The organism is Mesorhizobium sp. M0816 (assembly GCF_040320005.1).
In the GTDB taxonomy this organism is placed as follows: Bacteria; Pseudomonadota; Alphaproteobacteria; order Rhizobiales; family Rhizobiaceae; genus Mesorhizobium.
Genome location: NZ_JAMYOT010000023.1, coordinates 1 through 57,671 on the forward strand (window position 1 = coordinate 1; position 57,671 = coordinate 57,671).

Below are 57,671 nucleotides of genomic sequence, written 5' to 3' on the forward strand. Positions count from 1 at the left end.
CGATCCCGGAGAGAAGCACGAACCCGCGAATGATGTCAGAAGCTGGTAAGGCAGAAAATGACAAAAGCGCTTGACCCCAAGCCGCCGAATAGAGAAGCCATGACCCGAGCTCCTAACAGCTTGGCTGTGGTTAGGTCGGGCTAAGCGTGTCAGCGCTCAGCTCGGCCGGCTTAGGGAAGCTCATCATACAAATTGATTGACCGTCAATCGGATTGTAGCCCATGGAAAGTGCGCTAACGATAGAGCAGTGTCGCGGCGCTCGGGCGATGCTTGGGTGGAGCCAAGACGAACTAGCTAAAGCCGCAAATGTGGCTCGGCAGACGATTGCGGATTTTGAGCGTGGGGCGCGCATTCCGATCGCCAACAACCTCATAGTATAAGGCATGCGTTCGAGAGGGCCGGAATCGAGTTCTTATCCGAGAATGGTATCCGTTTAAGACCCCGCATCTGACAACTGTTTGGCAATAGGCTTGGCTAAGCGTTGCCGGGAATTGTTAAGAGCCAAGAGTGCCCCGCCGATGAGCGCGCTCACAGCCCCAGGCCGCGTTTTCTGCCGAAGCTCCAGTCGATGCCGCCGCTGTTTTGCACGACGCCGGTAATGTGCTGGCCGATGCGCTTGTCGAGCATCGGCTGCCAGGGCACGAGCCGAAACCCGAAACCATCGTCCAGCATGGCGAAGCGCCCGCTGGCAAGACGGACCGAGCCGAGGAGCGTGCCGCCGACATGATTGCCGGGCTGAACGGGCGCGAAGGTAAGGCCGCGCGCAGCGGCCATTTCCTTGCCGACCCGCGTAACCTCCTGGCGCTCCAGCGTGGCTACAAGGTCGCGCGCGAAGGTGATGGTGCGGCTCGTCGCGTCGCGTTCGGCATGGCCCAGCCTGACGAGTTGGGCAGCCCGTTTGTCGAGCGCGTTGTCCACGTCAAGGGCGAAGCCTGACCGGACCATCGGCACAGGGTTTCTGGCCGTAAGCTCCCGATCGAGCCAGGTGGCGCCGTCGCTGCCGATCTGCGCGTCGAGGTCAAGCGTCGAAAGCAGGCGGACGGAGAAGTCTTTTGCGCGGTTCTGGCCATCGTAGGCAATGCCGCGCTCGGACAGGTCTTTTGGTACGCGCCAGTGGTCTTCGTCGATGCGTTCGACATGGCCGGCCCGGCGCAGCGCTTCGAGACGGCGGACATGGAAACGGACAAAGGCGTCCGGATCCTTGCCTCGCTCCAAAAATGCCTCGCGGATCGCCTCAAGGTGTTGGCTCGGGCGATAGATGCCATCATCGCCGGCTGCGCTGCTGATGTTGCGGTCGGCCGCACGCGGCTCCTCCTTCGGCAGGATTGGATCGAGCGCCACGATGTGGCCGCGCTGAACGTCATTTAGCTTTGCCGCATCGGCGGTCTCGACATAGTGGGTGCGCCCGTCGACGCCATCGATGACGAGCGACAGCTTGTCGCTCATCTCGTCGCCGGCAAGACCCTTGGCGAGCACACGGCCGACGACTGGCTCGGTGATGGTCTGGCGGTGCATGACATATTGCGCCGCGCCCCGTTCATCGGCGAGGCCGTGCTCCTCGAGTGCCCGGTGCATGGTCTTGATGATGTCGTTGCGCTCGCCAAGTCCCCGCAGCGTGCTTTCGGCGTTGTCGGAAACGACCCAACGGCGGGCTCCATCTCGTTCGCCAGGCCGAAGTGCTCCAGCTTCTTTGCCCGATCGATCAGCAGATAACGATTGCTGGAAATGGTGTAGCTGTCGCTGGCATTGGGACGGAGGTCGACAACATCGTGCTCCTGCTGTTCGGCGATCAGCATGCGGTCGAGCCGGGTCAGCCGTTCGGCGTCCACCTCGTTGGCCAGCTTGCGGGCGACCTCGATCTCGCTTTGCAGCCCAAGCTCCCGTTCCACCAGCTCGCCTGCCCGGTGACGGATGCCATGGGCGATGTAGTCGCCGGCGATGTTCAGGATCTTGCCGTCGCCGGTGACGCCGCGCAGCAGCACATGGGTGTGCGGATGGCCGGTGTTGTGATGGTCGACGGCGATCCAGTCGAGGCGCGTGTTGAGGTCGGTCTCCACCTGCCGCATGAGATCGCGGGTGAAGGAGCGCAGGTCTTCCATCTCCGCGGCATCCTCCGGCGCGACGATGAAGCGGAACTGATGCCGGTCGCCCCGCCCGCGTTCGACGAAGGCCTTGCCGTCGGCCTCGTCCTCGACGGCCGAGTACACCCTGCCCTTCTCGCCATCCCTGGTCACGCCGTCCCGCTGGAGATAGCGCAGATGCGCATCGACGGCCTTGCTGGTCGTCACGAACTTTTGGCCGCGTCCGGTCCCCTTGCCTCGCCCCGGCAGCTTGACGACGCGCGCCTTCACCACGACGCGGCGGGAGCGAAAGCGGATGCCATTGGAGTCCTGCCGCCAGCTGCCGCTGGCCTTTGGCAAATCTGCCGCCACTTTGCCGCCGCGGCCGCGGGCGTTGAAGCGGCCACTCCCCTTCCCGGCGCTCCTGCTTGCGCCGATGCGATTGGGATTGCCGCCCTGCTTGCGGATGGCAATCTCGACCTGGCGCACAAAGGGCAGCGTGCGCGAATTGACCGGCGCGCCGCCATGCCGCGTCCGGCCGGTGCGAACCTGGAATCTGTCGCTGTCACGATTTGCCATGACGACAGCATCGGGAGTCGGATTTCGCGCTTCAAGATGGCTGGAGCGCGGCGCGTACTATGGCGCGCAAAGACTTGCTGTGGCGTATAAACGGCAGAGCGCACATCGCCCGGGCACGGCACCTTTACTTTTCAGATCAGCAGGATAGCGGACCAACCGGCACCCGCCACACCTCGCGTGGTGCCTCCCGGTGTCCGCATGTGCCGGAAAAAACAATGTGCAGACAGACACTTACGAGCAAAGCGAGGGCGAGCGCCAGCTCGCTTTATCTTGCTGTCCCCCACCACCCTCGCTGTCCCCCACCACCCTCGGTAACCGTCCGGATCCTGCACATCTTTCGGGTCGTGCAATCTCGCAACATGTGACGTTCCTTGCTATTGAGAGATTTCCGGCGGTGCCTCAACGTTCCTGGGACAAGGCCAACAACCCGTGCTGGTCGACGCATGACGCGACCTGGTATCGGGCCGTTTTGAGGCGGAGGAATATTGCCGCCGGCGCAAGCTTTCGACGAAGACTTTTGAGCTGTGAGTGCGCCATCTGGTGAGCCCGGAAGATCGGCGCAAACGTGCGGAATATCTGCGGAAATTGCGACAGGAAAAGCCCCGAGAAGCGGGGCAAGAAAGGGCCGCCGAAGCGACGCAAGAGCCCGCGCCGCTACCGCTACAGCGTGCGTACGGACACCGGTCCGATTGCCCTGCAGGCGTTCTGGGGCAAGCATGTGGAGGCGATGAACTGGAGCGGGTTGGGGCTTGCCGAATATGCCGCGGCGCTCGGACTTTCGACCCATGCGCTGCGCAAATGGCGCGCTCGTCCCCGAGGAATTCGAGGCCGAAGTGGACTGGCGATCTCTGTTGCATCCGAGTGCGCGGGCTCAATTCAGCAGCGCTGCTAATTGCGTACGGCGCCAATGTCACTTGACACCGCCGTTGACGGGCGGTCGAACCGGCGCCGCTTCAGCGACGCACAGAAGCAGGCGATCGTGCAGGAGACGGAGAAGCCCGGCGTCAGTGTGGCGGAGGTTTGCCGCCGCCATGGGATGGCCACCAGCATGCCTTCGGCCGGCGTGTCCAGTTCGGCGTGACCGCTCGCAAGGCGCCGCAATTGGCAACGGTTGCACTCATCCATGGGACGGAAACCGAACCGCCGGTACTGACTGCCCTGCGCAATCTCGTACGACCGCCGGACGGCGTGATGACAGCCCAACTGGACGACGGGCGGCGCGTCTTTGCATCCGTCGGCACAATGCAGATGCAGTCCAGCAGCATCTCGCGGCGAGGAAGAACGCATCATGATCGTCGTTCCGACGGGGGTGAAGGTGCATCTGGCGCTCGGTCATACCGACATGCGCAAGGGGCTCGATGGGCTCGCGGCGCCGTGGTGTCAAACGAGTTGTCAGCTGCGGGGTGGCAAGCGCTTCAAAAGCAGCACGCCGTTCATCAGATATTCGTTGAGCCAGTAGGCGGCAGCCGTTCGGGCGCATGCCGGCTGCCATGTCAGCAACATCCATCCTGCCGATCGGCGCGAGGCGGTGCAGCCCACCTGAATGAGTCCCACAAGAGGTACACGCGAGGGCCAATTCATGCCGGGGCGAGACCAGGACCGCGGCACAGAGTGTCGCGACGACAATTGTTCATGGCTCAATCCTGCGACGCAGGAGCCATGATTCATGGCGCTGGCTTGCGTTGGGCTGTGCGCTTGGCGCGCGGAGAAGCGAGGGGGAAAGCCTTCCTGCTTCCCCGACGCGATCGGCAACTTGTCTGCAGCCGGACCGAACGATCGCAGCGACACTTGCCTGCTTGATATTTACACGGAATGAGGTTTGTTGGCGGAGTAACGAATTATTTGCCTGGATTGGCGAATAGACAGACCATCCGTTTTCAAAGCGCGCTTTGGACAAGAGGAAATTCGATGACCGTTTCTCCAGACCCAAGCGACCAGGCTGATCTCGTATCAATCACCGCTGACATCGTTTCCGCCTACGTTTCGAACAATCCGTTGCCGGTCGGCGAGTTGTCGAAGCTGATCGGGGATGTCTATGTCGCTTTGCAAGGGATCGGCACACCTGTGGCTCCGACCGCAGCCAAACTGGAGCCGGCGGTGTCGATCAAGAAGTCAGTGTCACCTGATTTCATCATATGCCTGGAAGACGGGAAAAAGTTCAAATCCTTGAAGCGGCATATCGGAACGCACTACAATCTGAGTCCGGACGAATACCGCCAGAAATGGAACCTGCCCTCCGACTATCCTATGGTTGCGCCGAACTACGCGGCGACTCGCTCGGCCCTGGCAAAATCAATAGGATTGGGCCGCAAGGCGGCAGCGCCAGCGACAGCTGCGGCGGAAAAACCAAAACGAGCTGCTCGCGCGCCAGCGGCGGCAGCAATTGCCACGGCAATCAAATCGCCGGTGAAGAAGGCGCGCAAAACACCCGTCAAAGCATAGCGTGCTGCACCAGATAGAGGTGCAGTGGCGAACCTGAACATGGCGAAGCCCCGCCTTGCGCGGGGCTTCGTGTTAGCTCGGATCACTCGGCGGCGCGGCGGGACCAGATGAGCGAGAACTCGCCCCCGGGGTCGGTTTCGACCAGGCTCGCATAGATCGGAGCGGGGAAGCTGGGATCGTCGAGCTTGACTGAGTGATAGTCGCGGCCCTCGCGCGAGGTCTTCTTCCATGCCGCCCCGAACTCGATGGCGCCGGCGAAGATGCGGAAGTCCGGACCTTTTTCATTGTCGCCGTCGACCGGGGTGAACGACACTGTCTTGACGTTGAGGTTGAGGGTTTTGACTGAGCCGGAGAAGCCGTTCGCGGTGCGGGAGAATGTGCCGATCGTCGCCATTGTGGTGGTTCCTTCTGTTTCTCGGGCCGCGCCCATTGCGGCCTCACATGAGGGACCACTCGTCAAGCTGTGGCTCTGAGCTGCTGAGTGGTCGTTTCTGGAGGACGCTCCGCTCGGTGCGAGGCGTCCTGTCAAGGGTGCTCAATCGCCGTTGCGGCGGTTCGGACGTGACCAGATGAGGCTGTAGCCCTGGCCGTCCTCGCCCACGACGAGGTTGGCGTAGATCGGAGCGGTGAAGCTCGGGTCGTCGAGCTTGAGACCCAGGTAGCTGCGACCCTCGTTGGACTGCTTGGACCAGGCCGCCCCGATTTCGATGCGGCCGACGAAGACCCGGTGGCTGGGAGCGTTTTCGCCGCTGGCGCGCGTATCGGGTACGATACGGACCTTCTTGGCCTGGAGGGAGAGGGTGACGATCTCGCCGCTGAACTCGTTGTTGTCCGATTGCTGGAAGTTGCCGATGGTAGCCATTGTCGTTCTCCTGACTGGTTGCCGAAGCCGCCCTGTGCGGCCTCGATAGCGGTCGTGAGGCGACGATCGGGCCGACTGCATCCTGTGGACCGCAGCGCCAGCGGAGGACGGCGGCAGCCGAGCTTGTTGTCCCGCGAGGAATGCGGCAAAGCCGCAGGGGAAGAAGGTCGGGGAAGCCGTTGCAGGCAGAGGCCCGACCGGCGCCAGACCAGCCAGTAGAGAGGCCGTATAGGGAGGATTTCAGCATCAGTCTCTCGAGAACGATGCTGGCCATCGGCCCTTCAGCCACGCATTCGGCACAAGCAGCGCGATCCCTACCGCCACATGAACCTGAGGTCTGAGCCCATTCCTGATCCGCGCGTTTGCACGTATCAACCTCACATCCGGTCGCCGCTCGAGCGGCCGCACCATAATCCCGCCTGCGGCGGCAAGGGCTCAGGAGGACGAGACCAGTCTCGATGACGGCGTTCAAAGCCATGCCGCAATGCGGTCGTCCACCTGGTTCCGGCGGGGCTGATCAGGCCCTGGCCGAACTGGAATGCGGTCAGATCGTCATGGTCTTACAAACGCTCCTTCGATCACCACGCCGGCGCGGACGTATTTCCACAAAGCCACGATCAGCTTGCGGGCCAGCGCGGTAATCATCACCTTCTTGAAGCGTCCGCCATTCTGGGCAACTCGCTCGTTGAACCAGCGGCTGAGCGCCGAGGCGGGCTGGTGCCGCAACCAGAGCCACGCCATTTCCAGCAGCGTCGATCGCAAGCGTGGGTTTCCGGACTTTCCGATCCCCTGTTCCCGGTCGATCGACCCGCTTTGCCATGGCGTCGGCGCAAGGCCGGCATAGGCCGCCAGCTGCCGGCGATTGTCGAAGCACCGAAACAAGCCCTCTCCCCACAGCACGGCCGCAAACTCTGGTCCGATACCGACGACTTTCGACAGCATAACCACTTCACGCGCCGATTGGCGTTCTTCGGCGAGCATGGCGTCCCGTTCCGCCTCGACTGCCTTGATCTGATCGAGCAACATTTCCATTCGGTCGACCTCACGCAGAACCTGGCGCTTCATATTTGCGGGCAGATCCCGTCCATCGCCGGTGTGAAGAGTTTCCAGCCGATCGCGACGATCACGCCGCAAAGGATCGTAGCCGGTGATGCCCTGCGAGAAGAGCAGACCCTTGATCCGGTTGCCGTGCCGGATGCGTTCTTCCATCAACACCTTGCGCTCCCGGACGATGCGGCGGCGATCCTCCTCATAAGGGCTCGGCACGCGTAGCATGGAGCAGACTCGCGGTTCGCCACGCTTGAACGCCAGCAGCGACGCCGAGTGGTTTTGAAAGCAAGGCAGCGCACAAAGAGCTGGACGAGATCTTTGTTTCGGTGGAGTTGAGCAAGAAGTCCTGGCTGGTCACCTCGATTCGCCGGGAGCTGGCGGGTTATCGCGCCATACCATCCCCGGCGCGGATATTGCCGGGCTTCTTGGCCGCCTCGCTCAGTTGAAGCAAAGGCTCGTAGCCGAACCGGCCGCGACTATCCGTTCGTCATCATTCAAGGGGCCGGCCTTGATGGCTTCTGGGTCCACCGAGTTCTGGAAGCAGAAGGCCACGACACTCATGTCGTTGACGCGGCATTTTGAACATCACTACGGTTCGGTCGCTCCTCCAAGCGCCCGCCGTGCGGGTGGCGGAGGAGTTGTATGGCCTCATGAGGGTTGAACGAATGTTTCGGGCAAGTTTGCAGCCAGCTCCGCCGACTGAACCAAGTCCGGAGATTCCATATCGACGCTTGGGTTGGACGCTCGCGCCAGCCGGAACCAACGGCGGCCACAAGCGGTTTACCAATCGAAGGGACTGCAATGGCAGGATAATGGAATTTTTGGATATGGAACTGGCGAGAGCCCGACAGCGGCTCAACGGAGCGCAGCTTTCCCTTAAACGTGCGAATGAAATGCTGGATGAAGACTGCGGCGTCGGCATCAATATCGCGCTGTGCAGCAGGATACGGGCTGCGCAACGGCGCGTGGTGGAGGCCAGATCGCGGTTGACGAAGATCGATCCCACCAGCGCTGACGGAGTTCGCACACGTTGAACCATCCGGGCCGTGAAAGCCTTCCGATCCGCCGCTGCCCCATGTCGTCACGGCTAGCGCCTCAGACCGCGCAGCAATATGTGAGGACCGGCCTCTCATTCGTCACGGCCCTCCGGCCAGCTCTTTGCGAGCGTAAGATCGGACAGCGGAACCAAAGGCGGATTCGCGAATTCTACCGCTAGACAATTGGATTGTCGCCCATGAGGCTCGCGACCCTCCACCTTGAAACTGCGAGATACGGCGATGTATATCGCGCCGCCAGGCTCGCGCGACTGACGCGGCAAATGATCCGGCACATCAAGCGCACTGACACCTCGGCTCAAAACGTCGAGCAAGCGCTGGCTAGGTTGGCCGAAGCAAACGCGCCCATGGACCGGCTCACGCTGCATCAGTAAGGCCGCCACGCTCATGCCCGCCCCCGCATCGGCACGATGTGCGGCGGGTTGTTCGTGTGGCGTTCCCTCCACATCCGTTTCGCGGTGCCGGGGATGGCGCTGATGATCTTGGCGATCGGGCGCTCGCTGCCCAGTCGAGTAGATCGAGCTGCGCTGGGTCATGATATCGCTTCTTCGTGACTCCGCTGGTCCTTAATCGGTTGTTCTTGCGAGACTTATGTAACATCGTGCCAGCGCCGTTCAGCGCATCGTTGCCGCCACGGCCTCGGATGATGTCGGCGACATTGAAAGAGCCGAGCCGTTGATGCAGCCCAGTTCGCTGCTACGGTCAATGATCCTGGTCGGCGGCAGACTTAAAAGTGCTGACGGGTGGCTAGAATGTATTACGTCCACGGATATGCCTACGAGAACGTCTTCCCCTTCCCGGGTGACTTTACGCGGCTTCCTCATCATCGTCCGACTCGTACTTTCGAGCTCGTGACGCTGGATCCCGGGTGCTGTCAGGCCGCATGCCGGCGATAGCAAAAGAACGCCCCCTCAATAGTGGGTCTTGCGATGTAGCGGTCTCCCACCCTCAAATTCCAAACAATTCTCTGTTGGAATACAGCGCGCTCTGAAGCCCAGGATGGCGCCGAAAGCTGTTTGCTGGGCCGTGCGCCAAATCAGCCGAATTGCTCTCTAGAAAGCCGTTCTTCTCCATACTTCTGTGCTACGCTATTTAGCACACAGGTTGGCGATCTCAATGAATTCAAGTGCTTGGCGCATAGCGCCTAGCATCGAGTTTGCGGCCTGCTGCGCTGGAGCGAGAGAACCCGACGACGAACGCGAACGCCCATCGACAGGTTTGAGAGATTTTGCTCTAGTGAGAGTATGATCCACGCCGCATAGACCGGTGTTATTTCCCCTGGCGATTCTTCCAAGAGATCGCGTCCTCAAGCCGGTCGTCACCCCAGAAAATCTCCTTGCCGACGACGAAAGTCGGCGAGCCGAAAATGCCGAGGCTCTTGGCTTGGTTCGTCGCGTCAACAAGCCCCGCCACGGCTTCGTCCGCGTCCGCGCGTGCCAGCACATCCTCCACATCGGCGCCGGCCTCCGTGATACTCTGGCTGATGTTCGGCTCATTTCCGGCAGGAAGTCCTTCTTCGATCCATCGCCTGTAGCTTGCCCGGACATAGGCGGGACACCAGCCTTCTGCTGCCCCCACGATTGCTACACGGTTCGCCCGTTCCAGCTCCGCTAGAGGGTACGGCGCCGGGAGCTTCGGCGAGAGCCCGCGCATTTGCGAGCGCCGCTCGATGTCCCTCCACATATAGGCGGCCTTTGCCGGCTTGTTCACAAAGGGGACGTTGTTCATCTCGATCATCACCACCCGCACATTGAAGGGTTTCCAGACGAAACGAACGCCAGTCTGCTTCTCGACCTGCTCGATGCGCATGACCGATAGGTATGTGTAGGTGCTGCCTATTGAGAACCAGAAGTCGATGATTGGCATTACCTAAAACTCCAGAGCATGACCCGCCTTGTCGCCAGCGAGGTGTGCTCCCAACGCGGCGATCCCGCTCCCGACATTAAGGCAAGCCTGGCTTCGTTGCCATTGTGGTTACCAATACGTCACCGGAAACCTGCGAGGCCAGGAAATTGCGAGCGTCGCGTATGTCCCGAGAGAACTCTGCATCTGCAAAGGGAACCAGGAGTTGCTCCAGCATCGAGCAGGGATAGAGCCCAGGGCTGGCCTCGTGTGCGAAACGCGCGAGATCTGTCGCGGCTCGAAGTTCCAACATTCGGGCGTCCTGCTGCCGCGCAACCTCCATTGCGGCGAGGAGGCTGGTTTCCACCCGGGAGAGGTCCGGCTGTGGTTGCTTCAGTGCCACCAGGCCATCGAGCCGATGAAGTTCAGCCAGCCAGAACTGCTCGCCCGACCGGCCAACGAAGGCGAAACCTTCCCGCACCGCAGCCTCTGCTGCCACCGTATTGCCGGCCTTCAGAAGGCATTCGGCAAGCTGCGCGACGAACACTGACTCGAATAGGTGAGCGTCGCGCGTTCGATTGGAATCGAGCGCCTGACGGATCGTCGCTATGTTCTCGTCGGTTGGCCCGCGCCGGGCTCGCACACATGCATGGCATAGAACGCCGTTTCGCTTCAGGTGCTCGACCTTCCGTTCGCCGCAATAGGTGACGAGCGCAACAGCATCGCTCTCGCAAGCGTCGAGATTGCCGAACAGAAATTGTGGCCACACGATCGTGCAGAAGTTGCCTGCCGCGACGGTGTGAGCGTTGCCATGATTTAACAGCTCTGACCGCACCTGTTCACTGGATTTCGCGACGCCCTCGTACTGTCCCAGCAGAGCTAACGCCATTGTCTTCCAGTACAGGACGTTCAGGCCGGGGTCGATGCCAAACCAGGAGCTCAACACCTTCTGGCGGTCGGGGTCACGATATCTTTCAGCCGACTGCAGACTTTCCAGAGCCTCGCGAGAACGTCCGGTCAGGACCTGGGTCGTCCCGAGAAGCCGATAGGCGACCAACTTGAATGTCGGGTCGACCTGGCGGTCCGCAAACTCTACAATCTGCCGCGCTAGGGCGAACGCATCCTCCATCTTCCCCGCGAAATAGCTGCTCGCGCAAAGGCCATGCAGAACCGAGAAGCGTTGCAAGTCGGAACCGACGCCTGCGTCAAGCAGTGATTTGGCACTAGTCAACGCCGCAACTGTTTCCTGGAACGGCAGCAGCGAGTTGGCGCGGGCGACCAATAGAGCCAGTTCAAGTGGTCGACGCACCTGCTCGTCTTCGATTTGCCGGGCTGCCGTCAATCCGGCCCCGGTGTGCTGAGTGGCCTCGGCAAGAGCTGACCGCGACAGGGCCAATTCCGCAGCAGTCAGCCAATAGTGCGCCGCCGGCTCCGAGAGTCCCGCCTCAGTGTAGTGATGGGCGATCACCGCCGGCGCGGATTCGCTGCTATCAGCAAAGCGCTCGACAATTGACCGGGCGATGTCCGCATGGATGCGCTGTCTGCGGGAGCGAAGCAGCGAGTTGTGGGCTGCATCCTGCACGAGCGCGTGTTTGAAAACATAGATCGTGTCACCTATGGCGGCGCGAGAGAATACCAGCTCCGACTCGACCAGTTTGTGTAACGCCTCCTTAAGCGCGGTTCCGGTAATCGGCGAGATCGCTTCCAGCAGACGGTACGAAAATTCCCGGCCGATCGCCGCGCCAATCTGTGCGATTTCCCGGATCGACCCGAGCCTATCCAACCGCGCCATTAGGGAGTCCTGCAGCGTCGATGGAATCGCCAGTGCCGTCAACGGCGCGGCCAGCACAAAACACTGGCTTTGCTCGCGCAGTTGCCCCGATTCAAGGACCGCCTTGGTCAGCTCCTCAACGAATAAGGGAACGCCGTCAGTCTTAGAGATTATCGCGCTTTGCACTTCTGCAGGAATCTCCTTGCCGCCGGTGATGCGATCGATCATGGCTGCAGCGTGACGCCGTCCGAATCGGTTGAGCGCCAGCCCTGTCACATGGCCTTGACCGACCCAGGGATTTGTAAACTCCGGGCGAGAGGTCACTATTAACAGCGCCCGCAATCCCGGTACTCGCTCGACGATGCCGCTGAAGAAATCCAGCGAGGTGGGGTCTATCCAGTGCGCGTCCTCCAGCACGGCAAACACGGGCGCCTCTCGCGTCAGCCCGGCGAACAGCTCAATCAACGCGGCAATCGTCTGCTCCTTTGCCTCGCTCGGCACTACTCCGAGGTCCTGAAAGTGTCCTTCGGTCGAGATCGACAGAAGCGAGGCGAGATAGGATGCGACGCCCCGGCCACCGAGGCCCGAGCGGGCGATTAAAGCTTCGAGCCTTTCGATTTGCGCTGTCGGCGGCTCGCCGGACCTAAGACCCAGCGAAGATGATATCTGTCGGACGACCGGATACATCGAGACGTTGCGATGGTGCGGAGAACACTGGTAACGCACAAGGCCATAAGGTTGACCCACGATCCGTTCGCGCAGTGCCTCCAACAGGCGTGACTTGCCGATGCCTGCCTCGCCGGTCAGCAACACTACTTGGCCTTCCCCCCGCACGCGTCGCTCCAGCGGTCGGCAAGCAACGCCACTTCCTGATCACGTCCCACCAGGGGCGCGTTCGACCGGGACGCCTCGAACCGATTGACGTTCTCCGTCTCGCGGAGGACCTCCCAGGCCGAAACCGGAGCATCAAAGCCTTTGATGACGTGGACGCCCAAGGCCTTGAGCTCGAATACCTCGCCAAGTAGTAGGCGCGTCGAAGACGCGATGACGATGCGGCCTGCGTTGGCCAGACCCTGAAGCCGGGCCGCGAGATTCGGCGTATCGCCGACCACCGCATGCTCGCGCGATGCACCATGGCCGATCACGTCCCCCACCACCACCAGGCCAGTCGCAATTCCGACGCGCGCCTGGAGTGTGCCTGCTGCCGCCGTTTCAATCGTGGCAACCGCAGCTACGATCTCCAGAGCGGCACGCACGGAACGCTCCGCGTCGTCTTCATGGGCAAGCGGATAGCCGAAATAGGCCAACACGCCGTCACCCATGAACTTCGCAACAAAACCCCCGTACCGGGCGATGATGACGGAGCAGGCTTCTTGGTAAGCGCGCAGTACGTTGCGCATCTCCTCCGGATCCAGCCGTGTCGACATTTGCGTCGACCCGACGAGATCGCAGAACATAACTGTAATCTGACGTCGCTCAGCTGTGTCGACATGCGGCGTCGTCGGCTCTATGGGCTCGGGTTCCAATTGCCGCGCACCAAGGCGTTCGATTGCCTTCAGCAACCGCTTGCGATGCCCGAGAAGCACGCCGATCTTTTCCAGGTCGGCGTCCGTAAGGTCAGGCAGCACTTCGCTGTCTATCCCGTTCTCACGGAACGAAGCTTCATATTGAACAAGACCGAGGCTCTGCAGCCATTTCCCTAAATTCATGGACGTATCGCAGCCCGATTGGACCAATAGTCCTCAAACGGGAGCCGGATGTCTAGTGAAGAGAATTCCGGGTAGTGGGTCAGTTTGAAATCTGACGCTGCGCTTTTTGCCGGGGCGCCGTTCTTCGCTCAGCTCTGGGCATATTTGTCAGTTCTTCGGCATTTGGGGTGGCACAAGTTGAACGTATGGCGTCGTCGGTTCCTTATCAGGGCGAATGCGACTGGGGGCCGGCTTCCCGTGTTTGCCGAGCGACCTAATGTATTGATAGAGCGATTGCATATCGCTCTCGTCCATCGCTCGAAGATTGTACCAAGGCATCGGTGGAGACGTTCTAATGCGCTTCAGCATCCCTACAAATCCACGCTCGGTCATTACCGAAGCATCTATCCGAAGATTGGTCGCATAGGTCGTGCCCCAAGGACCGCGCCAACCGACCGAGTTGCCCATTAAAGCCTTTTCAGGATCAATCTTGCCTTCTGTTTCCCGGTAGCCTTCGGTATGGCAATCGTGACACCCGCCGATGATTGATACCTGCAACCCTCGTTCGACCGATACTTCGCCTTGAGCGAAGGCTGCAATTGGCATCGTGAGACCGGCTAATAGGAAAAACAGGCTTGTGACACGCATCCTTCCCTCCCATGCGTTCCGCTAAGCAGTATGAGCCAACGTCCGAAGGCGACGGCTAGCTTGAAAGGCTCTTTTTGTAAGGGCCGCGAATAGCCGGTTTCTCGGCTTCTCTCGCTTCGATCAGCGCAACGATGTCACCAATCTCCCAAAGCTTGTCAGTGACGGCAGTGGCCATCGCAGGCGTCATGCGCAACGTGGCATGGATGCGAACAAAATTGTAGTACATGAAATGCAACGCCACCGCATTGGCGTGAGCCTCCACCTTCTTGGAAAAGCCATTGGTCAGGCGAGTGAAGCGGCGCATGTGCATCCGCATGGTCAGGTTCTGGCGTTCCGCAAATGACGTGCTGACATGCTTGATGTCAGGATTTCCTTCGATCCGTTCTTTCCGCGCGCCAGTGCATTCGGCGGGGCTATAGCGGCCCTTGGCGCTGTCAGGCGAAGTGCCATAGAGCTTGATCAGCATGGCATAGTCGATATCGCCGCCGAACGCACCTTCAACAGCCTCTAACGACTTGAACCCCCGACGTCAGCACCGAAACATTCTGCCGCATCTTACCCTGTCCGATTTGCACGTCGCTACTCGCCTTTCCCGAACGAGCCGGCCAAGCAGCTTCCGCACCACGCAGCATCTCTTATCTAGGGCAACACGATCTCTTCATTACCGGATGGTGCGGGATGTGGATTTGTTGTGCCGAGTGCAAGATGGCCCCGTTTATCGGGACCGAGGCTTGTCGAAACAGTCAACCGACTGGATTTGATATCGTTGTGCTGTTTCAGTACCGACGTTCTCGAGGCCGCGTCTATGAAGACTGACGCGCTTTCGTACCCACCCCGCGGCCTCTCTCGTGAGGAAGCAGCGCGCTATGTCGGTGTCGGATCGACACTATTCGATGACATGGTTGCTGACGGCCGCATGCCGAGGCCTAAGCACGTCAACAGTCGCGCGATCTGGGATCGTGTGGCGCTCGATATCGCTTTCTCCGCCCTGCCAGACAAAGACAATGGTCTCAAACAACTATTGGAGCGGAGCAAACGAGAGCCGACAAGGAGATAAGCAACTACGCACATTGCGTATACGCTGCAGGCGTAGTACAGTCATCGCCTGAGCGAAAGAGATGACGTGAACGACAATGAAAAGCTCGCGCGAGAAGTGAAAGCCTGGCGGGCGAAGGGAGGATTCACCGCGGAGAGTGCAGCCAAGGTCTTGGGAATACCGAAACGCACTTTTGAAGGCATAGAGCAAGGTCGGGGCTTCCCTTACCCGGTACTCCTGCGCGTTGCTATAGAAAGCAAGACCCTTTCGCTTCAGGCAATGCTGGAGGATTCCCCGCCTGTGGAGCAACGGCAGCGGAAAACTCAAAGGGAGATTTAATGGTCAGGCCATTTAAAGATGTCCGCTACCCCGGCGTTTCGTCGCGCATCAAGAACGGAAAGCTCGTCTATCGCTATCGCGGCAAAGGAATGCCCGAAATTCGGCTTCCTGGCGCACCAGGCGATCCTGAGTTCGAAGGCGCCTATGAACAGGCAACGCAAGGCCAAGGTCAAAAGGCCGTCATCATTGACTTGCCCGGTCGGGCGTTGCCAAAGACATTTGGTCATGCTGCGCGCCGACTTGAAGCGACGATGGAATGGCTGGACTTCGATGAAGCGACGCAGCAGAAGAATGCTCGGCTTATTGAGCGCTTCCTTCAGATGCAGGTCGATCCTGCCTATCCGCTGATTTGGCGCAATACGCCGGTGGAACATCTCGATGCCGACCATCTGCGTGCGATTATCGAAAGCGTCTTTGCCACCAACCGGACGGTTGCCAAGCACCTGCTGGTGGCAATCAAGAAGCTCCTGTGGGTGGCGATCGAAGTTGAGAAATGGATCAAACCGCAGGACGATCCCTCGCTGTCGATCCGCGTCCGCATTCCCAAATCGACTGCCAATCCCGCCTGGCCGATCGCCATTCGTGAAAAGTTCGAGGCGCACCATCCAATCGGCTCAGCGCCGCGCACCTGCTATGCGCTCGGTTTCTGGCTCGGCAACCGACGCGGCGATATCGCCTCACTGGAATGGGACGACTTGGTCTTCGAGGAGATCGAATTGTTCGATGGCTCCTTGGAAACAATCGAAGCCTTCGACTTCCGACAGCAGAAAAATCGCAACCGTCATGGCGGGAGCGAGATGTTCATCCCGGTTGTGGACAAGCTGGCGCAAGCTTTAGTGCCATTAGATCGCTCTAAGGGTGGCACGGTATTGAAGAACGCCTATGGGCGTCCGTTCTCCGAAAAGAGCCTCACCGGCATGATGGCACATTGGAACAAGCAGGCCGGCATCCCGGAGGGCTACACCTTGCACGGGCTGCGCCGTACCTTCGGCACGTATCTCGCCGAATGCAACATCCAAGCGCGCGCTATCATGGAGGCGATGGGGCATTCTTCAATGACGGTAACAGACGAGTATGTGCGAGAGGCCAATAAGAAACGGATGGCTGTCGATATCGCCCGCGCCATTAACGAGCGGGAAGCGAAACGCGACGCCATGAAGCAACGGATACCCCTGCGCGTCATCAAATGAGTGAATCAACCCGACCAAGTGGAGGGTGGCATATCGGCCGCCCTTTTTTGGGCCCATAATGGGCCCAAACGTTTTGGGCCGAGGCGTATTTTCTTCAATAAAATCAATGGTTATGGTGGGCCCGGAGGGTATTCAGAAAGCCATAAAAATCAATTGGTAAGAGATCAGTGGGACTTCAGAGCATTCAAATCTTTTCCAATGTTTTTCAATGTTGTTGTCCCACTCAGAAGTGCCTCAGTCCACCAAGCCGACGCACTGAACGCCTCCCTCGGAAGGGAGGTTTGCGCAAGGTGAAAGGAAGATCGCGTCGGTGTGCAGCCTTCCTGAGAAAGGTCGCGGTAGAGCCAACTGCTGACGCTCAGCGCGAAGACATCAATGTCCTGTTATGGGGCCGTCAGAGAACCGGCCGCTTCTCGCGCCCAGAAAGCGATAGCAGACATGCAACTAGGTGGTACAAAAGTCTCTAGCGTGACCCTTTCGAGACATTTGCGTGCGGCATTTGCGTCTCGAAAGCGGTTCTTCAGTGCTACCAGCACCAACGACCGTCTGCGGTCGTTCAGAACACGGGTTACCGTCTCTAAACCGGATATTGGACCGGGCAGCCGCCGGAAATTGATCGAATGGAGGTGATCGCCTGTCAGGAGGCGTTCAAAAACGACCTACGACCGCGATCTTCATCGCGGCCGTTTTCACGGTGTCATTCCCGGCTATGCTGACAAGTTCTTTATGATCGGCAGCTTGCGGATCGTCTTGCCCGTCGCCGCCCGTAGCGCGTTGGCGACGGCCGGGCCGATCGGCGGCACACCGGGCTCGCCAACGCCCGTGGGCGGCTCGTCGGACGGCACAATGTGCACCTCGACGCGCGGCATCTGCTCGATCCTGAGCGGCGTATAGGTGTCGTAGTTCTCTTGGTCTATGACACCGCCCGTCAGGGTCAGCTCCTCCTGGAGGATCGCGCCTAGCCCGAAGCCGATACCGCCCTCCATCTGAGCGCGGATCTGGTCAGGATTTATCGCGGTGCCGCAATCTACCGCGCAGACGACGCGGTCGACTTTGAAATCATTTCCATCGTTGAAGGTGATCTCCACCACCTCGGCGACATAGGTCGAGAGGCTTTCATGCAGGGCCACGCCGCGGAAACGGCCTTCCGGCAGAGGCTTATCCCAGCCTGCCTTCTCAGCAGCCAATTTCAGCACGCCGGCATGCCGTGGATGGTGACCGAGCATCGACAAGCGGAAATCGACCGGATCACGGTTCGCAGCGGCGGCGAGCTCATCGATCAGGGTTTCCATTGCGTAAGCGGTGTGGGTGGAGCCTACCGAACGCCACCACAGCACTGGGATGTTCACGTCCGTCGTGGTCAGCTCGACCTTCAGGTTCGGGATCGCATAGGGCAGGTTGGTGGCGCCCTCCACGGAGGTCGGATCGATGCCGTTCTCGATCATCGCCGCAAAGGGCGAACCGCCCGCGATCGATTGGCCCACGATGTGGTCATGGAGAGCGACGACATTGCCTTCCTTGTCGAGCCCCGCCTTGACTGCGTGCACATAGACCGGCCGGTACCGCCCACCCCGCATGTCGTTCTCGCGGGTCCACTGCACCTTCACTGGCTTGCCGGGTCCCAGTGCACGCGCTGTGGAAACAGCTTCGATAATGAGATCTGCGTCCGAGACCGCTCGGCGGCCGAAGCTGCCGCCGGTCTTCATCACGTGCAGCCTCACCTTGTCCGGCGTGGTGCCGCCTACTTGAGCGGCAGCCGCCTGATAAAGGTCGGGCATCTGGTGTCCGCCCCAGACGTCGATGGTGCCGTCTTCGTTGATTCGGGCGGCCGCGTTGAGTGGCTCGATCGAAGCATGGACAAGATAGGGGAATTCGTAGTGCCCTTGGATGACTTTCTCAGCACTGGCCAACGCTGCGGGAGTGTTACCGTCGTCGCGCGCGGTGGCCGCGCCCGGATCGTCTGCTGCCTTAGTGTATTCGGCCATGATCTCGGCCGTGCCGCGCCTTTCGGCCTTCTCTTCGTTCCAGGTCACCTCCACGAGATCGCGGCCCTTGAGCGCCGTCCACATGTCCCTGCCGACGACGGCAATGCCGCGCGGCGTCTGGACGACATCGACAATGCCGTCGAGTGCCTTGGCCTTGGAGGCGTCGAAGCTCTCGATCTCAGCGCCGAACTTCGGCGGATGGATCATAACGGCCGTATTGAGTCCATCCATCTTGAGGTCGATCGTGTAGGTCTGCGCGCCATTGGTCTTGCCGGCGGAATCGTAGCGCTTGAGGCTGTCCGATCCGATCTGGGCCCACTTGTCGCGCGGCTTTAGCGGCACGTCGTCGGGAACCGGCATTCCCGCTGCGGCTTCAGCCAGGTCACCGAAGCGCGCCTGCATCCCTGAGGCGTGCGACACGACCCCGGAAGCGACTGTGATCTCGCCGGCTGGCACGTCCCACCGCTGCGCCGCGGCCGCCACCAGCATGGCCCGTGCGGCAGCACCCGCCTTGCGGTAGCGCTGCCACGACGAGCTCATCGACGTGGAGCCACCGGTTCCCTGCGCGGCCCCGCCCCAGGCGAGATTGCCGTAGAGCGCGGTATTGCCATATCCGCCGACCACGTGGATCTGCGCCCAGGCGCCGTCGAGCTCTTCCATAACCAGGGTGGCGATGCCGAAATAGGAGCCTTGTCCCATCTCGAACTGCGACGAGTGGATGACGATTCGGTTCTCCGGTGTGATCTCGACATAGGTCTGGAAGGGGTTCGCCTGGACCGTTGCAGGCGTCGTTTGTGCGTTGGCGGGCGCGGCCATCATTAGCCGGTAGCCCACGGCGAGGCCCGCGGTGGTGACGACCGTGCCGAGGAGGAACTGGCGGCGCGTGGGCGCCACGGCATTATGCTTCGGGAGAAACTGCAACATGCCTCAAGTCTCCAGCCGGTTGGCGGTCTCGTGGATGGCCGCGCGGATGCGATGATAGGTGGCGCAGCGGCAGAGATTGCCGCTCATCGCCGAATCAATATCATCGTCCGTCGGCTTCGGCGTCTCTGTCAGGAGGGCCACGGCCGACATGATCTGGCCAGACTGGCAATATCCGCATTGAGGTACGTCGAACTCGGCCCACACGGCCTGGACCGTTTCGCCGATCTTGCCCGACACGCCCTCAATGGTGGTGATCGAGGCTCCTTCGATGTCGCCGACTGCGGTCTGGCACGAGCGCGTCGGCATGCCGTTAACGTGAACCGTGCAAGCGCCGCACTGGGCAAGGCCGCAACCGAATTTCGTTCCTGTGAGTCCGATGCCGTCACGGATCGCCCAGAGCAGCGGCATCTCTGGATCGACGTCGAGTGTTCGCGCCTCGCCATTGAGGGTAAAAGCGACCATGGCTTGCTCTCCTTGTCCTGAGCTGGCTATCTCGTTGCGCCTCCGCCCGGCTAGGAACCGGACTCTTCTTGCTGAGGCATAGCGACCACAGACTAGGATCGCGCAGCTCGAGCAACAAGCCGCTAGCTGGCAATCGCGAGATCGTGAAGTGGCTCGTGTCGAAAGGCTGGAGGCAACTGAATGTCATTTTTGGGCCGACCGGCCGGTCAGTTTCCGGCTCGATGACCTGGTTGGCAGTCATTCCGCTTCTAAGCCTAAACCCCAGACATGAACTGTAGCAGCATCATAAAAGACGACATCAAGCGGCGATTTTTCGTTGCACTGCACCGCTAGCTCGTTCGCGTGGTTCATGATCCGCTGGTTATCCGCGGATGCTGGTTCACCATAGATGCCAACACAGAGCTTGTGAAACTTGCCACGCGCTATGCGGTTAAGGATGTGGTCGTCATTCGTAGCGAGCGAATGGTGGAAAATGAAGAAGCAATGGCTGGCGGTCTTCACATTCGCGGTGAACTGCTTGAAGCCTTGGTACAGGTAGGCATTGTGACGGATCTTCGCCTTCTTCTGGGCGCTGGTGGGCTGATGAAGGGCGGCTTAGGGTCATGATTTCCGGTCCATCGCGCTGCAATGACCGATGAGTCACAGACGCTGCATTTCGCGCTAGACCGCAGCTGCGGTATTCTCGATCATACGCTCAGCCATCCTATTCGCACCTCGTTGCCGCCGTTCGCCGCACCTATCGATCGGAGGCCTTCCAGCCTCGCGATAGCCGCGCTATGTGGCTGCACACAACCTGACGACGAACAGGAGCAAGATTGGACATAGAAGCCAGCACAAGATCGCCCTCCCCCTGTCCTTGCTCGTTTTCATGCGAAAACAATCAAACTGAGTGCTGCGGGGATAGCGAGGTCGATTTGGCCCACTTCAGAGCAAAGTCGGCCATAAGCCATTGATATAATTTTGGTGGGCCCTGAGGGTGCTTGGAAAGTCAGAAATATCAAAGGCTATTCGACAGTGGGACTGTGTTGCGTTACTATGCTCTCCGGTCTTTTCCGGTTGATTTGTCCCACCCCTGATGCCGATTGCGGTCCTTCGCCGCTGCCTTGGTCAATTCCCGATTCCACAAGCATCCGGTCCTGAGTGGGCAGACGGCCTTCCTAGTGGTAATTAGTCAGCGACACGTTGACCGTTCTCGTCATGCGGGTGAAATCTACGTTCGACCATATACGTCGTCGAAGCGAACGATATCATCCTCGCCGAGATAATCGCCGCTCTGCACTTCAATGATCACCAGGTCAATTCTGCCTGGGTTCTCCAGCCGATGCTTATGGCCGCAGGGGATGTAGGCTGATTCGTTTGTCGCCAGGAACAACTCCTGCTCGCCATTGACGATTTTCGCGGAGCCGCTGACCACGACCCAGTGCTCCGAACGATGATAGTGCATCTGCAGGCTCAGCCGCCGACCGGGCTTCACCTCGATGCGTTTGATCTTGAAGCGCTCGCCTTCCTCAAGAACCGTGTAGGTACCCCACGGCCGGTGTACCGTGCTGTGGACCAGGTGAGCTTCATGTCCTGAAGCCTTGAGGCCCTCGAACAGCTTCTTGACGTCCTGAACGCGGTCGCGGGATGCGACAAGCAAAGCGTCCGGGGAATCGACGATCACCAGATCGCTGACACCGACCGTGCCGATGACGCGCTTGTCGGAGCTCACATAGCTGCCGGTCGTGTCGACCATATGCACATCGCCGCGTATCCTGTTCCCGCTTTCGTCGGCGGCGATCAAATCGGCCATTGCGTTCCAGGATCCGATGTCGTTCCAATCCATGTCGCAGGCAACCACGGCAAGTTTGTTCGTCTTCTCCATGACAGCGTGGTCGAGCGAGATTCGCGGGGCGGAGCCGAAATGCTCAGGCGCGAGTTCGATTTTGGCAAAGCCTTCGCCTTGACTGAAGCGGCCGTTCTCGTAGCTGTCGGAGACGGCCTGGATCACCGCGGGGCAATGCGATGCCATCTCGTCGAGCATGGTTTGTGCGCTAAAGCAGAAAATGCCGGCGTTCCAGAAGAAGCGCTTGGACGCAACATAGGCTTTGGCTGTGTCCAGATCCGGTTTTTCAACGAAACGGACGACTTTCTCACCATCCGCTTCGATATAGCCGAATGCCGTGTCCGGTCTGGTTGGGGTGATGCCCAATGTGGCGATCCGCCCGAGCTTCGCATGTTCGATGGCCCGGCACATGACGTCTAAAAATGCAGGCAGGTTGCCAACCATGTGATCGGCTGGGAAGACGCATAGAATCGCGTCAGGGCCTTGCGTTGCCTTGGCATGGATGGCGGCTGCCGCAACGGCTGCGGCCGTATCCCGGCCTTCAGGCTCGAGCAGAAAGGTGCGTGGCAGGACCACGGAATCTAGTTCGTCGAACTCGTCCTTGGTAAGGAAGAGGTGTTCCCCAGATGTCACGGCGACGAGTTCCACTACGCCCTTTATCGAACCGACGCGCAACACAGTGTGCTGCATCAGTGAATGCCCGTCTGCCACTTTGAGGAAAGGTTTAGGGTGCGATTGCCTTGAGGCGGGCCATAGCCGCGATCCGGCTCCGCCGCTGATGATGACGGGAACCACTTTCATAGAACAACCTCGATTTCGTCTCTGGAGTGATTGCCCGCGCCCTTTCGAGCGTTAGCGTCACGATCGCCGTCGCTCTGGCTTGGTCTGCGGCCTCCGAGTAACAGTGAAGTTCTGGCGCGTTGCCGAACGGCCTCAGATGACGACGCTATCGGTATCGTACGACGCTTCCATGGCCTCGATGAGAAATGGACATTCAACTATGCCTGTTGGTTGCATCCGCCGAATTGCGCAGGTGGCGGGTCTTAACTGAGACCAGAGATTCTTTGGCTGTCTTCTATCAAAATCAAACGACTTGGCTCCTTCAGATCGAACTCGATTACCCGTGGCACGAAAAGGCGTGCATATCGTGTAAAGGCGCTCGTCGGAGGAAACCGAATTACGGTATCGCAGCGCCCGAGAAGATACATCTCAACGAGGGCGGAAATTGCGCCGTCAATCCCAAGTGCTGCAGTGTGTAAGGGGCCGTCTTGATCGGATCGGAAATGCTTGGGGACGGTGAGAAGATCGGGAAACCTGGCCGACAGATGGTCCAGGATCTGGGCGCTGTCCGTGCACAAGAACAGCCGCACAGGCCTGGGGTGCGGTAAAGCTTTAGCCTTATCAATCGCAGTGCACACTTGTCGAACGGCGACCTCCGGATCGGCCCAGTAGGGCGCATGGTCCATGATGTCTTCACCGTTACCATGCCGAACATGAACCCCGATAATGCTGTGCCCCTCGAAACATTCCTGATAAATGGCATCTATGCGTGCTTGAATTTCAGACCGAGGCTTGACACTCTGGAAGACCTGCCGCTCGGCATCCTCATCGCACCGCCACATCAAACAAGCGTCACACACTACTGTGTTCGCTTCGACATCGTGTTCGGCCTGAAAGAGCTCGCCCAACTCGTCGCGCTCTTGGAAAATCTGCTCATCTGGGCGGTAAAGGCAGTCGATCGCTGGCCTATTCCACCACTCCGGGAAGAATGGACCCGGGAAGGAAAAGTCGTTGATCCGGTCGTCGCAAATAGCCGGTACGCCAGCGATGTCATTGATCGGTTGGAAGAACACCGGAAAGGCATTTGCGAAGGGTTGGTCGAGATAGCAGGACCCGCGCCAGTCGACGGCTAGCGTTCGTCCCGACCGCTGAGCGTAGCGCCAAGCGGCCGCCAGCGACCACAGACAATCACCGAACCCCGTACGCCTCTGAGAGACGACGAACCTGCGCTTTACCAATCCACTGACCTGCATTTTCGGAAATCTCGTTTCAGAGACGAGGTTGCATCTGGCTTGGGATCTCTTAATCGATACTAAGTCGATCGTTACGCCGGGCGATTTGGTAGAGGCTGCGCCGTGGGGCAGAAGAGCTCCCTCAGCACTGCCTATCCTTATCTCTGTGACGCTCGCAAATCTTGACGCCGGTACACTCGCTCCCGGTTTAAATTCAGCGTTCTCTAATGCGCCCGGCGACATGTGTAAAATTGATTACGTGGATGTGGCCCATCCATGTGTTGGATACTAAGGCGTTCCTTGACGATGAGCCTCTGCTGACGTGGGGCCGCGCTTTGCTAAGCGAAACAGCCGGTCGAGGCAGTCCACAAAGCCCTTTTTCAAGTCCAATTCTTAACTGCCTCAACGTAACATGGCATTTGCGGGCGTTTCCTGAAGGACGGATGTGCAGGACCCGCCAGCCGTCGAATGTCAGGCGCAGGCCATCCACGTCATTTATGGCCATCATGGCGTCCGGTCCCATCGAAAGATGCGACACGGCGCCCTCTGACGCTTTCAAGTGCGCCAACATGGCGCAAATCCTGCCGGATAGCTTTCGAGCCGGCTGGACTGAGCGACTGGCACGCGATGCTGGTGCGACGATGGCCGAGAGAGGAATTTTGGCGTCTGCAGCCATGTGGAGGATCGTTCCGACGGTTCTGCGGGTTCTCGGTGTCAGAGCCGACACCTGTGCGAACCCGCTCTCGTCCGTTTTCGACAGGCCCTTGAGGTTCATGACCCTGTTGTTCGCCAAGATCATCCGCCAGTTCAGCGATCCAGGTGAAGATCGGCACGCCTGTCGATGCGGCGATCATCGCCTCGGCCAGCGAAGATGAAGAGGGCCATTGGGTCAAGTACAAGCGCCGACCAGCGTTTCATTGCTTCAAAGCCCATTTCGGTGCCCTCGCCGATACGGCCCTTGTCGAGGAGATCGCCGTCACGGCGCCCACACCGAGGACGGCAACGCCGTTCCTGATGCTCTGCCCGACAATCCCGGCGAAGTGTTTGCCGACAGCGCCTACCGAGGCAATCATCTCGGCGACGCGGTGCGCGCCAAGGGTGGAAGGCCGCGCATCGTCGCAACCGCTATGTGGGGGCGCGACGAGGCCGAAAGCTCGACGCCTGGAACCAACCGATCCACAGAATTTGTACTCGGATCGAGAAGATCTTCGGCACCTGTAGCCGGATGCGATGGCGAGGGCTGGCAAAGGCGGCCGTTCAAATTCGCCGCACTGCGATCGCCTACAGTATGAAACCCAGTTTGATGGTCGCCTCGTCCCGCCCATCGTTGAAGCCCAGCCACCGTTTTCGGGCTAGCGCGCCCGAAATTTCTTGGAGGTCAATACGTAATGCCCTACCCGGCTTTTCGCCGCCGTCTCAGATGTGCGGTTCGCCCGAAGCCCGCCCACTGGCACGAACTTTGTCTTCGCGCGGAGCGAAACCTCGCGCCCACGACTTTGTGCCGCCGATGGTGCCGCGCTGCCCTGTCAAACAATCCATTTTATGGATGCACTTCATCCAAACAATCGATTTCACTGATCAAAACAATTTCCATTAGAAGACGCTGAAGCAGGCAAAGATTACTTGGTCAGCGCAAAAGAGGGATGGTGGAGTGCTAGTGTGGGTTGGACCCACATGCTCGCCATTTTATCTGGGAACGGCTACTGCCCTGCTAGCGCAGGGCAATACGATTCTACTGGCCACCCACTTCGTGGAAGAAGCGGAGCGGCTATGCAACCGACTGTGCGTGCTTGAGAACGGATGTAGAATCCCAGAAGGGCGTCCTAACTCGCTGATTGATGAGCAAATCGGGTGCGACGTGATTGAAATCTATGTCGCTCACCCGTGAGCTGAGTTCGGCACTCAGGCCGCATGTGCGACTTAGGCAGGTTAGCGGCGAGACTCTGTTTTGCTATGCCTCGAAGCAGGAGCAGGTGTGCTCGCTGGCTGACACTGTCAATGACGAGCTCCGCGCCGCATCTGTCGAAATCCTACCATAGGGTATGAGGCGGGCCGCCGGTGTGGCGAGCCAGATTCGAAACTTCAACTACCATAGAGCAGGAAGAAAATGGGCGAGAACAGGAAAGTTGCTCTGGTTACGGGCATAACGGGACAGGATGGTGCCTATCTCACGCGTCTTCTGCTGGAAAAAGGCTACGTCGTTCATGGGATTAAGCGACGTTCCTCTTCCTTCAACACGGGTCGCATCGAAGACATCTACCAAGACCCGCACGATCCCGATCCGCGCCTAATTTTGCATTACGGTGACCTCACTGATGCGACTAATCTCATCCGAGTAGTTCAGGAATCCCAGCCAGACGAGATTTACAACTTGGCCGCTCAGAGCCATGTCCAGGTGTCGTTCGAAACGCCGGAATACACAGCAAACGCCGACGGTATCGGAACATTGCGACTTCTTGAGGCGATCCGCCTCCTCGGTCTGAAGGACAAGACCCGCTTCTATCAGGCCTCGACTTCAGAGCTCTACGGCCTCGTGCAATCCGTACCGCAGAACGAAACAACGCCCTTTTATCCGCGCAGCCCTTACGCCGCCGCCAAGCTCTACGCCTACTGGATCGTGGTCAACTATCGCGAGGCCTATGGTATCCATGCTTCCAACGGCATTCTCTTCAATCATGAAAGCCCACTGCGCGGCGAAACTTTTGTGACGCGCAAGATCACCCGCGCCGCCGCTGCTATTTACCTCGGCAAGCAGGACAAGCTTTATCTCGGCAATCTCGATGCTCAACGCGATTGGGGCCATGCGCGTGAGTACGTGCGTGGTATGTGGATGATGATGCAGCAGGATCAACCGGATGATTACGTGCTGGCGACGGGCAAGACGACCCCTGTCCGCCAATTCGTCGAATGGGTTTTCGAAGATGTCGGCGTCGAGCTCGAATGGCGTGGTGAGGGAGTCGACGAAAAGGGCTATGATGTCGAGACCGGCAGATGCCTAGTCCAGGTAGACCCACGCTACTTCCGCCCCACGGAAGTCGATCTTCTCCTGGGCGATGCCACCAAGGCGAAGGAGAAGCTCGGCTGGGTGCATGAGACATCCGTGCGCGAGCTCGCCGCGGAAATGGTGCGGGAAGACCTCAAGGTCATGCAGACATCGGTAATCATGAAGGAAGCATAATGTACGATCTGAAGGGAAAAGCCGTGTGGGTCGCGGGCCACAAGCATGGTGGGCAGCGCTGTTGTAGGCCGCCTCGCGTCTGAAGACTGCAAAGTTATGGCCACCCTGACGTTTCCCCCAAATTTTATCCAGTCGTGAGTTCGTTTCCGGGGGTGGATTTGCCCTGATGGCCGGTGGACGCGACGGGTGCTGGCGCGGAGCGTTTCACGTTGCGCAGCGCGAGCGACCGTCGCGGGTTGAAGGTCGATGCACATTCGTTGGGTGTCTGCCATCCGATGTGCGAGTGCGGACGCGCGCCGTTGTAATCGGCGCGCCATACATTGAGCCTCGCGCGGGCCTGGGCCAGGGACGTGAACCGCGTCTCGTTGAGGAGTTCATCGCGAAGGGGGCCGTTGAAGCTCTCGCGTTAGGGTCCTAGCCAACCTCCGACTGTGAACTCGCGGAAGCGATTTACGGCAAGCGCACACAGCAGCTCGTCCACGGCGTTCGTACATGAAGTTTGGAAACTTATAATACTGGTACACACCTCCAAGGGGGAACATTATCTCCAATATCTCAGCGATTACGGGATAGCTATCTGCCTTCAGCTACCTCGGCCTAGTGCAGAATCTTGGCCGAATGAACTCGGCGCTCTTGCTGCACACCAATGGTCCGTCCCGCGCGAAGTGCGATCATACCGCCGCAGCTTACCTTCAAATCCGGCACTGGCGAGGATCTAGATCCAAGCCGACGGCGCCGGGGATCAAATAAAAAGCCGCCGACCGAAGCCAGCGGGCTTGATTGGGATGGCCCGCGCGGACGGTCAAGGCTGCGCCGGCCGACCATGGCGGAGGGACCACCTTGGCCAACGGCACGGCCCGATGACGGCGTGCCGATGTACCACAACATGCGGCGAGATAGAGCCTTCCGGCGTCGCGGAAAAAAAGCCCGCCGGTTTTGAGCCAGCGGGCAAGTTCTGGAGTGGCTGAGATCAACCCAGCATCAGTCAACGACCGGCGGAAGGGTTGGTTGCAGTGGATGCCAGCTAGCCGCAGCATGCTGTGAATCGTAGCAATGTGAAAAACAAAACTCTGGACTTCTAGGTCGGACTCGCCCCAATATTTGTTTGGGGGAATTCACATGAAAATTGGAGCACTCATCGCAAGTGCAGCCCTGTGCGTCAGCGGCTGCTCTACGAGCACTGTCGTGTCGGACAGCGATCTCACGGCAATGAATACCGTTGCGCTATGTCACGTTCTCGCCAGCAGCACGGACGAACAGTATCGTAGCAGGGTAGCGGCCCTTCTAGTGCGCAGGGGCGCAACAGCAGAGAAGTGCACCAGGCTTGTGCAAACCGACAATGCTGTCGCGACAGGCATAGCGATCGCGGCTGTCGGCGGCGCAGCTGTGGGTGTCGCTGCCAACAACGGCTATGGAGGCGGAACATATTACCGGCCACCGCCACCACAAACCTATGGCGTCGCGTGGGACCAATTCTATGGCCAGAACTACAGCGTTATCTGGCGCTGCCGCGACCGGTCCACCGGGCGGTTCGTTGACGACTACTATTGCGCCGGCCTGCCCATGGTCGACAGCGCATGGCCGGGCTGGTCGGCGTAGCGGATGAGCAGGCCATACCGCAAATATCGATCCAATCGGTGGCAGAGACCCACCGGTGCCAAGCTGTGGCGGCGCCAACGTGCGAGCGTGCCGGCAATGCTCGGTCTTACGGCAGCGGCGGCGGTGGCCGCCTTCCTGGCGCCGTCGGGCGCGCAACGTAGCGACGATGCATCAAAGGCCAGCCCACGAAGGGCGGCGCCCGCCTCGCTTACCGGTGTCGCTTCCGTCATTGACGGCGATACGATCGAAATCCACGGCCAGCGCGTCCGCTTCAACGGCATCGACGCGCCAGAGAGCCGGCAGCTGTGCCGCGATGCGAATGGCGCCGAGTATCCTTGCGGCCGGCGATCGGCCGAAGCGCTGGACACTTTCCTGGCCGCGTCGAGGCCGCTCGAATGCACATTCGTGACGTGGGACCGCTACCACCGCTTTGTGGGCGATTGTCGGCGCGCCGACGGCGCGGGCGTGGCCGCCTGGATGGTCAAGCACGGCCAGGCGCTGGATTGGCCTCACTACAGCCAGGGCGCCTATGCGGGGCAGCAGGCGCAAGCCCAAGCCTCAAAGATCGGCCTGTGGGCCGGGGCGTTTCAGGCACCCTGGGAATGGCGCGCTGCGCACGCCGACGGCGCGGCGCCATCGAGTCGCCCGCTGGGCATGATCAGCCGTAAGCTGGTCGCGCAGAGCGGCTATTCTTGCGAGCCGCGGAGAACGTGCAAGCAGATCGGTTCCTGCGACGAAGCCAACTGGTACCTGCAAAACTGCTCATGGGGCGGAAAACTCGATCGCGACAAGGATGGGATCCCATGCGAAACACTCTGCTAGCTGAAATGTAACGGAGTAAGCGCGCTACGGCCTGTTCGGCTTTCCGCTTACACCGATCCAACGAAGACCATGCATGGGCGACACGGTCTGCTAGCCCCATTTTTTGACGAGGTATTCTATATCTGAAGGGCAGAAGAAGATGCCTTAACTAAGACTTTCAAAATAGTTAACATAGTTATTTTTCAGTGTATGCTGATAGGCGATCAAGGCGTGATGTTGTCCTGTCGGGGGTTCGAGTAAAATGCAGACTGTGATGAGTCAAAAGCTGGCAAGCTATGGCCAGTGGACCTACCGTGGTGCCTGGGCCCTTGAGATCGCTGCGGCAGCGATTGGCCTTACGACAGGCGTAGCTCTAGGTGTCCAGGCGTTTTCTGCGAGCGAATCCGTAACTGCCATGGATTTGACGCTCGCCAGTGCGCCCTTTCTCATGGTGGCAATTGCTGAGCTCACCAAAATACCGATAGCCACCCTGCTTTTTAGTGCGTCGTGGTTCTGGAAGCCCATGATCTTGGTCTTCCTCCTCGTTCTGGCAGGCATAACCTTTGAGACGGTGTTTATGGGAATGGAGCGAGCGGGTGCTCTGCGCCAACTGCGTTACGAGGAACTCGTAAACAAAATCGACGCGCTGGACCAGGAGGCTATGAAGCTGGCCTCGGCCGACGAACTTGGCCGAAAATCCGATCAGGTCGAACAAGCGCGTTCCGAAATTGAGCAGCTTGCGTCTCTTGCGGAAAAATCCCGGGCGACCTTTCAGTCGCAGATTGCCGAGGTCAATGCTGAATTGGAGGGAACGACCGCCCTTACTCCAGAAGCGTCGCGCGTTCGCGACCAAGTGGAGGAAAAAAGCGCGGTTCGATTGGCGTTGATTCAGCAGCGCGACGGCGAAGCAAAGGAAGCCGTTGATCAGTTCGAGCGTCAACGCGACAGCTTTGTTGAACGTATCAAGATGGCGCGCGATTCCGGCGATAGCGACTCGGCACGCCGGCTAGAATCAGAAGTGGCGAAACTTGCTAATCCACGCACTAAAATTATAGCCAAGTTCGACACTCAGATAGAGCCGCTCGACCAAGAGGTCGCCACCCTGCGTGCAGGTTTCGATCGTTTGCGGGCAAGCAGCCCTCCTATGACTGCCGACCAGAGGCAAAAACTTATGGATAGACGCTCGACGTTGGAACAGACGCGCGACAGTGATGCCGGGGCTTGGCAGCGCCGATTGGATGACGCTGGCAAACGGCTCGCAGAAGCGCAGGCCGCTGAGGCCAACAAGGCAAACATCTCGGCCCAAAACCAGGTCAGACAAGACCTGATTGCAAAGGAACTCAGCGGTTTGGAGAAGGAGCGGATCCCCATGGCGCGAACCGATCAGGTCCGGCGTATTGCCTCACGATGGTACGGGAGCAAACCGGAGTTAGTCACCGAAGCGCAAGCGGGAAAAATCTCTGTAATTTGGTTTGGGTCCCTCGCGCTCATCGCCGCACTCGCGGGACCAATCACGGCAATGGTGGCACTCGCTCTCCAGCGAATTGCCGCCCGAGAAGAGGATAATTCGAAGAGCAAGTTTTCCAGACTGCTTCGCAGAATGCTTTTGAGTTGGCGCTGGCGGCGGGTTCGAACAGTCGAGGTACCGGTCGAAGTTACGGTAGAGAAAGAGGTTGAGAAGAGGGTAGAGGTGCCTGTCGAAAAAATCGTCAAAGAGATCCTCTACGTTCCGCTCTTCACCGACGACCCCGAAGTTCTTCGAAAAGCCCTGGACCAAGATTTGCCGCCTGAGGTCGCTGATCTCGTGACGGTATCAATGAAGGACCGCAAAAGTGCTCGTCAGGCATAACACCACGCTGCTTGAACAAGCCGTCGATCTCGCCGTCAAGAGGTCAGCAATTCCGACCCTGCAAGCTCAAGCCGCGGCTCAAGAGAAAACAGCTCGAGCGACCGCCTTTCGCCGAATGGCGACTGGCGGAGCCATTGCAGTGGCGGCGGTCGGGATTGGGCTAGGCATCAATCTTGGTCTATGGGACAAAACCTTGCCGGAGCCGGCGGCTTTGCCGACCATAGAGCAGCCAAGCGATCTCACCTCCCCAAAAGACGAGCCGCCTATTCCTGTTCCAACTCCAAAGCCAGCTCAGGAGCAGGCGCCCCAGGCTGACGTCCCTACCAGGCCTGACGTGGTGACCGTCGACTTCAACAAGTTCGCCACCAAGAAGGTCGAGTTCCAAGGCACCACTTGGGAGTTAATCACAGGTCACCACTTCAAGGATGAGAACGACGAAACCTGGGACCGAGCGTGGTGTTACTCTCGGCGGAGTGTGAACGGCGTAGACGTAAATGTATCATTGGCAGCTCGTTCTGCCCCGACAGCGCCACCAGCCGGGCCTGGTGCTGCTGCGCAGACGCTTCAATTGGTCGGCCTTAATGATTCATCCGCCGTCGATCTTGCAATAAGATGCGCGTGGCTGGATGGTCGCACATTTGCGTCTTCAGACATCATTCCTGACCCGTCACGAGAGCAGGCCGCAACTGTCCCCGCAGAAACTCCTGCGACAGAGGTCGACCCAGATAGTGGATTTGTTGTCGTGTCCGGGTGGGACGCGATCGGAAACGACCTGCCGGATATGCCAATTAGGAACGTGAGTTCTGAGCAGTGTCAAACCGCCTGTGATACCGACTTCAGGTGTCTAGCGGTTACTTATAACACGAAATTTCGAGCTTGTTTCATGAAAGGGGACGCATCGCTACTGGTCAAAAGCGAAGAGTCGATCATGGCCGCAAAGAAAGTGGTCGAGAGCAATTTGCGCTACTCGAATTTGGTGTTCGCCATAAAAACGGAAATTTCTGGCAATGCCTATTGGACCTCTCCGCTCCGATATCCCGACTGCATACTGCAATGTGCAAACGACAAATCCTGCTTGGGGTTCAATTTCCGCAAAAAAGAAAGTGCGTGTGTCCTTTTCAACAGCATAACCCAATCCGCTGATAACGCAGCGGTCGCATCTGGCATCAAGAGCGTCGCCAACTAAAGTTGAAGCAAAGCACCTATCCTCAAGGAGCGATTGAAGCCAAGCCACTTGTCAAAGAAAGTGGCTAGAAAATTCCACGATAACCTTTGGGTTAGCGGTAGGAATGTTCTTCGACGAAGCTCTAACAGAATGCAAAGTGGAGCCAACTGAGGCATCTCAGAGAAAGAATTGTCGTCGGCGCATTGCGGGACCGTCTGACTGAATGTCAAAAATTGGGCCGTGAGCGGACTGTCTGCTCCCAGATGTAAGGATGGGATAGCTGCCTTTCCACAAGGCAAGGGTGAGGTGGTCGGTGTGAGATCGGAGCATTAACCCATAGCCTTCCCGGTCAGTCGCTACTCGTTGAACCAAGCGAGCATCGCTATTCGGTAGGTGTCCATGAGATATGCCTGCGTGGCGGCTAGCAGCTCCAGGTGTTCGCTTTCCGTCTGACGCTTCGAGTACCCCGGCTGGACAAGGGTGATCGTGAAATCCGGACGCAGCTGCCGCCACTTGTTTATCCAGGCTATCAGCATCGCCTGACCTCCGAGTTCGTATCGGCTCGCCTTTCCGGCCTTGAGACGATCGGCCTCCCTGCGGTGGAGTCTTTTCAGCATGTCTCCGAGATGCTCGGCCCACCGGATGGATTTTTGCGCTTGGCCGCATATCTCGTAGAGGTCTTCGACACGGGCTCCGGGGACCGGCCCCGAAGAATACTTGCAATGGAATAAATGGACCTTGAGCCGGCCATCCTCCAGTCTCATAGCCACGACGTCCGCGACCTCGCCGGCCCCGTCATCGTCGAACACGATATCCCAGCCTCCTCCATCGACGAGGGAATTGATAACCCTCCGCTGAATCGAGTCCGCCCGTTTTGTCGGCCCTTGGGATTCCTTGCGAATGTTGACGCCGGGCCAACTGTCGGAGGTAATCCTGTCTAGATCGAAAGGCAGCACGTCTTCCCGCTTGGGCACAATGAACAGGGATGCACCCACCAGCATGTCGCCATCGGCGAGATAGACGTGCGGCGGGCTCTCCGCGAACATGTCAAGGAGAGGACGCTCCCTCTTACCGATCCGCAACGCAAGGTCGGGTCCGGTCCGCCGTGTATAGCGGGCGATGCCCCGTTCGATGGTAAAGGTGTACGCGGTGGTGAACGTATCGCTGACCACCCTGAACTTCACGCCATCATCGGAAGAGAAGCTTTCCAGTTCGACGGCGCATTCATGGAAAGGCACGACCTGCTCGCTTGCCAGGAGCAATACCTTATCCTCGTTCTCGAACAGCAGGTCTTCGGGCCAATCCACCGCCAGCGGGGTCTTGTTCCCTGGCAGCGTGTCCAGGGCGACAGCCTTGATCAGGTTGCGCAAGATATGTTCGGTGGTGATATGCTCGTCGAGGAGCTTGGCGCCCAGCTGTTGGCACCAGCGCATCCATTCCGCGGGATTGTTTGTAGTGGACTGCGACCAGATCTTTCCCTTGATCGAACACCCCATGCTCGATCTTGCGCGGATCGACCCTTGTATCAGACCGTCCTCGTCGACCCTCTCCTCGTCTACAAAGCCCTGGCCGAAGAGGTTATTGAGCGTCTTGGTCCTATTGCCGGCATAGGCATTGAGCTGGTCGGCAATATCGACGCCCATGAACATTGAGTAACGGACAGGCTTGCGCTGAGCCTCGCTCAGTCCCAGATTGCTCAACATCAGCCGGTCGAAGCCGCTGAGCACACGGAAGATAGTCTCGCCGCCCATCCGCTGGACATCCGGACCAGCAAGGGCCCGCGCTAAGGGCTGATGGAGGTCCTTCTTCCTAGAGGTGTTGATGAAGAGCAGGTTCTGCTCTTCATCCCAGTGAGCCATGATCAGGTTGTACTGTACGTTTCTAGGGAATTTGATACTCGTCCACGGCAACGCCTCCTCGTCCCGTGTCACAAGTATCAGCAGCCGCTCGTCGGGATTAATGCTGGGGCCGTCCGCTATGGTCGCGCGCGGACCGATCGCGTTCTCGATGTCGGACGTATCCCACTCCCCACACGTCGTCCGGTAGACGATCGTGCTCATGCGCGGCTGCAGGTTCTCGACATGGAAGCTTTCCGGCGGGGCTAGCAGACCGGTGATGATGTCCTCGCGGCGCTTGGCATCGAAGGTTTTCCTAAAGCCCACCACGTTCAGAAGGTGGTTCCAGTCTGCATCCTCAGCGTAGAGCGCCTTCAACCTCTCGTTCACGTCATCCATCGCGATATTTGCGATCACTGTTGCGTCGCCTAGGTCGGTGCGCGTGCGAGTGAAACGGCCCACGAATTGCAGGGTGATCGCCTCGCTTTTGTGCTTGTCGTGCAGTGCCGCGATCTTGAGCTCTGGCAAATCGAAACCCTCACCGAGCATGTTGACGCAAACAATAATGGACGCCTCGCCGGAACGCAGCTTCCTCAGGGCTTCCCACCGAGCACCCGCACCCATCTTGCTGTGGGTGAGTTGCGGGTTGAACTCTTCGCCGGCCCTGGCGACATACTTCGCATGCAATGCCTTGGCGTCCTCGATGGTCTCCACCCTCGCCATTGCCAGATGGGGCCGGTTTTTCGCGCGATCCTCGCGCAGTTTCGCCAGTACTTGCCCAATAATGAGGTCGTCTGCGTCGGCGCGGTCCAGTCCCATCACCGGATATAGTTCACCGGCTTGAACAAACCATCGAGCTGCGCCTGGCGGAGGGGATAGCTGTAGATATGCTTGCCGTCGACGCGTTTGCCATCATTGCGATAGGGGGTGGCGGTGAACTGCAAGACGGGTCTCTGGTCGAACCGCTGTTTAAAGACGCGCCACGTCTTGGCGCCGATATGGTGGGCTTCGTCGACGAAGAGATGCGACGCCCATTCCGAAACCGCCGCCTGCATGTCCTCGGACAGTTCGGCGACGACGCTCATGGTTGCGACGACCACCTGCGCACTGCCCAACAGGCGGTTCATGCCCTCGAGCGTCTTGGGAGCGCGGGTCAAGGCAACGACGGTGGGTAGCAATGCCCCCGGAGCGAGGCACCCCGTCTCCTTCAGCTTGCCCAGCCCCAGGAATTTGCCGGCGACCTGAGAGCGTAGCTGGTCCGTGGGCACGATCACGAAGAGGCGCGGGATAGCGGCCATCACCAGCAGCGCCAACATAGTCTCGGTCTTACCGGTCCCAGTCGGCAGCACAACAGTGACGGCGCTCTTGCTCACGCTCCAGTGCGCAAGGACCGCACGAACCGCGCCGACTTGGGGAATCCGCATTCCGGGACGTACCAGCCGGGTGCCGTCGTAGCGTTCGACGCGGAGATCGAAAGCGTCCTGCCAAGACGCAATTGTCCGGCCGGTGTCGGCGACTTGCGCGGGCGTCAGATCGTCTATGGGTGTCGGCTTGGGCAATATCCACTTGCCGCCTGTCGCCGCTGCATGAATCGTCGAGGCGTCGTCGACCTTGAGCACCGCCTGTTGGTCTAGCAGCGACGTGGTCGTGCGATCTAAGACCGCAAACGGGAGGAAGTCCGGACTCGAGCAACGGAACCCTGTACCTTTCGGCAACAACGACCACTTGACCTTCAACCGCTGCTCAGGGTGGGAAAGCCGCCTTAAAATACTGCCTTCGATCTTGCCAGTATGGCTCACCAGTTCAGGAAGCGTGATCTCCGCATCCTTGGCAAAAAGATCGTGCAACGCTATGCCCCCGACAAAAGAACAGTGCTTATCCGTAGAACGTGTTCTGGACAGTCAATCAGACCGCCAGACGCCGCAATACTTCAGCGATTGCGGGATTGTCATTTATCGCATAGCACTCGTCAACCGGAGGTCGCATTCTAAGGCCGCTTATCCCGAGTGGATATTGCCGATTTTGCATGCTGCTAATCCGGAACCAGCCGACTTGCTCGCGCATCGGAAGTGATCTCGAACTGGACCGGCCTGCCGTTCTTCTGCTGGACCACCATAGAGCGGGTCCCTATTTCCGGACCCGCCACAAGCAAACCAATTTTGATCTTCACCAGGTCACATTCTCGCAACTTGCTGTCTATCGCGAGGTCAAAAAGCGCCCGATCCCGCGTATGTCCTTCGCGATCGAGGAAGAAACGGATCGCCCAAATCTGCCGGGGCTTCAGGGCTCGCTTAGCTCCAACCCGCCGACCCGCGTTCCATGCCGGCCGACCTCTGGCTGCCAGAACATATCGTGAAAAACCACCGTCATTCTCCTCGGCCAACCTTGGCCAAGGAAGAAACGATCAGGGCTTCTTGCTGACGCGGGCCGGGAGGACCATCCGCTTTCGTATGCGGTGGCGTGAATAGCTGCAATTTGAACGCCTACCAGTTCACTTTCCAGTTCCTGACACTAAGCGCTCAACAGCGTCAAAGCCACCATTGCCGATACCGGCTCAGGGGGTCGGCCGCATAACGCCGCAGAGTGCTGCCGCATCTCGCCGATGGTGCCGGAACTTCCAATTCGACCTAAGATTTCTAATTATGCTTTCAGTGCCCGATCGCACGACGTTGGGGAGGATTTGATATCGATGTTGGGCGAGACATGCAGAGAGAACGACATGCTGATAGCAGAGCGCGTTTCCGCCGACGGGTCGCCGATAAGCATCCCGACTGATGTGATGCCCTTCATGCTTTCATTTACAACGAGAGCGTAGCCGCGCTGCCGCACGTCCGGAAGCTGGCGGCAATCCACCTAGGCGTTCCATAAGCCACTGCCAAAGCCTATTCCGATGCACAAAAAGCCTTGCAGAAAAACCAGGATTACAGGTTGTGTGACGAAGAGATCGACCAAGTTCGTACAAAGTCACTTAGAAGATTGTAGCCACTAATCCCTTTGCGGATTCCACAGAAGCCATCGACGGTAGATAATAGTACAACTGTTTCAGCAACCGCTCCAGGTAACCGCCATTCCGCCGATAAAGAAAGCCCTAGGCCTCACGCCCACCGAGCAGCATCTAGCCAAGCTGGCCGATGATACGTTTCTCGACCTCTGGTCCTGGCCCAACGTGTTCAAGAAGGCAGGCAAGGAGCTATGTGACCTTCTTGTGGTCTGCGGTGACGATGTGGTGATGTTTAGCGACAAGCATGTCGCGTGGCCGGATGCCCCTTTTGAACTCGCATGGAAACGCTGGTACAGCCGGGCGATCGGGGAATCCGCCGAGCAAATCCGCAAGGCGGATCTCTGGCTGAAAAAGAATCCGCAAGCGATATTCGCGGATGGCAAATGCGAACAACCCATCCCGCTGAAGTTGCCGCCTATCGGGCAAAGGCGCGTCCATGGCATCTGCGTCGCCTCCGGCGGAGAGCAGGCCGCTTCATCCTACTTCGATGACCCGGACGGGACTTTCATGATCATGCCGCACCTTCGCGGGAAGGACCATGTTAACTTCACCCTGCCGCATCATCGGCCTTTCTGCATTGGCGACGTCGATCCCGATGGTCCCTTCGTCCATGTGTTCAACATGGCAACCCTTGATGTCGTCATGTCGGAATTCGACACGATTACCGACTTCACAAAATACCTCAACGCGCGTGCAGGTCTCATTCGATCGGGAAAGTTGTCGCTTTCACCGAGCGAAGCAGAGCTGGTGGCCAACTATCTGTTGATGATGGAGCCGAACGGGGAGCATCGGTTCCCTATGATTTCGGATGTGAAGGGTACCAACGCAGATGCTGACACGGCAATTGCATTTGTGCAGGGCGAATACGCCTATCTGGTCCGCTCCCCGGAATATCAACGGCGATGGACGGCGAACCGTATCTCGTATGAGTGGGACCGGCTGATAGGCCTTTTCACCCACGGGGTCCTGAACGACACCCAATTCCGAATCTTAGATACCGATCCCACCGTCGAACTCGCGGAACGAGCGCTGCGCATTATGGCGAGAGAAGACCGTGTGCAGCGCCGCGTGCTCGCTGAGGCGATCATCGGTGCGCGGGAAGCACTCGAAGCGCAGAAGATGGGACGGCTTGCCCGCATCGCCATGACACGTGATCGGTCCACGGGTGAAAAAGTCGCCTATGTCTTTCTTGTTCTCGCCGGCGCCGACACAATGGCGCAGGAAGATTATCGCCGTGTCAGAGCAACTATGCTGCAGACATACTGCCTCGCTGCTTTGCACGACGACCGTGATCTGAAACTCTGCGTTGGAATCGCTGTGATGGCGATCTCCGATACGGGCGACTCGGAGGATCTCGTTGCCTATCCGCAGCAAGAGTGGACACCGGAATTGATCGAAGACTTGGGCGTGGACCGCGAGAATTTCGAAGTCCTGCAAAAGCCCCTTGAATTGAAGACAACGCCCATCCACGCAAGCAGCTTCCCTCCCGATCCCGCGTTTGAAGGCATGAGCCGGCAGCAGCGTCGCGCGCTGGAACGTCAACGAGCGAAGCAGCAACGATCGGCGTGGCGATCGCGATGAGGTGCGCGCCGAACCGAAGCGATTGCGATTTCGGAGCCGCAACGGGCTGGCAGAATCCGGGTGAGCGAGCCGAATTTAGTTGCCATGAAGGCCACGATCGCTTGCTGTTCGCCACGTCACCGCTTTCGCGCGGTCGACGTAGAGGCAGTCCGCATTTTGTGCTTTGGTATGATGAATTAAGCTGTTGGTGGTCACTCAGACGCTGGCAATGGTGAAGGACGCTCGATCGCGGACGTCCCGCAGATTGCAGGCCTGTTTCAGTCTTAGCCGGACGAAAGCTCGAACGCGACCTCCTCGAAGTACCTTGGGAACGGCTTAATAGTGGCCAGTACCAATTCTCGCTCAGCCCGACATGCCGTGACCACGTCGCGATAGCCGTCGACGGCCGGGAACGCGGCGCCGAGGGCCTGGGCCACCACCCTGTCGGCGAACCCCGCCTCTTGGAACGCAATGCCGCGTCACTGGGCAGACCATACTTGATCTTTTTCTGGACGGTCACCAGCCGGGAATGCAGATCTTGGGATCTTTCCTCGACGAGGTCGGCCAATGCCGCGACGACCATCGACAGGTCGTACGCGAAGCCGCTTTCGCACAGGTGGACGACGTGTTCCGAAGTCGCGTTCGCGTTGCCGAACCTGACGCGGGCCGCCGTCAACGGCATCCGGATCTGGTCATAGGTCTTGCCGGCAATCCAGTCGGCAAAGCAACCCCACCGCAATTCCTCGGGGACTGCCGCCAAAACCGGTGCGTGGGCGTGCCGGCCCGCCTTTTCCAAAACCACGGTCAACAGCTCTTCCTCAGTATGGGTTACCGACAGCAGTTCCAGATGTTGGTCCATCCAGTCAGCCAACGCTTTTACGTCGGACGGCGGCAACGGCGACTTTCTCACCAGATTTATCAGGCTTAGGTCCGCACCCTGCTGGACAGCTTTGGCGGCCGCCTGGAACACCACAAGGACCTTAGCCTTCAGATCGTCTTCCGAGAGGTGATACGCCAAGGTGCTGCGCGCAAGTTCCTCGACACGTTCATCGGCGAGGTCGTTCTCGAAATTGACGTAGGAAGCCAGATACGATGCTATGCTCTGCACCGCGCGCGCCCTTTCGGTGAGAAACCGGCTGAATTCCTTCGCTTTCAGCCCTGGGCGCTCGCTCACTGCGACCGCTGTGTATGCAGCTATGATCTCCTTGGTAGCGAACGTGAGATCAAGCCATTCGGCCGGCAGATCCAACGTGATCGTTGGCACGCCCCTACCTTTCTGCTCGAAGCTGTCGAAAAGCTTGAGGATGGCGCTAGCCGACGGTTCCGAATTATCTGCGTTGAGCAATCTTCTTGTCTTCGACCAGCGCCATTGGCCGTCCCTTTCTTTTTCGTCGTAGAGCGACGGGGCGGAGAATATCACGTTACCTTCGGTATACATGCCTGCTCGGCCCGCGCGCCCCATCAAGTTGTGAAAATCGCGCACCGCGATCTCTTCCTTGCCCTGCTGGGTGGATGTCACCACGAGATAGCGTATCGGAAAATTCACGCCCTGCGCCAGGGTAGACGTGCAGACCACCATTCGCGCAAGGCCTGCCTTCATGGCGTGCTCGATGGACAGCCGCAGGCCTGGCGGCGTGTTGGCGTGGTGCGACAGGATCCCGAGCCTCGCGGCCTTCGATACGCGCCCAAGCCCGAGATGGGTTTGACAAAGATCGGCTATTTTCCGGATCTCGTCTCCGTGAGAGTTGGCCAAGGGCCAATCGAGCGTTGAACCGCGCTCAGCCACATCCACTGCGCGGTCGCAAATCGTGCCCACGCTCTCCTTCTTTCCGCAGAAGATGGCTACGCTACCGTTCGCCGCAAGGTGTTGGCCAAGATAAAGGCCGATGTCAGTGTTGCTTCTGGCGGTACCCCGCTCCGGAAAGCGCCTTTCTGTTCGTTCGCCTTTCTTTGCGGCCAGAACCTTTGACTCCACGATGCGAGGCACGAAAAATTCGTCCGCATTGGGATCGGACGGGCTGACGTAGCGCAACCAGGCCCGCTCGAACTGCCAACTCGCGAAGGCGATGTTCCTCACTGTCGGCAGCAGTCCGGATCCCGACACCACCGCGGTCTCGTCGCCGATCAGCCAACCGGCGATGTCGGCTGCGTTCCCGATGACCGCTGAGATCAACACGACCTGTGCGTTCTTAGGCAACGAGATACGCATGGAGGCAAGCAACAGCTCGTACGTAGGGCCGCGGGTCAATCCATCGAACTGATGTCCTTCGTCGTAGATAACCAGTCCGACCTCTTCGGCGAATTCCGGCTTGCGCCGAAGCATGTAGAGGAGCTTTTCGGGAGTCACGACGAACACCGAATTCTGCTTTCGCGCCTCCTCGAGATCGATGTCGAAGAGGTAGGAGTCCGAGATCTCGTTGATCAGGACCTCTTCGCCAGCGAATGAGCGCACCAAATCTGAGCGGATGTCGTGGCATAGAGACCTGAAGGGACCAACTATGACGACCAGCGACGAGCGCCGCGCCAGGAAGTGCGCGCGGATCATGAACTCCGTAGCGCGGGTCTTGCCCGCAGACGTCGGCATCTGAATTACCGCAGAACGTCCACTTAAAATCCCCTGTTCGCAAAGCAGCTTCTGGGCCGGCCAAAGCTCTGCGGGGAAAGTCTCTTTACGCAGGGCTGGCCCCCAATCGGCCAAGTTGAGTCCCGAACTCAGCGGCAGAAGCGTACGGGCCGCTCCGTCCAGTTTTCGAGAGATAAGCGCGATCACGAGGTCGGCGTAGAACAGCTCGCGGGCCGACCCCGCCGAATAGGCTTCAGCCTTCAACTTCTCGCAGAGAACGCGGATTTCTTCGGCTCCGCCCTGCATGACGTAAAACGCCCGCATTGCGGCCAATATCCCGTCAACGAAATGACGGTGCGCGAAGACCTCCTCCACCGGATCGAAAAGCCCTTTCAGGATCCGGTAGGCCAGAAAGGCAAGGCCGTGCCCGAATTCCAAGGCTGGAGGCTCGGCCTTCTTTAAGACAACCGCTGCGCTGCCGATACTGTCGGACAAATAGTAGGATGCGGCGCATAGGAGGGAGAACTCGTTCGTCAGATTTTCGTCAAGCCTGGACTCCAGGAAGGCGTCGAAATACCGGGCGGAGAAGTGAACCATATCACGGATCGATCCGTCTCGCTCATCCCAAGACCTCGGCCGGTCGCTCTCTGCCTCCATAGCGATGAACCGGTCCGCAAGGGCCGCCGCGGAGTCGCCCAGTATCCCGACCGCCAGGACCACCAGCGAGTCCGGCGCGCGCGTGAACTCGTTGTAGTCCTCCTCCTCCGCCCTGAATTCGAGCATCTTCGCTCGGGACCGGACGGAAGCCAGCAATTGGATGGAGTTGCGCTCAGGCTTCATTGGCGGCCCGGTCGTAAAGGGTACGCACGAGGTCCATCATCGAAGTGCCGCGAATGATCAGAAGCCGCAAGTTCTTTATGTTGGGATGGTGCTTGGCGAGCGTTGTCGTGAAATCGACGCTGTCGAATACCTTTTGGTCGAGCACTGCGCCCGCGGCGTTGACGCGCCTAAAAGGTCGATCGTTGTGATTCTGGAAGCGCTGCACACGTTTCGCCGCCGCGCGGTCGTTGCGAAGCAGACGTTGCTTTATGGCGTTCAGGGACATGGCTTCGCGGGTCATGTCCTTGATGGAATCCTCCACTGCGTTCTGCAAGCGGTTTTTGTACTTGATCCTCAGGCCGGCCTTCGACTCTATCAGCAGAAGCTCATCCCTTGGATGAGCAGGGGAGTCGCCATGAAACTTGAATGCAACCACGTCGCAGCCGTTCGACGGAACGTTCCGGTTGTCGCGGTTCTCGTATCTGCCCTCCCGAGGGCACCAGTAGCCCAAGATATACTCAGCGAAGTCGGCGAGCAGGATTTCGCCGAAGTCGCCCGAACGGGTGCCGGGTCCGGGAGCCTGGATGGGGTCCGGAAACTTTACCGTTGCCAAATAGGTGGCCGGCGTGTGCACTGTGCCCTCGATCGAGTCCGCCAGATCTTCGTCTTTGCAATAGTGCTGCCTGAAATGCCTCGCCCATGAGGACAGCACCGCGTCGTCTGGCTCGTGTCCGAGTTCCCAGACCTCGACCTCGATGCCTTCGGTCGTGGCGATATTGGTCGCCGTCTTCTTTAGCCAGCCGATATGCGCAGGTGCCGCCATGATTCCCCCCGATCATCACAGTCTCTAGCATTCCCCGCCCGACGACCGGAACCGCCTAAGATGGATATGTCGAAGGTATGGCATACGGACCAAGGCGCTCGGCCAAGACCAAGTTCAGGGGCAGGAAAGTTCCAAGATGCATCTGAAAGGAGCAGGTCAAGAGGTTCTGCGGGCTCTTTGCCTTTGAAGGTGTCCGCTCCTGGCACTCTGCCGCTTATGCTGAATGACCACAATGGGGCCAGAGCCGGCATTGGTTCGGGGCAGATCAGCTCGTCTATTTTGCCCTGTGTTTCGGCTTGCCGCCGGCAAGTTGCTTCAATGCATTTGCCCGCCTAGAAAGGTGCCCCCTCGGACTCACTGGTCGCTGTCATTTATTCGGACCCTGAAATTGGCTGCCGCCGCGATTTCTCTGACTTGTCGACGACAGGGAGCCCTTCCTTTCTGGCCTTGGCAAACGCTCGATCGCTCTCCAGGAACTCCGCCAGCATGAACGGGATCAGTTCCGCTACCGATTCGGACTCGCCATAGGTCTGACGATAAAGCGCCGCATAGTCCTTCAGTGCTTGGTTCAGGTCTGCACTTACGCTTATGGTGATCTTCGAAGGTGTCCGATCCGGAAGTTTGCCGAGTTTCAGATTGGTCATGATGACTCCAGTCAATTCGGGTACGGCCGCAGCACAAGATCCTTGTGCACGATGACGCGCAGTGGCCAACCGGGCCGGATAGTGATGGTGGGTTGGATATTGAGGTTCTTCTCGGTGATGCGCTGGCCAGCTCGACTGACGTTCTGCTGAGCGGATTCGCGGATTGCTTTGACTAGGTCGCTTTCGTCTTCCCCGAGGCTCAGCTCGGTGCCGACCCCTACCAACGTGGCCAGCGCAACGCCTTTGATCAGCTGCCAGGTGTGGAAATCCACCTTGTCCTCAAGCCCGGCATAGCCGGCGGTGTCCGTCGCCGGCAGGTTGTCGATTTCGATCGAAGAGCCGTCGGGCAGCAGTATCCGTTGCCAGACCAGCAGCGCGCGCCTTTGTCCAAAGGCAACAACGCTGTCATAGGTGCCAATCAGGCGAGAGCCTTGCGGAATGAGCAAGGTGCTGCCGGTGACTGTGTCGTGCACATTCTCGGTGACCTGTGCGACGACGAGGCCGGGCAAGTCGGAATTGATGCCAGTGATCAGGCTCGCTGCGATGACGCTGCCGGCCATCAGCTGATACGGCGAAGCCGGCGTCTGCAGTGCATGCAGATTGTAGATTCCACTTGTGTTCCGCTGGCTGACAAAATCGAGCTTGCGCTGTTGATTGTTTTGGTCGCCCTCGGCCGGTGCAACGGAAGCTAAATCGCGTGCGGCATCGGATTGTGGAGCCGTTGCCTCAAAGGGTGGACGCCCGCCCTGCCCGTTGCCGGCGATCTCCGCTTGCCGGGGTCGATTTTCGATCCGGAAGAAGACTTGCGATTCGCGTGCCTCGACCGCCTGCTGTGCAAGGCGCTGCTCCTCCGCCGAAACCTCCTGGCCCGGCGTGATGCCCAGCTGGCGTTGGTGCTCAAGGATGGGGCGGCCGAGGTCGCCGGGCAGCGGTGGTCCAAGCACCGGAGGCTTGGGCTTGATCCCGGAATAGTCCTTAGGCAGCCGTTCAATTGCCTCCGCGGTTGGCTTCCGCTCAGTGTTGTAAAGCTCTTCAGCCTGCTCTTTGATGCGCAGCGCCGGTCCGTGCAGCGCCATCATGGTGACGCCTAGAACGGTGCCGGAACAAACAGCTGCAATGGCGACAATAATGCCGCGCTTGAAGCGCACAGCGCGGCGAGGCGAGGCCCGCAGCTGCAGCTGTTCTGGATCGAGTTTCGGTGGAGCATCGGAGCGGGAAGTATCCGTCATGGGCCGTCCCTCACCTGCTGGAACGCGAAAAGAGCAATAGCCGCCGCGGCGCTTGCCTGCCGTCGGTCCTCGTGATGCGCACCACCTGCTGCTGCTTGGCGCCGAGGCGCAGTTCGGCCGCGGCGAAGAGGCGATCGACAATGTAATAGTTGCCCCGCATGCGGTAGTTGACGAGCTGGTTGTCCCCGTCAGCACCGACGATGAAGAGCGGCGGGGCCTCGCCCTGATCGATGCGGCGCGGAAACTCGATGTAGACCTTGCTGCCATCATCGAACGCGCGCGTCGGCCTCCAGGGCGGCATGTCCCCGGTAATCGAATAGCGGAAGCGAATATTTTCGAGAGCCACATTCGACGCCACTGGCATAGCAGCCTCGGCCTGCGCATTGCGCCGGCGTAGCGCGATGATCTGGTCCTCGCTGTAGGTCCAGGAGATTGCCGCCATGGCGGTCTTATCCGTGCTTTGAAGCTGCAGGTGATAGCTTCGCCGGTCCGTGGTGATCACCAGATTGGTGGCAAGTCCTGGCGCGAAGGGCTTCACCAGCACATGGGTGCGCTGGTCATCGCCGGAGCCACTGACGGTGTCGCCAATTACCCAGCGCACTGTATCGCCGGCCGACACGGATTGGAGTTTCTCCCCTGATTGCAGAGCGATATCGCTGACGCGCTCCGGTGCGGCATAGAGCTGGTAGAGCGCGCCTTCGGCAAAGGGGTAAACCTGCACCGCATTCACATAGCCATATTTGGTGGGTTGCTGCGTCGCCGCCTTGTTGGCATCGGCGACACGTTCTTCAGGCGAGCGCTTGTCTTCAGCAGCCCTGCCCGGCTCGGGCTGCAACTGGCCGGGCAGCGGCAGCGGTTTCGGCACTTCCACGACTTTGACGGGCTTCTCCGGCGCCTTCTCAATCGCCGCCGGCTTGAAGTCAGCATGGTCATAGGAAATCTGCGGCGGCGGCACCGGCTTCGAGGCACAGGCGGAGATGACCGCAGCCGCCGAGAGGATTAGTGCACTGCGGAGCGACGAGAGTCTATTTATCATTGGCGGGCTCCTTTGGGGGAACGGAAGTCTGCGCGGCACTGTCGAGCTCGCGCGACCAGTCGATGGCATTGATGAAGACGCCGAGCGGGTTTTTGCGCAGCTGATCGGTGTTGTTCGGCGGCCGGATCACAATGGTGAGGATCCCGGTCCAACGCGTTGTGCTGGCGAGGCTGCCGCGCTCAAAGACCTGCTCGGTCCATTTGACTTGAAAGGAGCTGTCGGACGCTCGAACCACGCTCGTCACCTGCACCGAGACGCTGCGCGTGCCGATCTTGCCGAACGGGTCGTTGGCCTTAGCGTACTCGTTGAGAAAGAGGGCTCCACGGTCGGTGGCGAAGTCGTAGGCCGAGAGCCAATTCTGCCGCACCAGCACCGCATCGGTGGAAACAGAGCGGACATTCTGGATGAAGCGGCCGAGATGCCAGGCGATCTGGGCATCGGTGGGCTCGTAGTCCCGGATTGCTGGGGCGACGGCGCGCGCCTCGCCGAAACGATCTACCTCGACGACATAGGGCACGACGCGGCCCTGCATCGACTGCCACAAGAGTCCACCAGAGAGCCCGGTGGCCAGAGCCAGGCAGCCAAAGGCCATCAGGCGCCAGTTCCTTGCCTGCACGCGCGCTGTGCCGATGCGCTCGTCCCAAAGTTGGGCGGCCTTCTGGTATGGCGTGACGGGCTGCGGCGTCTTCCCGTAGCGTTGAACAGGTCGCTTGAAGAGCATCTAGTCTTCCTTGTCATTGAGAGAGGGGTTGGCGCCGCTTCCACCCCGATCGCCATCACGGACGGCCTGCGTGGCGGCGTGGCGATGGGCGCGCGCGGTCTGTTCGGAACGCAAGCGCCTCGCCCACGCCGGCGCGGCATTGGCACCTGACGCGGCAGGGTTTCCGGTCATTGATGCGGTCGGCGTGCCGCCCGTCGCGGTCCAGGCGGCATCGCGGCCGGCATCGGCGCTGCGCCGGAATGGTTCTGTTGCAGATCGCATTCCCCGCATCGCGGCGCCGCCAGCTGCGCCGGCAACGCCCTGCAGTCCCGCAGCTACGCCGGAGAGGCCGGACTCGGGCGATGTTGCACGCCCCATCTGCCAAGCTGTGGAAGCAGCCGATCCCATGGCCGTGCCGGCTCGAACGGCGGCGAGACCGCCGCCGGTTGCCATGCGCGCGCCGGCAAGCGCCGCACCTCCGGCAACGAGCGTTGATCCGGCGGCCGCCGCGGTGGTTCCGAGTGCGGCTCCCGCGCCAAGCTGCGGCGCGCCCGAGACAAGACCCGAGGCAATTCCCGGCCCGAAAATGCCGAGCCCAAGCAGCGCCAACGCGCCCAGTACCTGTGACATGGCCGCGGCCAAGTCCGGCTCCTTGCCTTGCAGCGCGGAAGCGAACTCGCCGAAGAGCGTGGAGCCGATGCCGACGATGACAGCAAGCACCATCACCTTAATGCCCGACGAGATCACATTGCCGAGCACGCGCTCGGCCAGAAACGCCGAGCGGTTCCAGAGCGCGAAAGGCACTAGAACAAAACCGGCCAATGTGGTGAGTTTGAACTCCAGGATGGTGATGAAGAGCTGAATTGAAAGAATGAAGAAGGCGATGAGGACCAGGAACCAGGCGAGAAGCAGCACGAAGATGGTCAGCGCGTTGCCAAAGATCTCGGGGAAGCCGACTAGCTGGCTCGCTTGATTGAGCAGCGGCCAGGCGCCCTCGAAGCCGGCCGCGGCAATGCGGCCTGGCCGCAGGAGACTGTCGGCGGACAGATTGCCGGCCGATGCGTTGATGCCGAGCCCGGCAAAGGAATGGTAGATGATGTCGGCGAGGTTCTTAAAATTGTTCAGGATGAAGGCGAAGGCGCCGACATAGAGCACTTTTCGGACAAGCCGGCCAAGAACATTGGGCTCGCCGCCGAACGCCCAGACCAGGCCTGCCAGCGTGATGTCGATGCCGATCAGGATGGTGGTGAGAAAGGCGACGTCGCCCGAAAGCAGACCGAACCCGCTATCAATATAGCGGGTAAAAGTCTCCATGAAGCGATCGATGACGCCGAGGTCATTCATGTCGCCGCCTTCCTCGTTGTCTTGAAGAACTGCTGATCAGTTGCCGGGATAGGCCGTACCGGTGCCCAGGAAACGCTTCGTCGTCTCGCGGGCGGCTTCCTCGGACTGCGCCTTGCGGGCAGCATCTTCGGCTTCAGCCCGGAACTGGGTCGCGAGCAGCGTCTGGATCTGCATCTGCTGCTTGGTCGAAAGCGCGATCAGCTGATTGGTGGCCTGGCTTGCCTCAAGGGCACCTGCCGCGCCCTGACTGCGGTTGACGAGGTCGGTAAGCAGGTCGCCGTCGGCCCGCACGTTCTCCACGATCTGCGACTGCGCGCTCATGGTTTGGCGGAACGCCTGCATGGCGTTTTGCCAGCGCTCGCGCGCGGCGCTCGCCACATCGCTGACCTCGATTGTGGCGTCGTAGCTTTCCGGATATTGCACACGCCACTGGTTCTGAAGCTTGTCGAGATCGAAGCTCAGGCCGCTGGCCTGGGTCATCAGGCCGTCGATCCGTTGGAGCGAACCTGTGAGCTGGCCCACGGAAGAGAAATCCAGGCGCTGAAGGTTGCGCGCCATGTTCTGCAGCATGGTCGCCTGGTTCTGAAGCGACTGGATCTGGTTGTTTATCTGCTCCAGGGAACGTGCCGCTGTCAGCACGTTCTGCGCATAATTCGACGGATCGAACACGATTAGGGCGTGGGCCGGCTGGACGTAGTCGGCCATCGGTTTTGCGATTAGGGAAACGGTGATCAGGCTGGTGAGAAGGCGGCGCCGCATCATGACGATTGCTCCTTGTCTGGTTGAGGGAATTGCTGGAGAAGCTCGGCAGCCCAATCGAGGCCGCGCGCACCCAGGAACCGGGCGGCAAAGCTGTCCTGTCCGTGCTCCGACAGGACCCTGTCGATCAGGGTCTGCGTGGCCGGGTCGGAGGCTCCGCAAAGCGCAAGCGTGATCGGGCCGAGCCCGAGCTCGAAGAGCCGGTTGCCGCGACGCGACTGCAGATAGTATTGCCTCTTCGGCGTCGCCCGGGCGACCAGTTCTATCTGCCGCTCGTTCAGACCAAATCGCTCATAGGCCACCCGCGCCTGCGGTTCCACGGCACGGTCATTGGGAAGAAAAATGCGCTGGGGGCAGCTCTCGATAATCGCCGGCGCGATTGTTGAGCCAGCAATGTCAGCCAGCGACTGCGTGGCGAAGATGACCGACACGTTCTTCTTTCGCAGCACCTTCAGCCATTCACGGATGCGGGCGGCAAAGAGAGGGTTGTCGAGATAGACCCACGCCTCGTCGAGCATCAGCAGCGTCGGCCGTCCGTCGAACCGCTCCTCGAGACGATGGAAGAGATAGGTGAGCACCGGCAGCACAGCGCCTTGGCTGTGCATCAGCTCTTCGGTCTCGAAGCACTGCACATCCGACAAGGCCAGCCGATCGTCATCGGCGTCGAGCAGACGCCCGAACGGGCCATCGAGCGTGTACGGCATCAACGCGGATTTCAGCGCATTGGACTGAAGCAAGACCGACAACCCAGTGAGCGTGCGTTCCTGCGCCGGCGCGGTGGCAAGGCTGGTGAGGGCCGACCAAATCGCCTCCTTCACCTCCGGCGTGACGGTGACATTCTCATGGGCGATGAGGCCGGCGATCCATTCGGCTGCCCAGCTGCGGACAGCCTGGTCGTTGACATTGCGCAGCGGTTGGAAGGCAAGCGCACCGTCCGCACCAAGCGCATGGTGCTCTCCACCCGTGGCGAGTGTCGCCGCGCGGGCCGAGTTGCCCTTGTCGAAGACATAAACCTGTGCGCCGGCATAGCGGCGGAACTGCAGAGCGATGAGGGCAAGCAGAACCGACTTGCCGGCACCAGTTGGACCGACGATCAGCATGTGACCGACATCGTCGACATGGGTGGAAAGCCGAAACGGGGTCGCCCCGCTGGTCTCGGCAACAAGAAGCGACGGTGCCTCCATCCGGGTGACTTTCGCGAGATGCTCGTTTGTCGCCGGACCGGCCCAAACCGACGATAGCGGCATGAGATGGGCAAGGTTCAATGTATGAATGAGCGGCTGGCGAATGTTGGCATAGACATGGCCGGGCAACGAGCCGAGCCACGCCTCGACCGCATTGACGCTTTCACGGATTGTGGTGAAGCCGAGTCCGTTGACGATGCGCTCGACCGCGCGAAGTTTCTCCGCGGCGGCTTGGTGATCCTCGTCCCATACCGTCACGGTAGTGGTGAGATAGCCGAAGCCGACATGATCGCCGCCCAACGCCTGAAGTGCTTCGTCGGCGTCGAGCGCCTTGTTGTCGGCATCGCTGTCGACGAGCGGGACCGGTTCGTTGGTCACAACTTCGCGTAGGATCGCGACGATCGATTTGCGCTTGGCAAACCACTGCCGCCGCAACCGGGTCAGTGTCTTGGTGGCTTCCGTCTTGTCGAGCGGGATGAAGCGCGTCATCCAGCGATAGGCGAAATCTTGATGGTTAAGGGGATCCAAGATTCCGGGCCGGGTGAGGCTCGGGAAGCCGAGAATGGTAAGGGTACGCAGATGCTGCTCACCTAGCATCGGCTCCAAGCCGCCGGTGAGCGGTGCATCGACCAGCACGCCATCGAGATATATCGGCGTCTCCGGGACGGTGACAGGATGGCGGCGGGGCGAGATTGTGCCGTGTAGGTAAGTCAGCGTCTCGGCATCATCGAGAGCGCGCACTTCGGGCATAAAGCCCGACAGGAGATCCAGGACGCGGTCGGTCTCATCACGAAACCGCGCCAGTTCCTGGCGCCAGTCTCTTACGCCCTGGGAATGACGAAAGTCGACGAGTGCGCTTTCCGCCCGCGCTTGGGCGTCTGGCGGCGGCATAAATAGCAAGCTCAGGTAATCGCGGCTCTCGAAGTGCTCGACCTTGCCCTCGAAGGCCGCACGCCGTTCTTCATCGACCAGCCATGAAGCCGCGTCGGGAAAGCGCGAATTCGGATAGCCCAGCGCTTCGACGCGCTCGGCTCCGAAGAACAATGCCCAGCCGGAGCCAAGCCTTCTCAGCGCATTGTTTGCCCGCGCGCAGATGCCGACAAGTTCGGCTTCCGTCGCGCTTTCCAGATCGGGGCCGCGGAACCGGAAGGTCCGTTGAAAGCTGCCGTCCTTGTTGAGAACGATGCCCGGAGCGACCAGTGCGGCCCAAGGCAGATGATCGGCAAGCCGATCGCCCTTACCGCGATACTCCGAAAGGTTCAGCATGCAAGCCACCCCTTCAGGCGAAGATGACGGACAAGCACGCCGGCGAAGTCCGGATCGCGGCGAGCGGCAAAGACCGCGAGCGTGTGGCCGGCGATCCAGAGCACCAGCCCGGCAATCCACTGCTGCAGGCCAAGGCCTATTGCCGCGGCCACCGTGCCATTGAGGATCGCCACCGCTCGCGGTGCGCCGCCCAGCAGGATCGGCTCGGTCAATGCCCTGTGAACGGGAATCTCGAAGCCTGCGATATGCTGCTCTCCGGTGGCCATCAGACGAGTGCCCCGCCGCCGAAGGAGAAGAAGGAGAGAAAGAAGCTCGATGCCGCGAAGGCGATCGACAGGCCGAAGACGATCTGGATAAGCCGGCGGAAACCGCCTGCCGTGTCGCCGAAGGCGAGCGTCAGGCCGGTGGTGATGATGATGATCACCGCGACAATCTTGGCGACCGGTCCCTGCACCGATTCCAGGATCTGCTGCAGCGGCTGTTCCCATGGCATGCCGGAGCCCGCTGCGTAAGCTGGGGCCGTAATAAGAAACGCGAGCGCGGTGGACGAAAGAAAGCGAAGGTTCTTGCGCATGAGGTGACCTTTCAAAGCTGCTGGAGTTGCGAAAGCGTGAGCGGGGCGACGACGTAATCGCCGCTGCCGTCGAGACCGGTGACCTCGGCGATCGCGTCGATGCGGCGCGAGGATCCGCGCCCGGCGATGAACACGATCAGATCGATGGCATCGGCTATGAGGCGGCGGGGAACGGTGACGACGGCCTCCTGGGCGAGTTGCTCGATCCGGTAGAGGGCGGAGCGCGCCGAATTGGCGTGAACCGTGGCGATGCCGCCGGGATGCCCGGTGTTCCATGCCTTCAGCATGTCCAGGGCCTCCGCGCCCCTGACTTCGCCCACGATGATGCGGTCGGGTCTGAGCCGCAGCGTCGAGCGCACGAGATCGGCGAGCGTGACCGACCCCCGCCTCGTCCTCAAGGCGACGCAATCCTTCGCCGCGCATTGCAGTTCGCGCGTGTCCTCGATCAGGATCACCCGCTCGTCGCAATCGGCGACTTGTGCCAGCAGCGCATTGGCAAGTGTTGTCTTGCCCGATGACGTGCCGCCGGCGACCAGGATGTTGCGCCGCTCGCGCACCGCCTTCCTCAGGGCATCGGCCTGCACCTGCAGCATGATGCCATCGGCGACATAGTCGGCCAACGTGTAGAGTTTTGCCGCAGGCTTTCGGATGGCGAAGCATGGCGCCAGCACGACTGGCGGCAGCAGACCCTCAAAGCGCTCGCCCGACGGAAGTTCGGCACTGACAATCGGATTGTCCGCATGCGCCTCGTCGCGCACGTGTGACGCGACCAGGCGAATGATGCGTTCCGCCTCGGACGGGTGCATATGCACGCTGGTATCGCCCCGGCCTTCACCCAACCGGTCGAGCCACAGCGCACCGTCGGGATTGACCATCACCTCAATGACGGTCGGATCGGCAAGGGCTTCGGTGATCGCCGGGCCCATGGCGGTGCGCAGCATGGCGCGGCGGCGATGCTCGGCTTCTGGATGAGAACTCATCCTTCCCCTCCCCCACGATTGTCTTTGCCAAGAGACCGTTTCCCAGAAGCGAGCTGGTGGCCGACCTGTTCGACAAATTTGTCGAAACGCTCCTGGGCAATCGCCTGCGTCGCCCTGTCCGGAACCGGCGTGTGCGCATGAAGCGTGATCGAAAAGCGGATGAAGAGCGCCAAGCTCTCCAGGATCACCTCGACATCGCGCCTGACATGGCCGAGGTCGCGGGAAAGACGGTCGAGCCTCACACCGTAGCGCTGATCGAGCTCGTTCTCACCGCGCCGCTCGATGAAGGCCTCGACCGCCTTTGCCACGATCGCGGATTTGGTGGTCGAGGGATCACGACTGAGTTTATCCAGCCTCTTGCTCAACTCGAGTTCGAGCAGAAACTGGTGGCGAATGCGGTGGGGCTTCATGAAGCTCGTTCCAACTGACCGACGCTGATGCGCCAGCGGCAGGAACAAGCATCGGCCAGACACCCCAAATTGCTTATGGCCGTTATCTACGCTGAGATGCGCTCTGCCTTTGAGCGCCGTTCAGAAGCCGGGCACGATGTCCTTGTCGTCGCCCATTCCCTCGTTGAGGCCGTACGCACGTGCTGCGGTGGAAATCCGGTCCATCACGCGTTGGTCGGCAGCCGCCTCGCTATCATCGTCAGCAGGCTTGAGCAAATCCTCCTGATCAGGCTCTTGGGCAAGGAGGGGATGGTCTTCGGGCAGACCTGGATGACGCTGCTGCTGGAGACCGCCGTCCTCTTCGATTGCTGCGCCGGTGCTGTCGCCCTCGGCTGCAAGACGGCGGTCAACGCCGCGCACCTGTCCGACCCAATCGTCCGGGCGTGACGCAGGGGAGTCCGCGTAGGGACCCTCGCGTAGCGCCAGCGAAGGCAGCACCCGTTCGGTGAAATTCTGATCCTGGTAATAGCGCAGTTTCTTCGCGCGGATCGGCGGCAACCCCGAAACCAGTATCAATTCGTCTTCCTGCGGCAGCTGCATCACCTCGCCCGGCGTCAGCAACGGCCGTGCGGTTTCCTGGCGGCTCACCATGACGTGCGAAAGCCAGGGCGCCAGCCGATGGCCGGCATAGTTGCGCATGGATCTGAGCTCCGTCGCCGTACCGAGCGCGTCCGAGATACGCTTGGCCGTGCGCTCGTCATTGGAGGAAAAGGCAATCCGCACATGGCAATTGTCGAGAATGGCGTTGTTCTCGCCATAGGCCTTGGAGATTTGGTTCAACGATTGCGCGATCAGATAAGCGCGGATGCCGTAGCCTGCCATGAAGGCGAGCGCAGTCTCGAAGAAGTCGAGCCGACCGAGCGCCGGGAATTCATCCAGCATCATCAGGAGCTGATGCTTGCGGCTCTTCTTTGCATCGCCCTCCAGCCGCTCGGTCAGCCGCCGGCCGATTTGATTGAGCACCAATCGCACCAGTGGCTTGGTGCGCGAGATATCCGACGGCGGCACGACCAGATAGAGCGACATCGGTCGCTCGGCATCCACAAGGTCGGCAATGCGCCAGTCGCAGGCCGATGTTGCCGCGGCTACGGTTGGATCACGATAGAGCCCGAGAAACGACATGGCGGTCGAGAGAACGCCTGAACGCTCGTTCTCTGACTTGTTCAGCACCTCACGGGCCGCCGACGCCACAACGGGATGGGCCTCAGGCTTGTCCGCCGCGCCGAGGTGGTTGGTCATCATCATCTGCTGCAGTGTCGCGGCAAATGAGCGTTGCGGGTTCGACAGGAAGGTGGCGACGCGGGCAAGCGTCTTTTCCTCTTCGGCGTAGAGCACGTGCAAGATGGCGCCAACTAGGAGTGAATGACTGGTCTTCTCCCAATGGTTCCGCCGCTCCAGCGCGCCTTCCGGATCGACGAGAATGTCTGCGATGTTCTGAACGTCGCGGACCTCATCTGGACCTTTGCGCACTTCCAGCAGCGGGTTGTACCGCGCCGATCTCGGATCGGTGGGATTGAACAAAAGGGAGTACGAGAACTTCGACCGCCAGCCGGAGGTCAGCTGCCAGTTCTCGCCTTTGATGTCGTGAATGACGGTCGAGCCGGTCCAGGAAAGAAGCGTCGGAACGACCAGTCCGACGCCCTTGCCCGAACGTGTCGGCGCAAAGGCCATGACGTGTTCCGGTCCGTCATGGCGCAGATAGCGATCCTTTAGTTCGCCAAGGAAAACGCCGGCCGGCTGAAACAGCCCTGCCTTCTCGATCTCCCGAGTCGCGGCCCACCGTGAGGAACCATAGGTGGTGACCAATCCGCGCTGCCGCGCGCGCCAGAGGGAGCCAGCTATCGCGGCGGCACAGCCTAGGAACCCACTGGCTCCAGCAAGCATGCCGGCCTTGTCGAAAACCTCAGGCGCATAGGCGTCGAATTGAAACCACCATTCGAACAGTTTCCACGGCTTGTAGACCGGCCAGGCCGCCGCGACAAACCATGGCGCGCCGAGTGGCGGCTGATAGGAGAGCATGTGGGCGCACCATTGGGTTGCAGTCCACACGCCAAGAATGACAATTGCGAATACGACAGCGATCTGCCCAATCAGCAACTTCGTGGGTGTCAATGGCTTGCTCCGCTCTTCTGGGCAGACGGACCAAACATCGCGCCGAGCGATGAGAATTCGAACGGCCTCTACGTGCGACTAGGTGCGATGACAAGGTTGATAGGTATTGTTCAGCTGCGAACAGCGAAAATCCGCCGCAGCAACCTATCGGCGTGCCAGGTACGCGGTTTGGTTGCAGAAATGTTGGCATCTGCGCGGGGCACATCTGTGTGGTGAGGAAGGCGCATCCGGGCCACGATGATGCCAAGCGTCAGGGGACTGGCACCCGGTGCTTGATGCCGTCCGGCGTCGGGGACTGGCCATCTGGCAGGCCTTGCCGCTAGCCGAGCAGCGCCGCGTGGTGCGTCATCTTCGTGCGCTGTGGGATGTGCATCGCTTCCGCATCGCGCCACAGATCGCGGCCGTGCTCGATCGCCGCGTTGCCGAGGGCAGGCTTGCCTATCGCGCCGCATCGATTGTCGGCGCCGAACAGGCAGACGGATGCATTCGCGTGCGGCAGCGGCTGCGTGGCCAACGCAGCCTCGTTGTCGATGCTTTCGACAGTGTGATCGTGACGACCGGACCGGCGCACGCCGATGTCTTGCGGACCAACACAGCGATTGCGGCGCTCGAGCGGATGAGATTGGTCCGGCTCGACCCGATTGGTCTTGGTTTGGAGACCGACAGTCAAGGCCGTGCGGTCGGCACATCCGGGCGCCCGACCGACAGCATTTTCGTTAGCGGGCCACTGGCGCGCGGCAGCGTTGGCGAATTGATGGGAATTCCCGAAGTCACCGCGCATGCCGAGCGCATCGCCGCTGAAATCGACGAATGGCTTGGATATCAAACGGCGTTGCGCCACAAGGTGTCATGAAGCTGCAAACACGATAAGGCTATCCAGATGACACTGACCGAACGCGTTCCCCCAGTGGAAACCCGGATTCCCCTGAAATTTGCGATGCGACACTTGGCCGGAGCTGTCTCCGTGGTGACCGCAGGTGTTGGCGACGAACGGACGGGCGCAACCGTTACCACCGCCCATTCCCTATCGGTCGAACCAGAGGTGATGGTTGTGAGCATCAACCTGAACTCGTCTACCTGGGCAGCCATCAGCCGGCATGGGCATTTCTGCGTGAATGTGCTGCGTGCCGACCAGATGGCGATTGCCGACCGTTTCGCCGGACGCGGTGACCTGAGGGGGGCGGCGCGTTACGAGGGAGCCCGCTGGTCTAGCCTTACAAGCGGCGCATTGGCACTCGACAGCGCGCTCGCCGCGGTCGACTGTACGGTCGAGGACACGATTATTCGCCACAGCCACGCGCTGATCCTCGGCAGCGTCCGGCAGGTGGTGAGCGGAGAGCCGGGCCCGGCGCTGATCTATCATCACGGCGCATACGGATCATCGTGAGCTTGTTGGGTTCGGCTCCTTTCCAAACAGCTTGATTAAGCTAAACCGCGCGAAGCGATGTAAAGCGCCATCAGCCTGGCACTGGGCCACGGCGCCCCATCGCGCGAAGGGCAAGGTCGAAACCTTCGTCCACCGAGTTCACGATCCGGCCACTCAGTTCGTATCCAGGCAGACATCGGGATGGCGGGACAGGAGGCAGGGCAATGCCGTCGTGCATGACCTCGAGGCGACCATCGGGGTAGTCGCAGACGACGACCTTTTTGCGGGCAAGTCGCCTCGCGGTATCGGTCGGATCGAGAATGAACAGCACCTTGTCGTAGCGCAGTGTCAGGGCCTGAGACAGCGTGCGGACCTCCTTGCGGCACATGGCGCCGACCAGATTCTCGTGATCGGGGCGGCCCATGTCCTTCGGGTTGCGTGGTTCTTTGCGAAAACGTGCGTTAAAGTCCGCCATTGAATGCCGGCGCAAAGGCGTTGGCCGCCTCGATGGTGTTGATGCCGCGAAGGCGCAGTTCCTTCATAAGCCGGTCCTGCAGCGTCTGATGGGCGCTTAACACGACCTTTTGCCTGTGGGGAGTTGGCGCAGATGATGTGGATGTTGAGCTCGTAGAGAGCCCGGCCGAACTGCGTCAGGCCACTGCTTCTATCCTTCTCCGAACATGTGTCGTCCGGAAGACGCCATGCTTGTCCCTGTAGAAAGAAAGCGGCTTGCCCCAGCGCCTTGCGGCATGAAAATAGTCGAACGTGTTCTCCGACCCCGCAAAGCGCAGATGCAGCAGCTTGCCGGTCGCGTCGTCTATGAAGACGAGCATGCCGCATTTGGGGCCACGATTCTCGAACCACCAGTGATGCGAGCCGTCGATCTGCACCATCTCGCCGAGACAGTCGTGCCGTCCGCGCGGCTGGTGCACGCGGCGCTTGCGTTCACGGCCCGATGTCCAGATCCCGGCCTCCGTCATCCATTTGCGCAGCGTCTCTGCTGACGGCGATTTGATGCCGCTCGATCACTCTTCGTGGGCAAGCGTCGGACCGAAGTCGACATAG

The 57,671-nt window shown here is 60.0% G+C and carries 46 protein-coding genes and 7 pseudogenes (1 of these 53 running past the window's edge); 18 read left to right on the forward strand and 35 right to left on the reverse strand.

The window, feature by feature from the left end; all coding sequences use genetic code 11:
* The first annotated feature begins 266 nt into the window (after window positions 1-266).
* The gene (locus NKI17_RS37070) at window positions 267-380 is read left to right on the forward strand and encodes a helix-turn-helix transcriptional regulator (protein WP_502894631.1); all 114 of its coding nucleotides are present in this window, start codon (window positions 267-269) and stop codon (window positions 378-380) included.
* 148 nt (window positions 381-528) lie between these two features.
* Here the strand turns inward: NKI17_RS37070 and NKI17_RS27285 are convergent, their stop codons facing one another.
* Window positions 529-2,616 (reverse strand): DUF3363 domain-containing protein, encoded by a 2,088-nt coding sequence (locus tag NKI17_RS27285; RefSeq protein ID WP_352907060.1) that lies wholly within the window; start codon window positions 2,614-2,616, stop codon window positions 529-531.
* 911 nt (window positions 2,617-3,527) lie between these two features.
* Window positions 3,528-3,929, reverse strand: a complete 402-nt coding sequence (locus NKI17_RS37075; protein ID WP_245274834.1) for a hypothetical protein — start codon at window positions 3,927-3,929, stop codon at window positions 3,528-3,530.
* On the opposite strand from NKI17_RS37075, the gene NKI17_RS27295 reads away from it, so the two are divergent.
* Both NKI17_RS27295 and NKI17_RS27300 read left to right on the forward strand, forming a co-directional pair.
* Window positions 3,928-4,098, forward strand: a complete 171-nt coding sequence (locus tag NKI17_RS27295) for a hypothetical protein (protein ID WP_245274835.1) — start codon at window positions 3,928-3,930, stop codon at window positions 4,096-4,098. The two genes, NKI17_RS37075 and NKI17_RS27295, sit on opposite strands and share 2 nt — an antisense overlap.
* A 449-nt stretch (window positions 4,099-4,547) precedes the next feature.
* Complete coding sequence (locus NKI17_RS27300) at window positions 4,548-5,081, forward strand: Ros/MucR family transcriptional regulator (RefSeq protein ID WP_023680033.1); 534 nt, start codon at window positions 4,548-4,550, stop codon at window positions 5,079-5,081.
* 82 nt (window positions 5,082-5,163) lie between these two features.
* Here the strand turns inward: NKI17_RS27300 and NKI17_RS27305 are convergent, their stop codons facing one another.
* The 3 genes and pseudogenes from NKI17_RS27305 to NKI17_RS27315 all read right to left on the reverse strand — a co-directional run.
* Entirely contained in the window at window positions 5,164-5,475 is a 312-nt protein-coding gene (locus NKI17_RS27305; RefSeq protein ID WP_023680034.1) for a DUF736 domain-containing protein, read from the reverse strand.
* A 141-nt stretch (window positions 5,476-5,616) separates the two neighbouring features.
* Window positions 5,617-5,943: a DUF736 domain-containing protein gene (locus tag NKI17_RS27310; RefSeq protein ID WP_352637565.1), complete on the reverse strand. Its 327-nt coding sequence runs from the start codon at window positions 5,941-5,943 to the stop codon at window positions 5,617-5,619.
* A gap of 552 nt (window positions 5,944-6,495) precedes the next feature.
* Window positions 6,496-7,260, reverse strand: a pseudogene (locus NKI17_RS27315) (IS110 family RNA-guided transposase); the annotation flags it as partial.
* A 38-nt stretch (window positions 7,261-7,298) separates the two neighbouring features.
* Here NKI17_RS27315 and NKI17_RS37080 point away from each other — a divergent pair.
* Together NKI17_RS37080 and NKI17_RS27320 are read left to right on the forward strand one after the other, a co-directional pair.
* A pseudogene (locus tag NKI17_RS37080) lies at window positions 7,299-7,569 on the forward strand (IS110 family transposase); the annotation flags it as partial.
* Window positions 7,570-7,805: 236 nt separating this feature from the next.
* Window positions 7,806-8,027 (forward strand): hypothetical protein, encoded by a 222-nt coding sequence (locus tag NKI17_RS27320; protein WP_023680037.1) that lies wholly within the window; start codon window positions 7,806-7,808, stop codon window positions 8,025-8,027.
* 95 nt (window positions 8,028-8,122) lie between these two features.
* Here the strand turns inward: NKI17_RS27320 and NKI17_RS27325 are convergent, their stop codons facing one another.
* From NKI17_RS27325 to NKI17_RS27350, 6 genes and pseudogenes are all read right to left on the reverse strand, one after another.
* Entirely contained in the window at window positions 8,123-8,584 is a 462-nt protein-coding gene (locus NKI17_RS27325) for a hypothetical protein (protein WP_352458777.1), read from the reverse strand.
* Window positions 8,585-9,317: 733 nt separating this feature from the next.
* The gene (locus NKI17_RS27330) at window positions 9,318-9,914 is read right to left on the reverse strand and encodes a 2-hydroxychromene-2-carboxylate isomerase (protein ID WP_352622053.1); all 597 of its coding nucleotides are present in this window, start codon (window positions 9,912-9,914) and stop codon (window positions 9,318-9,320) included.
* 76 nt (window positions 9,915-9,990) lie between these two features.
* A complete protein-coding gene (locus NKI17_RS27335) occupies window positions 9,991-12,474 on the reverse strand; it encodes an ATP-binding protein (RefSeq protein ID WP_352907035.1) in 2,484 nt (827 codons plus the stop codon).
* Window positions 12,474-13,370 (reverse strand): adenylate/guanylate cyclase domain-containing protein, encoded by an 897-nt coding sequence (locus NKI17_RS27340; RefSeq protein WP_352757322.1) that lies wholly within the window; start codon window positions 13,368-13,370, stop codon window positions 12,474-12,476. The genes NKI17_RS27335 and NKI17_RS27340 overlap by 1 nt, the downstream gene beginning before the upstream one ends.
* A 147-nt stretch (window positions 13,371-13,517) precedes the next feature.
* A complete protein-coding gene (locus NKI17_RS27345; protein ID WP_352457996.1) occupies window positions 13,518-13,997 on the reverse strand; it encodes a c-type cytochrome in 480 nt (159 codons plus the stop codon).
* A 55-nt stretch (window positions 13,998-14,052) separates the two neighbouring features.
* Window positions 14,053-14,508, reverse strand: a pseudogene (locus NKI17_RS27350) (IS1 family transposase); the annotation flags it as partial.
* A gap of 294 nt (window positions 14,509-14,802) precedes the next feature.
* Here NKI17_RS27350 and NKI17_RS27355 point away from each other — a divergent pair.
* From NKI17_RS27355 to NKI17_RS27365, 3 genes are all read left to right on the forward strand, one after another.
* A complete protein-coding gene (locus NKI17_RS27355; protein WP_352757324.1) occupies window positions 14,803-15,054 on the forward strand; it encodes a hypothetical protein in 252 nt (83 codons plus the stop codon).
* 66 nt (window positions 15,055-15,120) lie between these two features.
* Window positions 15,121-15,372, forward strand: coding sequence for a helix-turn-helix domain-containing protein (locus NKI17_RS27360; RefSeq protein ID WP_023680045.1), 252 nt, complete (start codon window positions 15,121-15,123; stop codon window positions 15,370-15,372).
* Window positions 15,372-16,562: a tyrosine-type recombinase/integrase gene (locus NKI17_RS27365; RefSeq protein ID WP_352907036.1), complete on the forward strand. Its 1,191-nt coding sequence runs from the start codon at window positions 15,372-15,374 to the stop codon at window positions 16,560-16,562. The genes NKI17_RS27360 and NKI17_RS27365 overlap by 1 nt, the downstream gene beginning before the upstream one ends.
* A 707-nt stretch (window positions 16,563-17,269) precedes the next feature.
* Here the strand turns inward: NKI17_RS27365 and NKI17_RS27370 are convergent.
* The 5 genes from NKI17_RS27370 to NKI17_RS27390 all read right to left on the reverse strand — a co-directional run bounded on the left by NKI17_RS27370 (window position 17,270) and on the right by NKI17_RS27390 (window position 23,791).
* Window positions 17,270-19,471 (reverse strand): xanthine dehydrogenase family protein molybdopterin-binding subunit, encoded by a 2,202-nt coding sequence (locus NKI17_RS27370; protein ID WP_352907037.1) that lies wholly within the window; start codon window positions 19,469-19,471, stop codon window positions 17,270-17,272.
* Between the two features lie 3 nt (window positions 19,472-19,474).
* Window positions 19,475-19,933: a (2Fe-2S)-binding protein gene (locus tag NKI17_RS27375; RefSeq protein WP_352467057.1), complete on the reverse strand. Its 459-nt coding sequence runs from the start codon at window positions 19,931-19,933 to the stop codon at window positions 19,475-19,477.
* Window positions 19,934-20,170: 237 nt separating this feature from the next.
* Window positions 20,171-20,485, reverse strand: coding sequence for a DUF4917 family protein (locus tag NKI17_RS27380; RefSeq protein ID WP_352907061.1), 315 nt, complete (start codon window positions 20,483-20,485; stop codon window positions 20,171-20,173).
* 658 nt (window positions 20,486-21,143) lie between these two features.
* Complete coding sequence (locus NKI17_RS27385; protein ID WP_352622068.1) at window positions 21,144-22,559, reverse strand: mannose-1-phosphate guanylyltransferase/mannose-6-phosphate isomerase; 1,416 nt, start codon at window positions 22,557-22,559, stop codon at window positions 21,144-21,146.
* Between the two features lie 242 nt (window positions 22,560-22,801).
* Window positions 22,802-23,791 carry a nodulation protein NodZ gene (locus NKI17_RS27390; RefSeq protein WP_352907038.1) on the reverse strand — a complete coding sequence of 330 codons (990 nt, stop codon included), beginning with the start codon at window positions 23,789-23,791 and terminating at the stop codon, window positions 22,802-22,804.
* A gap of 798 nt (window positions 23,792-24,589) precedes the next feature.
* Between NKI17_RS27390 and NKI17_RS27395 the strand changes: the two genes are divergently transcribed.
* The 3 genes and pseudogenes from NKI17_RS27395 to gmd all read left to right on the forward strand — a co-directional run bounded on the left by NKI17_RS27395 (window position 24,590) and on the right by gmd (window position 26,948).
* Entirely contained in the window at window positions 24,590-24,991 is a 402-nt protein-coding gene (locus NKI17_RS27395; protein WP_352907039.1) for a hypothetical protein, read from the forward strand.
* A 440-nt stretch (window positions 24,992-25,431) separates the two neighbouring features.
* Window positions 25,432-25,746 (forward strand): annotated as a pseudogene (locus NKI17_RS27400) (nodulation factor ABC transporter ATP-binding protein NodI); the annotation flags it as partial.
* Between the two features lie 131 nt (window positions 25,747-25,877).
* Window positions 25,878-26,948 carry a GDP-mannose 4,6-dehydratase gene (gmd, locus tag NKI17_RS27405; protein ID WP_023718702.1) on the forward strand — a complete coding sequence of 357 codons (1,071 nt, stop codon included), beginning with the start codon at window positions 25,878-25,880 and terminating at the stop codon, window positions 26,946-26,948.
* Between the two features lie 124 nt (window positions 26,949-27,072).
* Here the strand turns inward: gmd and NKI17_RS27410 are convergent.
* Window positions 27,073-27,351, reverse strand: a pseudogene (locus tag NKI17_RS27410) (integrase core domain-containing protein); the annotation flags it as partial.
* Between the two features lie 923 nt (window positions 27,352-28,274).
* Between NKI17_RS27410 and NKI17_RS27415 the strand changes: the two are divergent.
* The 4 genes from NKI17_RS27415 (at window position 28,275) to NKI17_RS27430 (ending at window position 32,383) form a co-directional block, all read left to right on the forward strand.
* Window positions 28,275-28,547, forward strand: a complete 273-nt coding sequence (locus tag NKI17_RS27415) for a hypothetical protein (RefSeq protein WP_352467052.1) — start codon at window positions 28,275-28,277, stop codon at window positions 28,545-28,547.
* 96 nt (window positions 28,548-28,643) lie between these two features.
* The gene (locus NKI17_RS27420; RefSeq protein ID WP_352907062.1) at window positions 28,644-29,369 is read left to right on the forward strand and encodes a thermonuclease family protein; all 726 of its coding nucleotides are present in this window, start codon (window positions 28,644-28,646) and stop codon (window positions 29,367-29,369) included.
* A gap of 241 nt (window positions 29,370-29,610) precedes the next feature.
* Window positions 29,611-31,197: a hypothetical protein gene (locus NKI17_RS27425; RefSeq protein WP_352907040.1), complete on the forward strand. Its 1,587-nt coding sequence runs from the start codon at window positions 29,611-29,613 to the stop codon at window positions 31,195-31,197.
* Window positions 31,181-32,383, forward strand: a complete 1,203-nt coding sequence (locus NKI17_RS27430; RefSeq protein WP_352853994.1) for a PAN domain-containing protein — start codon at window positions 31,181-31,183, stop codon at window positions 32,381-32,383. Before NKI17_RS27425 ends, NKI17_RS27430 begins: the two co-directional genes overlap by 17 nt.
* Window positions 32,384-32,718: 335 nt before the next feature.
* Here NKI17_RS27430 and NKI17_RS27435 read toward each other — a convergent pair whose 3' ends face one another.
* From NKI17_RS27435 to trbB, 16 genes and pseudogenes are all read right to left on the reverse strand, one after another.
* Complete coding sequence (locus NKI17_RS27435; RefSeq protein ID WP_352907063.1) at window positions 32,719-35,016, reverse strand: DEAD/DEAH box helicase; 2,298 nt, start codon at window positions 35,014-35,016, stop codon at window positions 32,719-32,721.
* Window positions 35,016-36,044 carry a DEAD/DEAH box helicase family protein gene (locus NKI17_RS27440; RefSeq protein ID WP_352907041.1) on the reverse strand — a complete coding sequence of 343 codons (1,029 nt, stop codon included), beginning with the start codon at window positions 36,042-36,044 and terminating at the stop codon, window positions 35,016-35,018. The genes NKI17_RS27435 and NKI17_RS27440 overlap by 1 nt, the downstream gene beginning before the upstream one ends.
* A 197-nt stretch (window positions 36,045-36,241) precedes the next feature.
* Window positions 36,242-36,541, reverse strand: a pseudogene (locus tag NKI17_RS27445) (site-specific integrase); the annotation flags it as partial.
* Between the two features lie 296 nt (window positions 36,542-36,837).
* On the reverse strand, window positions 36,838-36,987 hold the full coding sequence (locus NKI17_RS27450) for a hypothetical protein (RefSeq protein ID WP_352854036.1): 150 nt from the start codon (window positions 36,985-36,987) through the stop codon (window positions 36,838-36,840).
* A 1,457-nt stretch (window positions 36,988-38,444) separates the two neighbouring features.
* Window positions 38,445-42,104: a DEAD/DEAH box helicase gene (locus NKI17_RS27455; RefSeq protein WP_352907042.1), complete on the reverse strand. Its 3,660-nt coding sequence runs from the start codon at window positions 42,102-42,104 to the stop codon at window positions 38,445-38,447.
* A gap of 46 nt (window positions 42,105-42,150) precedes the next feature.
* Window positions 42,151-42,963 carry a Hachiman antiphage defense system protein HamA gene (locus NKI17_RS27460; RefSeq protein ID WP_352907043.1) on the reverse strand — a complete coding sequence of 271 codons (813 nt, stop codon included), beginning with the start codon at window positions 42,961-42,963 and terminating at the stop codon, window positions 42,151-42,153.
* Window positions 42,964-43,334: 371 nt separating this feature from the next.
* Complete coding sequence (locus NKI17_RS27465) at window positions 43,335-43,607, reverse strand: DUF2274 domain-containing protein (protein WP_023718715.1); 273 nt, start codon at window positions 43,605-43,607, stop codon at window positions 43,335-43,337.
* An 11-nt stretch (window positions 43,608-43,618) separates the two neighbouring features.
* The gene (locus NKI17_RS27470) at window positions 43,619-44,836 is read right to left on the reverse strand and encodes a TraB/TrbI/VirB10 family type IV secretion system protein (RefSeq protein ID WP_352854003.1); all 1,218 of its coding nucleotides are present in this window, start codon (window positions 44,834-44,836) and stop codon (window positions 43,619-43,621) included.
* A 10-nt stretch (window positions 44,837-44,846) separates the two neighbouring features.
* On the reverse strand, window positions 44,847-45,872 hold the full coding sequence (gene trbG / locus NKI17_RS27475) for a P-type conjugative transfer protein TrbG (RefSeq protein ID WP_352907044.1): 1,026 nt from the start codon (window positions 45,870-45,872) through the stop codon (window positions 44,847-44,849).
* The gene (gene trbF, locus NKI17_RS27480) at window positions 45,862-46,593 is read right to left on the reverse strand and encodes a conjugal transfer protein TrbF (RefSeq protein WP_352907045.1); all 732 of its coding nucleotides are present in this window, start codon (window positions 46,591-46,593) and stop codon (window positions 45,862-45,864) included. Before trbF ends, trbG begins: the two co-directional genes overlap by 11 nt.
* The gene (trbL, locus tag NKI17_RS27485) at window positions 46,594-47,916 is read right to left on the reverse strand and encodes a P-type conjugative transfer protein TrbL (RefSeq protein WP_352881791.1); all 1,323 of its coding nucleotides are present in this window, start codon (window positions 47,914-47,916) and stop codon (window positions 46,594-46,596) included.
* A 36-nt stretch (window positions 47,917-47,952) separates the two neighbouring features.
* Complete coding sequence (gene trbJ, locus NKI17_RS27490; RefSeq protein WP_352578199.1) at window positions 47,953-48,678, reverse strand: P-type conjugative transfer protein TrbJ; 726 nt, start codon at window positions 48,676-48,678, stop codon at window positions 47,953-47,955.
* Complete coding sequence (trbE, locus tag NKI17_RS27495; protein ID WP_352907046.1) at window positions 48,675-51,125, reverse strand: conjugal transfer protein TrbE; 2,451 nt, start codon at window positions 51,123-51,125, stop codon at window positions 48,675-48,677. Before trbE ends, trbJ begins: the two co-directional genes overlap by 4 nt.
* Entirely contained in the window at window positions 51,119-51,391 is a 273-nt protein-coding gene (locus NKI17_RS27500; protein ID WP_352907047.1) for a VirB3 family type IV secretion system protein, read from the reverse strand. The genes trbE and NKI17_RS27500 overlap by 7 nt, the downstream gene beginning before the upstream one ends.
* Entirely contained in the window at window positions 51,391-51,699 is a 309-nt protein-coding gene (locus NKI17_RS27505) for a TrbC/VirB2 family type IV secretion system protein (RefSeq protein WP_352578196.1), read from the reverse strand. The genes NKI17_RS27500 and NKI17_RS27505 overlap by 1 nt, the downstream gene beginning before the upstream one ends.
* An 11-nt stretch (window positions 51,700-51,710) precedes the next feature.
* Complete coding sequence (gene trbB, locus NKI17_RS27510; protein WP_352578195.1) at window positions 51,711-52,679, reverse strand: P-type conjugative transfer ATPase TrbB; 969 nt, start codon at window positions 52,677-52,679, stop codon at window positions 51,711-51,713.
* A gap of 56 nt (window positions 52,680-52,735) precedes the next feature.
* Between trbB and NKI17_RS27515 the strand changes: the two genes are divergently transcribed.
* Window positions 52,736-53,107 carry a hypothetical protein gene (locus NKI17_RS27515; RefSeq protein ID WP_352907048.1) on the forward strand — a complete coding sequence of 124 codons (372 nt, stop codon included), beginning with the start codon at window positions 52,736-52,738 and terminating at the stop codon, window positions 53,105-53,107.
* A gap of 102 nt (window positions 53,108-53,209) precedes the next feature.
* Here NKI17_RS27515 and NKI17_RS27520 read toward each other — a convergent pair whose 3' ends face one another.
* Entirely contained in the window at window positions 53,210-55,240 is a 2,031-nt protein-coding gene (locus NKI17_RS27520) for a conjugal transfer protein TraG (RefSeq protein WP_352907049.1), read from the reverse strand.
* A gap of 268 nt (window positions 55,241-55,508) precedes the next feature.
* On the opposite strand from NKI17_RS27520, the gene NKI17_RS27525 reads away from it, so the two are divergent.
* Entirely contained in the window at window positions 55,509-56,093 is a 585-nt protein-coding gene (locus tag NKI17_RS27525; RefSeq protein ID WP_352907050.1) for an FAD/NAD(P)-binding protein, read from the forward strand.
* A gap of 27 nt (window positions 56,094-56,120) precedes the next feature.
* Window positions 56,121-56,627, forward strand: a complete 507-nt coding sequence (locus NKI17_RS27530) for a flavin reductase family protein (protein ID WP_352578191.1) — start codon at window positions 56,121-56,123, stop codon at window positions 56,625-56,627.
* Between the two features lie 193 nt (window positions 56,628-56,820).
* On the opposite strand, the pseudogene NKI17_RS27535 reads toward NKI17_RS27530, so the two are convergent.
* Window positions 56,821-57,671: pseudogene (locus NKI17_RS27535) on the reverse strand (ISNCY family transposase); its annotated part runs 191 nt beyond the window's last position; the annotation flags it as partial.

What these genes read in the sequence shown, in the direction of transcription:
- NKI17_RS37070 (WP_502894631.1), top strand. Translation starts at nt 267, where the DNA reads ATGCTTGGGTGGAGCCAAGACGAACTAGCTAAAGCCGCAAATGTGGCT.
- NKI17_RS27295 (WP_245274835.1), top strand. Translation starts at nt 3,928, where the DNA reads ATGATCGTCGTTCCGACGGGGGTGAAGGTGCATCTGGCGCTCGGTCAT.
- NKI17_RS37075 (WP_245274834.1), bottom strand. Translation starts at nt 3,929, where the DNA reads ATGATGCGTTCTTCCTCGCCGCGAGATGCTGCTGGACTGCATCTGCAT.
- NKI17_RS27300 (WP_023680033.1), top strand. Translation starts at nt 4,548, where the DNA reads ATGACCGTTTCTCCAGACCCAAGCGACCAGGCTGATCTCGTATCAATC.
- NKI17_RS27305 (WP_023680034.1), bottom strand. Translation starts at nt 5,475, where the DNA reads ATGGCGACGATCGGCACATTCTCCCGCACCGCGAACGGCTTCTCCGGC.
- NKI17_RS27310 (WP_352637565.1), bottom strand. Translation starts at nt 5,943, where the DNA reads ATGGCTACCATCGGCAACTTCCAGCAATCGGACAACAACGAGTTCAGC.
- NKI17_RS27320 (WP_023680037.1), top strand. Translation starts at nt 7,806, where the DNA reads ATGGAATTTTTGGATATGGAACTGGCGAGAGCCCGACAGCGGCTCAAC.
- NKI17_RS27325 (WP_352458777.1), bottom strand. Translation starts at nt 8,584, where the DNA reads ATGACCCAGCGCAGCTCGATCTACTCGACTGGGCAGCGAGCGCCCGAT.
- NKI17_RS27330 (WP_352622053.1), bottom strand. Translation starts at nt 9,914, where the DNA reads ATGCCAATCATCGACTTCTGGTTCTCAATAGGCAGCACCTACACATAC.
- NKI17_RS27340 (WP_352757322.1), bottom strand. Translation starts at nt 13,370, where the DNA reads ATGAATTTAGGGAAATGGCTGCAGAGCCTCGGTCTTGTTCAATATGAA.
- NKI17_RS27345 (WP_352457996.1), bottom strand. Translation starts at nt 13,997, where the DNA reads ATGCGTGTCACAAGCCTGTTTTTCCTATTAGCCGGTCTCACGATGCCA.
- NKI17_RS27355 (WP_352757324.1), top strand. Translation starts at nt 14,803, where the DNA reads ATGAAGACTGACGCGCTTTCGTACCCACCCCGCGGCCTCTCTCGTGAG.
- NKI17_RS27365 (WP_352907036.1), top strand. Translation starts at nt 15,372, where the DNA reads ATGGTCAGGCCATTTAAAGATGTCCGCTACCCCGGCGTTTCGTCGCGC.
- NKI17_RS27370 (WP_352907037.1), bottom strand. Translation starts at nt 19,471, where the DNA reads ATGTTGCAGTTTCTCCCGAAGCATAATGCCGTGGCGCCCACGCGCCGC.
- NKI17_RS27375 (WP_352467057.1), bottom strand. Translation starts at nt 19,933, where the DNA reads ATGGTCGCTTTTACCCTCAATGGCGAGGCGCGAACACTCGACGTCGAT.
- NKI17_RS27385 (WP_352622068.1), bottom strand. Translation starts at nt 22,559, where the DNA reads ATGAAAGTGGTTCCCGTCATCATCAGCGGCGGAGCCGGATCGCGGCTA.
- NKI17_RS27390 (WP_352907038.1), bottom strand. Translation starts at nt 23,791, where the DNA reads ATGCAGGTCAGTGGATTGGTAAAGCGCAGGTTCGTCGTCTCTCAGAGG.
- gmd (WP_023718702.1), top strand. Translation starts at nt 25,878, where the DNA reads ATGGGCGAGAACAGGAAAGTTGCTCTGGTTACGGGCATAACGGGACAG.
- NKI17_RS27420 (WP_352907062.1), top strand. Translation starts at nt 28,644, where the DNA reads ATGCTCGGTCTTACGGCAGCGGCGGCGGTGGCCGCCTTCCTGGCGCCG.
- NKI17_RS27425 (WP_352907040.1), top strand. Translation starts at nt 29,611, where the DNA reads ATGCAGACTGTGATGAGTCAAAAGCTGGCAAGCTATGGCCAGTGGACC.
- NKI17_RS27435 (WP_352907063.1), bottom strand. Translation starts at nt 35,016, where the DNA reads ATGGGACTGGACCGCGCCGACGCAGACGACCTCATTATTGGGCAAGTA.
- NKI17_RS27450 (WP_352854036.1), bottom strand. Translation starts at nt 36,987, where the DNA reads ATGAAGGGCATCACATCAGTCGGGATGCTTATCGGCGACCCGTCGGCG.
- NKI17_RS27455 (WP_352907042.1), bottom strand. Translation starts at nt 42,104, where the DNA reads ATGCTCGAATTCAGGGCGGAGGAGGAGGACTACAACGAGTTCACGCGC.
- NKI17_RS27460 (WP_352907043.1), bottom strand. Translation starts at nt 42,963, where the DNA reads ATGGCGGCACCTGCGCATATCGGCTGGCTAAAGAAGACGGCGACCAAT.
- NKI17_RS27465 (WP_023718715.1), bottom strand. Translation starts at nt 43,607, where the DNA reads ATGACCAATCTGAAACTCGGCAAACTTCCGGATCGGACACCTTCGAAG.
- NKI17_RS27470 (WP_352854003.1), bottom strand. Translation starts at nt 44,836, where the DNA reads ATGACGGATACTTCCCGCTCCGATGCTCCACCGAAACTCGATCCAGAA.
- trbG (WP_352907044.1), bottom strand. Translation starts at nt 45,872, where the DNA reads ATGATAAATAGACTCTCGTCGCTCCGCAGTGCACTAATCCTCTCGGCG.
- trbF (WP_352907045.1), bottom strand. Translation starts at nt 46,593, where the DNA reads ATGCTCTTCAAGCGACCTGTTCAACGCTACGGGAAGACGCCGCAGCCC.
- trbL (WP_352881791.1), bottom strand. Translation starts at nt 47,916, where the DNA reads ATGAATGACCTCGGCGTCATCGATCGCTTCATGGAGACTTTTACCCGC.
- trbJ (WP_352578199.1), bottom strand. Translation starts at nt 48,678, where the DNA reads ATGATGCGGCGCCGCCTTCTCACCAGCCTGATCACCGTTTCCCTAATC.
- trbE (WP_352907046.1), bottom strand. Translation starts at nt 51,125, where the DNA reads ATGCTGAACCTTTCGGAGTATCGCGGTAAGGGCGATCGGCTTGCCGAT.
- NKI17_RS27500 (WP_352907047.1), bottom strand. Translation starts at nt 51,391, where the DNA reads ATGGCCACCGGAGAGCAGCATATCGCAGGCTTCGAGATTCCCGTTCAC.
- NKI17_RS27505 (WP_352578196.1), bottom strand. Translation starts at nt 51,699, where the DNA reads ATGCGCAAGAACCTTCGCTTTCTTTCGTCCACCGCGCTCGCGTTTCTT.
- trbB (WP_352578195.1), bottom strand. Translation starts at nt 52,679, where the DNA reads ATGAGTTCTCATCCAGAAGCCGAGCATCGCCGCCGCGCCATGCTGCGC.
- NKI17_RS27530 (WP_352578191.1), top strand. Translation starts at nt 56,121, where the DNA reads ATGACACTGACCGAACGCGTTCCCCCAGTGGAAACCCGGATTCCCCTG.